Annotated in this window: 51 protein-coding genes and 2 riboswitches (1 of these 53 cut by a window edge); of the genes, 26 read left to right on the top strand and 25 right to left on the bottom strand. The window is 61.4% G+C overall.

What is annotated here, in order from left to right; translation table 11 throughout:
• The 6 genes from cysN to HY30_RS07590 all read left to right on the top strand — a co-directional run.
• Positions 1-296: the 3' portion of a sulfate adenylyltransferase subunit CysN gene (gene cysN, locus HY30_RS07615; RefSeq protein WP_034738704.1), read on the top strand. The gene continues 1,612 nt to the left of window position 1, outside the view; only the last 296 of its 1,908 coding nucleotides appear in the window; the start codon falls outside the window, past its left edge; the stop codon is at positions 294-296.
• A gap of 99 nt (positions 297-395) precedes the next feature.
• Entirely contained in the window at positions 396-1,910 is a 1,515-nt protein-coding gene (locus HY30_RS07610; protein ID WP_034738702.1) for an acetyl-CoA acetyltransferase, read from the top strand.
• 176 nt (positions 1,911-2,086) lie between these two features.
• The gene (locus tag HY30_RS07605; RefSeq protein WP_034738700.1) at positions 2,087-3,400 is read left to right on the top strand and encodes a carboxylate--amine ligase; all 1,314 of its coding nucleotides are present in this window, start codon (positions 2,087-2,089) and stop codon (positions 3,398-3,400) included.
• 5 nt (positions 3,401-3,405) lie between these two features.
• Positions 3,406-4,116, top strand: a complete 711-nt coding sequence (locus HY30_RS07600; RefSeq protein WP_051615072.1) for a gamma-glutamyl-gamma-aminobutyrate hydrolase family protein — start codon at positions 3,406-3,408, stop codon at positions 4,114-4,116.
• Between the two features lie 37 nt (positions 4,117-4,153).
• Positions 4,154-5,164, top strand: a complete 1,011-nt coding sequence (locus HY30_RS07595) for an NAD(P)H-dependent glycerol-3-phosphate dehydrogenase (RefSeq protein WP_034739086.1) — start codon at positions 4,154-4,156, stop codon at positions 5,162-5,164.
• Between the two features lie 72 nt (positions 5,165-5,236).
• Positions 5,237-6,082: a crotonase/enoyl-CoA hydratase family protein gene (locus HY30_RS07590; RefSeq protein ID WP_034738698.1), complete on the top strand. Its 846-nt coding sequence runs from the start codon at positions 5,237-5,239 to the stop codon at positions 6,080-6,082.
• A 2-nt stretch (positions 6,083-6,084) separates the two neighbouring features.
• On the opposite strand, the gene HY30_RS07585 is transcribed toward HY30_RS07590, so the two are convergent.
• Positions 6,085-6,360, bottom strand: a complete 276-nt coding sequence (locus HY30_RS07585; RefSeq protein ID WP_034738696.1) for a hypothetical protein — start codon at positions 6,358-6,360, stop codon at positions 6,085-6,087.
• 249 nt (positions 6,361-6,609) lie between these two features.
• Positions 6,610-7,032, bottom strand: coding sequence for a hypothetical protein (locus HY30_RS07580; RefSeq protein ID WP_162176908.1), 423 nt, complete (start codon positions 7,030-7,032; stop codon positions 6,610-6,612).
• Between the two features lie 205 nt (positions 7,033-7,237).
• Between HY30_RS07580 and HY30_RS07575 the strand changes: the two genes are divergently transcribed.
• Entirely contained in the window at positions 7,238-8,218 is a 981-nt protein-coding gene (locus HY30_RS07575; RefSeq protein WP_034738694.1) for a Gfo/Idh/MocA family protein, read from the top strand.
• Here the strand turns inward: HY30_RS07575 and HY30_RS07570 are convergent, their stop codons facing one another.
• The 3 genes from HY30_RS07570 to HY30_RS07560 form a co-directional block, all read right to left on the bottom strand.
• Positions 8,219-9,826 carry a DUF4332 domain-containing protein gene (locus HY30_RS07570; protein WP_034738692.1) on the bottom strand — a complete coding sequence of 536 codons (1,608 nt, stop codon included), beginning with the start codon at positions 9,824-9,826 and terminating at the stop codon, positions 8,219-8,221.
• 99 nt (positions 9,827-9,925) lie between these two features.
• Entirely contained in the window at positions 9,926-10,387 is a 462-nt protein-coding gene (locus HY30_RS07565) for a DUF3592 domain-containing protein (RefSeq protein WP_034738690.1), read from the bottom strand.
• A gap of 52 nt (positions 10,388-10,439) precedes the next feature.
• Entirely contained in the window at positions 10,440-11,780 is a 1,341-nt protein-coding gene (locus HY30_RS07560; protein ID WP_034738687.1) for an acyl-CoA dehydrogenase family protein, read from the bottom strand.
• Between the two features lie 246 nt (positions 11,781-12,026).
• On the opposite strand from HY30_RS07560, the gene HY30_RS07555 reads away from it, so the two are divergent.
• A complete protein-coding gene (locus tag HY30_RS07555; RefSeq protein ID WP_051615069.1) occupies positions 12,027-12,323 on the top strand; it encodes a DUF8200 family protein in 297 nt (98 codons plus the stop codon).
• Positions 12,324-12,392: 69 nt separating this feature from the next.
• On the opposite strand, the gene HY30_RS07550 is transcribed toward HY30_RS07555, so the two are convergent.
• Positions 12,393-12,788: a VOC family protein gene (locus HY30_RS07550; RefSeq protein ID WP_034738684.1), complete on the bottom strand. Its 396-nt coding sequence runs from the start codon at positions 12,786-12,788 to the stop codon at positions 12,393-12,395.
• 19 nt (positions 12,789-12,807) lie between these two features.
• Positions 12,808-13,194 carry a DUF302 domain-containing protein gene (locus HY30_RS07545; RefSeq protein WP_034738679.1) on the bottom strand — a complete coding sequence of 129 codons (387 nt, stop codon included), beginning with the start codon at positions 13,192-13,194 and terminating at the stop codon, positions 12,808-12,810.
• A gap of 175 nt (positions 13,195-13,369) precedes the next feature.
• On the opposite strand from HY30_RS07545, the gene HY30_RS07540 reads away from it, so the two are divergent.
• The 8 genes from HY30_RS07540 (at position 13,370) to HY30_RS19155 (ending at position 22,714) form a co-directional block, all read left to right on the top strand.
• Positions 13,370-14,272, top strand: a complete 903-nt coding sequence (locus HY30_RS07540; RefSeq protein WP_034738677.1) for a haloalkane dehalogenase — start codon at positions 13,370-13,372, stop codon at positions 14,270-14,272.
• Positions 14,272-14,667 carry an NUDIX domain-containing protein gene (locus HY30_RS07535; RefSeq protein WP_034738675.1) on the top strand — a complete coding sequence of 132 codons (396 nt, stop codon included), beginning with the start codon at positions 14,272-14,274 and terminating at the stop codon, positions 14,665-14,667. Before HY30_RS07540 ends, HY30_RS07535 begins: the two co-directional genes overlap by 1 nt.
• Before the next feature lie 85 nt (positions 14,668-14,752).
• Positions 14,753-15,346, top strand: coding sequence for a YdcF family protein (locus HY30_RS07530; RefSeq protein WP_034738673.1), 594 nt, complete (start codon positions 14,753-14,755; stop codon positions 15,344-15,346).
• A 203-nt stretch (positions 15,347-15,549) separates the two neighbouring features.
• The gene (locus HY30_RS19160; protein ID WP_051615068.1) at positions 15,550-16,560 is read left to right on the top strand and encodes a hypothetical protein; all 1,011 of its coding nucleotides are present in this window, start codon (positions 15,550-15,552) and stop codon (positions 16,558-16,560) included.
• A gap of 42 nt (positions 16,561-16,602) precedes the next feature.
• A complete protein-coding gene (locus tag HY30_RS07520; protein ID WP_034738670.1) occupies positions 16,603-18,240 on the top strand; it encodes a ShlB/FhaC/HecB family hemolysin secretion/activation protein in 1,638 nt (545 codons plus the stop codon).
• A 197-nt stretch (positions 18,241-18,437) separates the two neighbouring features.
• A complete protein-coding gene (locus HY30_RS07515) occupies positions 18,438-20,030 on the top strand; it encodes a phosphoenolpyruvate carboxykinase (RefSeq protein ID WP_034738667.1) in 1,593 nt (530 codons plus the stop codon).
• Between the two features lie 101 nt (positions 20,031-20,131).
• Entirely contained in the window at positions 20,132-21,340 is a 1,209-nt protein-coding gene (locus HY30_RS07510) for an acetyl-CoA C-acyltransferase (protein ID WP_034738663.1), read from the top strand.
• Positions 21,341-21,535: 195 nt separating this feature from the next.
• On the top strand, positions 21,536-22,714 hold the full coding sequence (locus HY30_RS19155) for an OprO/OprP family phosphate-selective porin (protein WP_051615067.1): 1,179 nt from the start codon (positions 21,536-21,538) through the stop codon (positions 22,712-22,714).
• 60 nt (positions 22,715-22,774) lie between these two features.
• Here HY30_RS19155 and HY30_RS07500 read toward each other — a convergent pair whose 3' ends face one another.
• Positions 22,775-25,105 (bottom strand): TonB-dependent receptor, encoded by a 2,331-nt coding sequence (locus tag HY30_RS07500; RefSeq protein WP_034738661.1) that lies wholly within the window; start codon positions 25,103-25,105, stop codon positions 22,775-22,777.
• Between the two features lie 351 nt (positions 25,106-25,456).
• Between HY30_RS07500 and HY30_RS19150 the strand changes: the two genes are divergently transcribed.
• The 3 genes from HY30_RS19150 (at position 25,457) to HY30_RS07485 (ending at position 30,850) form a co-directional block, all read left to right on the top strand.
• Positions 25,457-26,662 (top strand): TlpA family protein disulfide reductase, encoded by a 1,206-nt coding sequence (locus tag HY30_RS19150; RefSeq protein ID WP_051615065.1) that lies wholly within the window; start codon positions 25,457-25,459, stop codon positions 26,660-26,662.
• A gap of 148 nt (positions 26,663-26,810) precedes the next feature.
• Positions 26,811-28,376 carry a hypothetical protein gene (locus tag HY30_RS07490; RefSeq protein ID WP_034738659.1) on the top strand — a complete coding sequence of 522 codons (1,566 nt, stop codon included), beginning with the start codon at positions 26,811-26,813 and terminating at the stop codon, positions 28,374-28,376.
• A gap of 218 nt (positions 28,377-28,594) precedes the next feature.
• A complete protein-coding gene (locus HY30_RS07485) occupies positions 28,595-30,850 on the top strand; it encodes a TonB-dependent receptor (protein WP_034738656.1) in 2,256 nt (751 codons plus the stop codon).
• A 58-nt stretch (positions 30,851-30,908) separates the two neighbouring features.
• On the opposite strand, the gene HY30_RS07480 is transcribed toward HY30_RS07485, so the two are convergent.
• The 4 genes from HY30_RS07480 to HY30_RS07465 form a co-directional block, all read right to left on the bottom strand.
• Positions 30,909-31,583, bottom strand: coding sequence for an SOS response-associated peptidase (locus HY30_RS07480; RefSeq protein ID WP_034738653.1), 675 nt, complete (start codon positions 31,581-31,583; stop codon positions 30,909-30,911).
• Between the two features lie 67 nt (positions 31,584-31,650).
• Positions 31,651-32,019: a hypothetical protein gene (locus HY30_RS07475; protein ID WP_034738651.1), complete on the bottom strand. Its 369-nt coding sequence runs from the start codon at positions 32,017-32,019 to the stop codon at positions 31,651-31,653.
• 32 nt (positions 32,020-32,051) lie between these two features.
• Positions 32,052-32,885 carry a universal stress protein gene (locus tag HY30_RS07470; protein WP_034738648.1) on the bottom strand — a complete coding sequence of 278 codons (834 nt, stop codon included), beginning with the start codon at positions 32,883-32,885 and terminating at the stop codon, positions 32,052-32,054.
• Between the two features lie 80 nt (positions 32,886-32,965).
• A complete protein-coding gene (locus HY30_RS07465; RefSeq protein ID WP_034738646.1) occupies positions 32,966-34,006 on the bottom strand; it encodes a Glu/Leu/Phe/Val family dehydrogenase in 1,041 nt (346 codons plus the stop codon).
• A 233-nt stretch (positions 34,007-34,239) separates the two neighbouring features.
• Between HY30_RS07465 and HY30_RS07460 the strand changes: the two genes are divergently transcribed.
• From HY30_RS07460 to HY30_RS07445, 4 genes are all read left to right on the top strand, one after another.
• Positions 34,240-35,694 (top strand): TrkH family potassium uptake protein, encoded by a 1,455-nt coding sequence (locus tag HY30_RS07460; RefSeq protein WP_034738643.1) that lies wholly within the window; start codon positions 34,240-34,242, stop codon positions 35,692-35,694.
• Positions 35,695-35,788: 94 nt separating this feature from the next.
• Entirely contained in the window at positions 35,789-37,696 is a 1,908-nt protein-coding gene (locus HY30_RS07455; RefSeq protein WP_034738640.1) for a DUF3604 domain-containing protein, read from the top strand.
• Positions 37,697-38,533 (top strand): peptidylprolyl isomerase, encoded by an 837-nt coding sequence (locus HY30_RS07450; RefSeq protein WP_034738638.1) that lies wholly within the window; start codon positions 37,697-37,699, stop codon positions 38,531-38,533.
• Positions 38,530-39,504, top strand: coding sequence for a HupE/UreJ family protein (locus HY30_RS07445; RefSeq protein WP_034738636.1), 975 nt, complete (start codon positions 38,530-38,532; stop codon positions 39,502-39,504). The genes HY30_RS07450 and HY30_RS07445 overlap by 4 nt, the downstream gene beginning before the upstream one ends.
• Here the strand turns inward: HY30_RS07445 and HY30_RS07440 are convergent.
• The 6 genes from HY30_RS07440 to HY30_RS07415 form a co-directional block, all read right to left on the bottom strand.
• Positions 39,501-40,325: a sulfite exporter TauE/SafE family protein gene (locus HY30_RS07440; RefSeq protein ID WP_034738634.1), complete on the bottom strand. Its 825-nt coding sequence runs from the start codon at positions 40,323-40,325 to the stop codon at positions 39,501-39,503. The genes HY30_RS07445 and HY30_RS07440 overlap by 4 nt on opposite strands.
• Before the next feature lie 55 nt (positions 40,326-40,380).
• On the bottom strand, positions 40,381-40,797 hold the full coding sequence (locus HY30_RS07435) for a DUF1489 family protein (RefSeq protein ID WP_034738632.1): 417 nt from the start codon (positions 40,795-40,797) through the stop codon (positions 40,381-40,383).
• Between the two features lie 10 nt (positions 40,798-40,807).
• Positions 40,808-41,545: a hypothetical protein gene (locus HY30_RS07430; protein WP_034738630.1), complete on the bottom strand. Its 738-nt coding sequence runs from the start codon at positions 41,543-41,545 to the stop codon at positions 40,808-40,810.
• A gap of 123 nt (positions 41,546-41,668) precedes the next feature.
• Complete coding sequence (locus HY30_RS07425; RefSeq protein ID WP_034738629.1) at positions 41,669-42,949, bottom strand: amidohydrolase family protein; 1,281 nt, start codon at positions 42,947-42,949, stop codon at positions 41,669-41,671.
• On the bottom strand, positions 42,946-44,349 hold the full coding sequence (locus HY30_RS07420; RefSeq protein WP_034738627.1) for an amidohydrolase: 1,404 nt from the start codon (positions 44,347-44,349) through the stop codon (positions 42,946-42,948). The genes HY30_RS07425 and HY30_RS07420 overlap by 4 nt, the downstream gene beginning before the upstream one ends.
• Positions 44,350-44,420: 71 nt before the next feature.
• On the bottom strand, positions 44,421-44,783 hold the full coding sequence (locus HY30_RS07415; protein WP_034738625.1) for a hypothetical protein: 363 nt from the start codon (positions 44,781-44,783) through the stop codon (positions 44,421-44,423).
• Positions 44,784-44,923: 140 nt separating this feature from the next.
• Here HY30_RS07415 and HY30_RS07410 point away from each other — a divergent pair, with 140 nt between their 5' ends.
• Positions 44,924-46,294 carry an acyltransferase family protein gene (locus HY30_RS07410; protein ID WP_034738622.1) on the top strand — a complete coding sequence of 457 codons (1,371 nt, stop codon included), beginning with the start codon at positions 44,924-44,926 and terminating at the stop codon, positions 46,292-46,294.
• A 3-nt stretch (positions 46,295-46,297) separates the two neighbouring features.
• On the opposite strand, the gene gcvPB is transcribed toward HY30_RS07410, so the two are convergent.
• The 6 genes from gcvPB to HY30_RS07380 all read right to left on the bottom strand — a co-directional run bounded on the left by gcvPB (position 46,298) and on the right by HY30_RS07380 (position 53,515).
• Positions 46,298-47,869 carry an aminomethyl-transferring glycine dehydrogenase subunit GcvPB gene (gene gcvPB, locus HY30_RS07405; RefSeq protein ID WP_034738620.1) on the bottom strand — a complete coding sequence of 524 codons (1,572 nt, stop codon included), beginning with the start codon at positions 47,867-47,869 and terminating at the stop codon, positions 46,298-46,300.
• Positions 47,869-49,212, bottom strand: a complete 1,344-nt coding sequence (gene gcvPA / locus HY30_RS07400; RefSeq protein ID WP_034738618.1) for an aminomethyl-transferring glycine dehydrogenase subunit GcvPA — start codon at positions 49,210-49,212, stop codon at positions 47,869-47,871. Before gcvPA ends, gcvPB begins: the two co-directional genes overlap by 1 nt.
• 131 nt (positions 49,213-49,343) lie before the next feature.
• Positions 49,344-49,736: a glycine cleavage system protein GcvH gene (gcvH, locus tag HY30_RS07395; protein WP_034738616.1), complete on the bottom strand. Its 393-nt coding sequence runs from the start codon at positions 49,734-49,736 to the stop codon at positions 49,344-49,346.
• 10 nt (positions 49,737-49,746) lie between these two features.
• Positions 49,747-50,904 carry a glycine cleavage system aminomethyltransferase GcvT gene (gcvT, locus tag HY30_RS07390; protein WP_034739073.1) on the bottom strand — a complete coding sequence of 386 codons (1,158 nt, stop codon included), beginning with the start codon at positions 50,902-50,904 and terminating at the stop codon, positions 49,747-49,749.
• A 54-nt stretch (positions 50,905-50,958) separates the two neighbouring features.
• Positions 50,959-51,044, bottom strand: a riboswitch (glycine riboswitch).
• A 1-nt stretch (position 51,045) separates the two neighbouring features.
• A riboswitch (glycine riboswitch) is annotated at positions 51,046-51,138 on the bottom strand.
• Between the two features lie 46 nt (positions 51,139-51,184).
• On the bottom strand, positions 51,185-52,954 hold the full coding sequence (gene argS, locus HY30_RS07385) for an arginine--tRNA ligase (RefSeq protein ID WP_034738613.1): 1,770 nt from the start codon (positions 52,952-52,954) through the stop codon (positions 51,185-51,187).
• Between the two features lie 3 nt (positions 52,955-52,957).
• Positions 52,958-53,515: a hypothetical protein gene (locus HY30_RS07380; RefSeq protein WP_034738610.1), complete on the bottom strand. Its 558-nt coding sequence runs from the start codon at positions 53,513-53,515 to the stop codon at positions 52,958-52,960.
• 112 nt (positions 53,516-53,627) lie between these two features.
• Here HY30_RS07380 and ispH point away from each other — a divergent pair, with 112 nt between their 5' ends.
• Both ispH and HY30_RS07370 read left to right on the top strand, forming a co-directional pair.
• A complete protein-coding gene (gene ispH / locus HY30_RS07375) occupies positions 53,628-54,575 on the top strand; it encodes a 4-hydroxy-3-methylbut-2-enyl diphosphate reductase (RefSeq protein ID WP_034738574.1) in 948 nt (315 codons plus the stop codon).
• A 127-nt stretch (positions 54,576-54,702) separates the two neighbouring features.
• On the top strand, positions 54,703-56,334 hold the full coding sequence (locus tag HY30_RS07370) for a DUF389 domain-containing protein (protein WP_051615063.1): 1,632 nt from the start codon (positions 54,703-54,705) through the stop codon (positions 56,332-56,334).
• Here the strand turns inward: HY30_RS07370 and HY30_RS07365 are convergent.
• Entirely contained in the window at positions 56,331-56,888 is a 558-nt protein-coding gene (locus HY30_RS07365; protein ID WP_034738571.1) for an NADPH-dependent FMN reductase, read from the bottom strand. The two genes, HY30_RS07370 and HY30_RS07365, sit on opposite strands and share 4 nt — an antisense overlap.
• Positions 56,889-57,058: the final 170 nt, after the last annotated feature.

Genomic DNA, 57,058 nt, shown 5'->3' with positions numbered 1-57,058 from the left:
TCTCGTTCATCTCGCCATTCCGAGACGAGCGCCAAATGGCCCGTAATCTTATGGCCGATGGCGAGTTCGTGGAGATCCACGTCGATACGCCGCTCAATGTCGCAGAGCAGCGCGACGTAAAGGGTCTCTACAAGAAGGCCCGTGCAGGCGAAATCAAGAACTTCACCGGCATCGACAGCCCCTACGAGGCTCCGCTCACCCCGGAACTGCGGATCAACACGGTCGGACAATCCCCTGAAGATGCCGCCGAAACGATCCTGGACTACCTCAAGGAAAAGGGTTTCCTCTCGCACTAGGCGCAATACCGGGTTTCCCCAACGTCCCATCTCGAAATCGCTCTGCGGGCGCGCTAAGCCCGTCCGCAGAGCATATTTTGAGATATCAGGGAGACTAATATGGCCAAGGGAGACATGCCCGTCCTCGTCGGTGTGGGACAAAGCCTCAGCCAGTGGGACGGCACAAACGGTCCTGACGGCGCACCTTCGCCCCTATCTCTCATGGTTGATGCCTCGAAGGCCGCCCTTGCCGATGCCGGCGCGGCTGGTATTGCCGGCGCGATAGATACGCTCGCCGTCGTCCGTATCTTCGAGGACTCGGTCGGTCGCGCGCCGCACCCTCACGGCCACAACACAAACCTGCCCGGCACGCTCGCCCGCGATATCGGCGCCAAGCCTGCCAACCTCATCTATGAGACCGTCGGCGGTCAGAGCGCGCAGGCGCTGGTCAACGAGATGGCCGCCCGCATTTTCGCTGGCGAAGCCGAAGTCGCCCTCATTTCCGGTTCGGAAGCCAACCGCGCCTCCAAGGGCGCCCGGCGCCACAATGTCGAGATCAACTGGGCCGATGGCGATGACGCCGCCTACGAAGATCGCGGCATGGGCCCGATGATGCTGACCCGCGAAGAGATCAAGCACGGCTTGATCGCCCCGGCCTATTTCTACGGCCTGTTCGAGAACGCCATCGCCGCCCGCGAAGGCCGCACGCGCAGCGAGCATCGCCGCGCCATGGCCGAGCTCTTCCAGCCCTTCTCTGCGGTTGCCGCCAAGAACGAATATTCACAATTCCCGGTCGAACACAGCGTCGACTTCCTCTCGACGCCGTCGCGCGAGAATTACGAATATGCCGACCCGTTTCTGAAATGGTTCATCGCACAGGACGCTGTGAACCAGGGCGCTGCGGCCATCCTGATGAGCGAGAGCAAGGCTGATGAACTCGGCGTTCCCAAGGACAAGCGCGTCTATCTCCACGGCGGTGGCGAGGCAGGCGACAACCATATCTCCGTGCGGCCGAAGCTCGATGGTTCATGGGCGATGGAACAGGCGACGTCACGTGCGCTGACACAGGCAGGCGTCACCGCGGACGACATTGATCATTTCGACCTTTATTCTTGCTTCCCCTGCGCGGTCTTCTCATCAACCGCCGCTATGGGCATGGATTGGAAAACCGATCCCCGCCCCCTCACACTGACGGGCGGCCTGCCCTTCTTCGGCGGCCCCGGAAACAATTACTCCCTCCACGGCATTGCCGAGATGGCGCACACGCTCCGCGCGGCGCCCGGTGACCTCGGCCTTGTCCTCGCCAATGGTGGCTGGATGACCAAGGAAGCAGCCGGCGTCTACTCGACAGAGAAGCCGAAGGCGTTCCGTCCGGTCGCCCCTGCTGCCAAGGCGAAGACAGAAGTGGAAATCCATCAGGCAGACGGCGAAGGCACGCTCGAAACCTTCACCGTCACCCACGGCAAGGCAGGCCCAGAGACCGGCATCATTTTTGCCCGTCTCGCCGACGGCCGCCGCACGATTGCAAAGGCCAGCCCGGCCGCCCTCGCTGTTCTGCGCGAAGAGGCCAGCCCCGTCGGCCGCAAGGTGAAGATCACCGTCGAAGACGAAGTCGGGACATTCGACTTCGCCTAGGCGACACGACCGCCTGGACTCCTCTTTGGTTTTTCAAGGTCTGATCGGGTTTCGCATGGGACCGCGATGGCTTTGACATGGTTTCCAACAGTGCCTATCGGTCCTCAGTCATCTGACAGGAACGAAGCCCTGACAGATGCGTTCGTGCAGTAGCAGCAGGGCATTCGGGAGATTCCATGACAGAGTTCAAAGGGCGCGCGATCGTCACCTATGGCCGCAGCCTGATGGCCGTCGTGATCGCACATTCGCTTTCAAAACAGGGTATTGAAGTCATTACTTGTGACAGCGTCGGCATGACGGCGGCCTCATTCTCGCGCTTCACCGAAGGCAATTTCGTACATGCCGATCAGGCAGATGATCCGCGCCGCTATCTTGCCGACATGGTCGCTCATGTCCGTGAACTGAAGCCCAAGGACAACCGGCCCTATATCCTGATCCCGACATTCAGGGATGGGAAATTCCTGTCCGAGCACCGCGAGAAATTTGAGGGCCTGATCACGCTCGCCGCGGCCGATTTCGCATCCATCGACCAGGTCGACCCAAAGCAGCATCTCGTCGAAACACTGAAGCCCTTGGATATCGCCGCACCGAAAACCTTCACGCCCACCACAGAGGAAGAGGTTAAATCGGCGGTGGCCGAGCTTTCCATGCCGGCCCTCATCAAGGCCGTCGATGAAGTTGGCGGGCGGGGCATCGAGTTCTTTCAGGACAAGGACAAGCTCCTCAAGCGCGCCATCGAACGCGTTGCGAAGGAAAATCCGCCGCCCCTGATTCAGCAAGCTGCCGATGGAGAGGACTATTGCCTCGGCGTGCTCTACGAGAACGGCGAACTGCGCGCCCACATGGCCTATCACAACCTTCAGAACATGCCCTCCGAAGGCGGCGCTGGCGCCATGCGCGAGACCATCGACGACGCGCCCTTCATACGCGCCGCCAACACGCTCATGAGAGCTGTCGGCTGGAACGGTGTCGCCGAGATCGACTTCATGTGGAGCGGGAAGCCGGAAGACGAACCGGTCATAATCGAGGTAAACCCTCGTTTTTGGGCGGGCCTCTTCCAGAGCGTCGAATCCGGCGTCGATTTCCCCTGGCTTCTCTATCAGCTGTTCGCAAACGGAACCGTGGAGGAATCCAGGGACGCTGTTATCGGCACTAAAACCCGCATCCCCGTCGCATGGGCAGCGGGCGCCATCAAGGATGCGCTGTCGGCGGATATAGACACCGAAGGTGCCAAGGCGGCCGTTCGCGACATGATGGATCATGTGGAAAAGGGCGAGCTTCGCAGTGCGTTCAGCGCCCTGAAGACAGCGTTCGGCAAGGCCACCAATCTCGAGGAAGGCATCGCACTCCTGCGCAAGCAGGCACGTAATGCAAAAAGCGCCAAATCAGAACTGATGTTCGATGACGATCCCATGACCTCCCTCGGCATCTTTTTCATCCTCAGCTCCCTCGCCCGCCACGGCAAACTCCCGCCGGAAGTGACGGACTAGACGGTATGACGGACAGGCCCATCGTCGGCATCACGAAGCCCGAACATGGCGATAATCTCGCCTATGCCGCCATCGCGCTGGCCGTGCGGCTGGCGGGCGGAACGCCCGAAACACTCACCACTGGCATGTCATGGCGCGAGGCGCCGATTGATGCGCTGGTCATTGGCGGCGGCTCGGATGTGTTCCCGCCGCACTATGATCAGGAAGCCATCGAAGACGCCCATTATGATCGCGGCCGCGACGAAATGGAAATGTACTGGGCCCGCACCGCACGCAATACGGACCTGCCCACCCTCGCCATATGCCGCGGCGCACAGGTCATGAACGTGGCTGGCGGCGGCACATTGCATCAGGAACTGGAAGGCGTGTTCGAGGACGTGGATTATCCCTCCACCCTTCCGGGCCATATCCTGTATCGAAAGGAAATCGACACCACGGACGGCAGTCTCATCCGCGATATTCTTGGCAAGGCGACAGTAAGGGTCAACTCGATCCACAAGCAGGCCATCGCAAAGATCGGCAAGAACCTTGTCATCACCGCGCAAGAGGCCAATGGGGTCGTGCAGGCTATCGAAGACCCCAGCAAGACCTTCTATCTCGGCGTTCAGTTCCATCCAGAATTCATGACCTATCGGGCCAAGTTTCGCAGGATATTCGCGCGCCTCGTGGAAGCCGCCTATGAGGCCCGAACAACCAGCGCGCAACCGCAGTCTTGAGCTTGCTCCCGCCCGCAACTTCGATAAGTCTCCGGCCATGACCCAGGCTTTCAAGACATTCGGTGTAATCGGCGGCGGCGCATGGGGCACAGCCATTGCGCAGATGCTATGCCGCGACGGGCAGGACGTGACCCTCTGGTGCCTTGAGGCTGAAGTCGCGGACGCCATCAACACTGTTCACGAGAACACGGTTTTCCTCTCCGGCGTGCCGCTGAAACCCGCCCTGCGGGCCACCACCAATCTGGCCGATCTCTACAATCTCGATGCCCTGTTCGCAGTCGCCCCCGCCCAGCATACCCGAAGCACACTGGCCGCCCTGAAGGGCCATATCGCGCCCGGAACGCCCGTCGTCCTCTGTTCGAAAGGCATCGAGCTTTCCTCGGGAAAGTTCATGACACAGGTGCTCGCCGACGCCTTGCCTGAAGCGAGCCCTGCCGTCATGTCCGGCCCCAGCTTTGCCATCGACGTCGCCAAGGGCTTGCCAACTGCCGTGACGCTCGCTGTGGAAGATGAATCCATCGGCAGCGAACTCATCCAGGCTATCTCCACGCCAACCTTCAGGCCCTACCTCGCCACCGACCTGCTCGGCGCCGAGATTGGCGGCGCGGTCAAGAACGTGCTCGCCCTTGCCTGCGGCATTGCCCTCGGAAAGGGCCTTGGACGGTCTGCCCATGCCGCCCTCATTGCCCGGGGAAGCGCCGAAATGACCCGTCTTGCCCTCGCACTGGGCGCAGACCGCGAGACCATGTCGGGCCTCTCGGGCCTCGGCGATCTCGTCCTGACCTGCAGTTCGGAAACCAGCCGCAACATGAGCTGCGGCCTCGCCCTCGGGCGCGGCGAAAGCCTTGAAAGCATCATGGGCGCCCGCAACGCGGTCACGGAAGGGGTCGCCACCGCCCCCGTGCTACGCCGTCTGGCCAGCGAACACGGCGTCGACATGCCCATCTGCGACGCCGTTGCCGCCGTCATTGAAGGCGAGATCAGCGTGGATGATGCCATCACAACCCTGCTCATGCGCCCCAACAAGGCCGAAAGCGTGTTGGCCTGAGCCTCTCGCGAGGTCACATCTGGCCAGCTAGCTGACCCGTGCTAGTCTCTCGCGAAATCGAGGAGACGCCCCATGTTGCAGAAAACCTATGAAGCCTTCACCGTCACGATCGAGGACAAGGTCGCGCATATCCAGATGAGCCGCCCCGAGGCGATGAACACGATGAACAAGGCGTTCTGGAACGAATTGCCTGCCATCATTCGTGATATCGACATGAACGTGCGCGCGCGCTGCATCGTGATCTCATCGACAGGCAAGCATTTCTCCGCCGGAATGGACCTCGCCGTATTCGGCTCGGGCGAAGGCGGCGGCAAGGTTGATCGCTATGTCGCGGCTGAGGCGTTCCGCTCCAATATCCGCCAGATCCAGTCCAGCTTCAACGTGCTGGAAGAGGCGCGCGTCCCCGTTCTCTTCGCCCTCCATGGCGGCGTCATCGGCGGTGCCATCGACATGATCTCCGCCGGCGACATCCGCTGGTGCACAAAGGATGCTTTCTTCACGATCATGGAAACCAATATCGCCATGACGGCAGATGTTGGCACCTTCCCGCGCCTGCAACGCTACATCCCGGAAGGCTGGGTCAAGGAAATGGCCTATACCGGCCGCCGCATCGATTCCGCCACAGCCAAGGATATAGGCCTGGTCAATGATGTCTTCGAGACGCACGAAGCCTGCGTTGCCCACGCGCTCGCAACAGCCAGGGAAATCGCGTCGAAAGACCCGCTGACGGTCACAGGCTGCAAGACCCTGATCAATTACGCCCGCGACCACAACACGGCCGATACGCTGGACTATATCGGCGTCTGGAACGCCGCCATGCTGCCGCCGTCGCATATGCAGGAAGCCTTTGCCGCCCGCGCAGAAAAGCGCGATCCGGACTATCCGGACCTTCTCAAACTGCGCGATACGCCGATGTAGGCTTAGGCCGACACAATCCTGTAAACTGCTGTCGCCGTCATCACGACCGTGTCGCCGCAGGATGCCGCACCGCCTGTGAACAGCACGGTGCGTGTCTTGCGGTCAACGCGGGCCTTGAACACTGGCTCGCCAGTCACGTCGGCGCCGGTCACGTCGATAGTGACCGAGACGAGTTCCACGGCGTCTGGTGCACAGACAGTCTCTGCATCGGCGCGGATGGCAGCCATCAGGTCGAGCGCAAACCGCTCGTCCGCGCGCAGTCCGTTCAGTGTTCGCATGTCTGTTCCTCGATCAGCAGGGCTGGTCACGCTGTAACGACACATCTGGCGAAAGAAAAGAGCCAGTCCCGCCTGGAAAGGGGCAGCGGGCTGGCTCTTCCGGCGCAAGACCGAGCGGGAGGGCTCCAAGTATCAGTCATCGCAGCCTGTTCTTGTTACGTGATGGATCGCCAAGCGGATCAGCTGGAATCAAAAAAACCGCCCTTTTGGGGCGGCCTTGTTTGGAAGCATCGATTGATCCTGCAGAGATCAGGCGGCTTTTGCGGCCTTGAGTTCGGCATCCAGATCATGGCCGATCAGGTCGCCCAGATGTCCGAAGCCTGTCATCTCGCAATGCTCTTCCATGAATGTCGAAATCGACGGCAGAAGATGGCCAATGGCCTTGTGGTCCAGCCCGATCTTGTGAAGCGATCCGATCATGGTCTGCGCGACAACGCGCTTGCCGCCGGGCGTCTGCTCGATCAGGCGAGCAATAATGCCGGTGGCTGCGCCGAACTCCGACCCTGTGCGAGCGGCGAGCGCACGAGCGCCGGGGATGGCCTTGAACATCGCCGGTGCGAAGGGAGAAGCCTGTCGCTCAGCTGAATTCAATACAATCCCCAGCGCCTTAGTAGCGGTAGGTTCCGAGAGTCCATTGATTGTAGCGATGTGCGCAATGAGAACATTCAGCATTAGCGTGGCACTCCTAGGATTAATGGCTCCGGAACCCCCATTAACCTCCCACATGCTTTCCGCTTCCTTTACACGGCCCCGCAGATTCCAACTCATTTGCCACACTCCGTTAAGCGCTGTTAGGACGGGGTAAACAACGGGCTCGTTTTTGTTTACGTCCTGTCCACAGGCCAAGCGAAGGTCTCATGAAAACAAGGCATCTCACATGATCAGGATCGGCATTCTCGGCGCAGCGAAAATTGCACCCAAAGCAGTCATCGCTCCGGCCAGCGCGCGGACCGACTGCGAAGTGATCGCCATGGCCGCACGCGATGCCGATCGCGCGCGGGCCTATGCCGATGAACATGGCATCCCGCACGTCCCCGACTCCTACGAAGACCTGCTCGCCCGCGACGACATCGACCTTATCTACAATGCCCTACCCCCGCATCGCCATGCTGACCTGACAATCGCTGCACTTGAGGCCGGAAAGGCCGTGCTGTGCGAGAAGCCCTTTGCGATGAATGCAGTCGAAGCCGCGCAGATGGTCGAGGCCTCGACCCGCACCGGCAAGCCCCTCATCGAAGCCTTCCATTATCGCTTCCACCCAGCCTTCCAGCGGGTGTTCGATATTGTGCGCAGCGGCCAGCTCGGCGTCGTGCACCGCATCGAGGCGGCCTTTGACGTCACTATCCCATACCGCCCCGGCGAACTGCGCCACACACTGACCGTGGGCGGCGGCGCGTTGATGGACCTTGGCTGCTACCCCCTGCACGCCGTGCGCACCCTGATCGGCGCGGAACCGACCGTGGTTTCCGCCACAGCGCAGTGCGAACACCCCGGTGTTGACCTGAAAACGGTCGCTGAAGTCACCTTCCCCGGCGGGGAGACGGCATCAATCCATACCAGCATGGCGCCTGACACGCCCTTCAATGCCTGGATCAGGGTCGTAGGATCGGACGGCCACCTAGAGATCACCAACCCCATCCATCCCCATCGCGGCCACAGCATCGCGACCACGATAAAGGGCAACACCGAGACCTTCACGGTCGACGGAGAGGCTACCTATGACCACCAGCTAGCCCATGTGATGGATGTAATGGCCGGGCGCACTGCGCCGCTGACAGGTGGCAAGGATGCCGTTGGCAACATGACGGCCATCGACGCAATCTACCGCGCCGCCGGGCTGAATCCACGCGGCTTCTGATCAGGCGGCGCTGGCCTGCGCCATGCTAATCCAGCCTTCAACCTCGTCTTCCTCGAAATTGGCATCTTCCCACAGCACCCGCTCGCCCTGAGGCGATGTCAGGAAGTCCATGGACGCGAGGAATACATCGCGCGCCGAGGCCGCTGCCAGTTCAGCCGCCGTCCGGATGCCCGCTCCGACAAGGATTTGCGCATCATGCACGCGCAGGCCTGGCACATCCATCATTAGCCGGGTCTGGTCCTGCCAGTCGATCAGCGTATCGGCATCAATATGCTGCACGGCGAGCAGGCTGGCGGTTTCCTCTGGATCGCAGTCCATCAGATCGCCGACCGTTGTAATGCCGGCACGGCCCAGCCGCTTGGCCGTTTTCCGGCCGATCGAAGGGGCATCCACGACAGGCGACTCACGCGTCAGGCGCCCACGTCCACCAATCTCCGTAACATCTGCAGGTTCAGGTGCAGCCTCGGCGACTGGTTCCGGCGCGGGCTGGGGCTTTGGCGCTGGCTTGGGTATTTCCTTCACGGCTTCCGGTTGGGGCGCTGGCTTCGGCTCTACTTTCGCAATAGGCGCCGGGGCGGGCTTGGGCTCAGCCTTGGCAACTGGTTTCGGCGTCGGAGCTTCCGCCTTCGGTGCCTCGACAGGCGCCTTCTTCAGTGCGCTGCCCAGCGGCGCCAGTTCCTGCGCATCGAGCTGTTTCAGCGGTACGCGCAACACCTGTTTCGCGTGAAGTTTGCGAATAGCCTTGTCATCGTCCGGCAGGGTCTTCACTACCTTCCCGGTCTTCTGGAATTCGGCATACATGCGCTCAACCTGGCGGCGGTCACCCGCATCGGCCAGCTTCTTCGAGATTACGCGAAGCGGAATATCAAGCGTCTCGATATAGCCTTGAATGGTGAGGTTCACCTTCGGGGGCGCCACAGCCGCCTCTGCGATCGCCCGCGACATGAGTACGGCCATGCCCGCCGTCGCATAGGCCACAAGGTCAGCCACGATTTCCAGCATGGTTTCGTCGAGGCCAGCCGGCGGATCCTTCACGCCGACATCAAGGTCATAATGGTCGATAAATGTGTGGTAGTGCGGGTGCGAGCGCTCGGCCCCGGCGCGCACCATGTCTGACACAAAGCCCACGCCCTCCGGCACCGCTATCTCGGGGTACCCAAGCGTATCGATCCTAAACGCGATCTCGACCTGAGACTTGGCAATACTCCACTCCACAGCGCGATGGATGGCGCCTTCTTCCTCGGTTTGGCCGGTGTGGAAGGGCTGCAGCGGGTCAGCATAATAGTGGCTCAGCACGCCGAGCGCATAGGCGGCTTCGCTCCACTTCTTGCGCGCCAGCAAGTCGACGGCTTTGGCATACCACTCTGTCGCCTTGTCACGCGCCCCGCCCCATTCCCCCTCGGAAATGTGCAGGACGTGATTGCGGAAATCCTTGAAGGTCGTGTCCGGCGCCTTGGCACCTTTCAGCAAGTGCTCGTGATGCACAAGGAACAGCGACTTCCAGCGCTCGGCCTCGTCGCCCTCGATCAGGTCCAGCGCATTGAACGCAATATGGTGATGTGTCGACGTACAACGGTGCGCCCGGATAACCCGTTCCAGCAGGGACATGCCATGCCTCCAGTCAGTTAATAAAATCAACTGAACCATTTACCTTTTAGGGTTACCGCCGGATTAACCGCAGAGTGCTCCGGGCAGGAAAGCACCCTCTCAAGTGCTTACTGCATCGCGCCTGCAACGGATAAGAAAGATAATGAAGCCGATCATGACGACCAAGGCAGGCGTCAGAATGACGGCAGCCGCGATCGCCCCGCTCCGCCCGCCATCCGGGTAAACCGATACCGATTCCGGCGCGTCCATATTGACGTAAAGCGTGAATTCGCGACCTGGCGGCCAGTCGTCCAGCGCATCAAGGGCAACGTCCCTGTCAGCATAAACAAACACGTCACGCCGCGTTTCATAAACACGGCCATGGAATTCATAACGCGCATCCGCCTGAATGGCCCATTCTGGCGTACCCTTCCGGACGGATGCGATATTTGCCGACTGGACAGAGGCCTGCACGGGCTGCCAGTGCCTTGGAAGAACCGCGTCGACCAGGACCCCAACGATTAACATCGCACCGACAAACACTGCCAGCACAAGCGCCGTCTGCTTAAGCCGTTTGAACATGGTGTGTAAGTTCCCGCGCGAGCTGGAGCCTGCGCGGGATCATACTACGGTGCTACCGAACGGCAAAATCCGTCGGTTCGGTGCTCTTGCCCTTGGCATCTTTTTCGCCCTTGGGCTGGCCGTGCTTTTGCGCGCCCATGAAGCCGAAGATGTGTCCGGCAACCTTGCGCATCTGGATTTCTTCTGAGCCCTCGGTGATGCGATAGCGGCGGTGGTGGCGATAGATATGCTCGAACGGTGTGTGGCGCGAATAACCCATGCCGCCATGGATCTGCATCGCGCGGTCGGCCGCGTTGCAGCAGAGCCGGTTTGCCCGGTAGTTGCACATCGACACCTTGTCCGAGAGCTTGATCGCGACTTCGGGCTTGGACATCTGGTCCATTTCCCACGCCGTCTTGAAGATCAGCAGACGCAGCATCTCGGCTTCCGACATGAGTTCCACAATCGGAAACTGGATCGCCTGATTGGTCGACAGTTTCTTGCCGAACGGTGCGCGCGTGTTGGCGTAATCGATTGAACTGTCGATACAGAACATCGCCGCACCAACCGAGCTGGCTGCCTGGCGAATACGGTTCTCGTGCACGAAGTGCTGGGCCAGCGCGAGGCCGCCTTCCGGCGGGCCGAACACCGCGCTTTCGGGCACCCACACATCCTTGATGGTAAGGCGCGGGTGATCGGTCGGCATGTTGAACGTCCACATGTACTCGATGATCTCGATGCCCGGATCATCTGCCGGTACGAGCAGGCAGGTAATGCCGCGCGCGTCACCGTCCTCGCCGCTGGTACGGGCAAAGCACATCATGTGGCTGGCATGGTGCATGCCGGTGATCCACATCTTCTCGCCATTGATCAGCCAGCCATCCTTGCCGTCTTTCTTGTGACGGACGGCGCGGGTTTCCATATGCGTGGCATCAGAGCCGTGGTTTGGCTCTGTCAGGCCGAACGTCGCGCGGAACTTGCCTTCAAGGGCCGCTGTGGCGAGGTGTTTCTGGTCTTCGCGGGCAAAGTCGCGCAGCATCAGGATCTGCGGCATGTTGCCGACGATGGAATGCTCGTTCTGCAGGTCATTGTGCAGTCCAAGCCCCTTGCGGGCCAGATGCTCACGGATGATTGCCATTGCGAGGTTCGACCCGTTCTGGCCGCCATATTCCTTCGGCAGGCCGTAGCGCAGGTGTCCCGCCTCGTCCGCAAGACGTCTCGCCTCGCCAAGCAGCGCTTCCCATTCCTTGCGAGGCAGGCCCTGATTCTCGAAATCCGTCCGGGCCCATTCGCGGCGATGGTCGAAGAAACGGATATTGTCGTCCTTCTGCTCCAGCGGCTTTATCTTGTCTTCGATGAACTGATCGAGAACGACCAGATAGTCGGCGATATCCTGCGGAATGCTGAAGTCCATTATGTATCTCTCCCTGGCGCGTGGCCTTGTTCTTTAGGTCACTCTAACCCACGCACAGGCAGGAGCAATTTGTGTCGTAGGGGCAACCTGCCCCTCCAATCGCTTCCCTCGGGATATCGCAAAATTCTACTTTCTGAACGCTTGACGAATTATTCAGCGTTTGATAGTCATTAAACGGAAGGGAAGTCTCCCTTTATCCACCGTGTTGCACGCACACATCATAACCCCGAACAAAGGCAGCCTCCCATGCTCCGTTCTGCAATTCTCGGCGCCGCCGCACTGGCGCTCACCGCTCCCGCTTTCGCCGCAAACTTCGTTTTCGAAACGGCGCAGCCTGTCACTGAAAAGCATGTCATCGCCGAGAGCGTGGTCTGGACATGCGAAGGCACGACCTGCGTCGGCGATCTCGACCGCAAGAAAGCCTCTGTCCGCATCTGCAAGAAAATCGCCAAGGAAGTCGGCGTCGTTACGGCCCTGCGCAACGATAATTCCGAACTGACGGCTGAAGAACTCGAAGCCTGCAAGGCCTCGGCCAAGAGCTAAGCTCTCCAAGTATCGACAATCTCTCCTCGGGCCGCCACGGGACAACCGCGGCGGCCGCTTTTTATGGCATTATTCAGCCGGCGGCTCGACGGGTTGCCACAACTCCACCTTGCGCCCGTCCGGGTCCATGATCCAGACAAAGTGGCCATAGGGCTCATTCAACGGCTCGCCTTCCAATGCGATACCCTCCGCCTCGAGCCGGGCAATCATGCCCGGCATGTCGTCGACCATCAGGTTCATCATGAAGTCGCTGTCTGACGGTTTGAAATAATCGCTGTCGCCCTTGAACGGCGACCACACGGTCTGCGCGCCTCTCGGGAATACACTTGCCGCCGCAGCGTGGCTGAACATGCTGCCGCCAAATTCCTCGATCTTTATGCCGAGGACACGCGCATACCAGGCGCGCGTCGCCTCAGCATCCTTGCAAAGGAAGAACAGCCCTCCCAGGCCAATCACTTTCGCCATTCAAATCCCCTCCAGGTATTTATATGGCCGCGATCGCCTCTGCGAGAAGATCGCGGACCTCTCCCGCCACGTGCTTGAGATCATCATTGTCGATTGACTGCATCGATGCAACGGGATCAACCGCGCTGACTTCGACATCGTCGCCAACCTGTCTCAGGATCACATTGCATGGCAGCATCGCGCCGACACGCGGCTCCATGCTGATTGCCTTATACGCCATGTCCGGATTGCAGGCGCCCAGAATAAGATATGGCATCATGTCGACACCCAGCTTCTTCTTCATGGTGGCAGCGACGTCAATTTCTGTAAGAACGCCGAACCCTTTGCCGGCAAGCGCTTTACGCGTGCGTTGACCAACGACGTCGAAGTCTGCCCCCGCAATTGCCCGGTTGATTGTGTACGACATGGCACGCTCCGCAATATGTCCGGGTCTGCCGGCACAGCCGCATCCGTGTGGACGCAATGCCATGCTAACATATTCCCCAGGCAACCATATGCGGGGTTTTACGAAGGGCTGCCTGTTGGCATCCCCCCATGCCTAACGCATGGTGCACGGGCAAACCCACCACGGAGGCAGCGCTATGCCGATAGAAGCCAAACGCACGTCTGACGACCGGTTCGAGAACCTGCCCGGCTATGGTTTTGCGCCCCATTATATCGAAGATCTCCCTGGCTATGAGGGCCTGCGCGTCCATTATGTTGACGAGGGTCCGCAGGATGCCGTGCGTACTTATCTTTGCCTGCACGGCGAACCTTCATGGGCCTACCTCTATCGCAAGATGATCCCCGTGTTCCTCGACAGTGGCGCGCGCGTGATCGCGCCGGACTGGCTCGGCTTCGGCCGCTCCGACAAACCCGTCGACGACAATGTCTACACGTTCACGTTTCACCGCGAGATGATGCTGGCCCTGTTAGAACGCCTTAACCTGAAGAACGTCACACTCGTCTGCCAGGACTGGGGCGGCCTCCTTGGGCTCACGCTGCCCATGGACATGCCACAACGGTTCGAGCGCCTCATCGTCATGAACACCACGATTGCGACAGGCCAGTCGCCAAGTGAGGGCTTCGACAATTGGAAAGCCTATATGCGCACGCAGGCAGACGTGGATGTCGCTGCACTGATGAAACGCGGTACGCCCATTCTGTCCGATGCCGAGGCCGCCGCCTATGGCGCACCTTTTCCGGATGCCAGCTACAAGGCCGGGGTGCGACGCTTCCCTGAGCTTGTCATGACGGCGCCAGGTATGGACGGCGTCGATATTTCCAGGCGCGCCGCCCAATGGTGGACCAATAAATGGTCTGGCGACAGCTTCATGGCCATCGGCGCGCAAGACCCGGTGCTCGGCACCGCCACCATGGAACAGCTGCGCAAGACCATACGGGGATGCCCTCCCCCCATGATCGTCGCAGATGGCGGCCACTTCGTTCAGGAATGGGGCGAACCTATAGCATTGGCCGCGCTGAAGCATTTCGGTGAACTCTGATGGACGCCCGACCGGAAGCCGGCTGCGGCGCAGCCATATTTGATGAGAATGGACGCCTCCTCCTGATCCAGCGGCTGACCGAACCGGAAGCTGGCGCCTGGGGACTGCCCGGTGGCAAGATTGATTTTGGCGAGCCCGCGCGAGAGACGGCGCGCCGGGAGATCGCTGAAGAGCTTGGAATCGAAATTGAGGTCGGAAAACTTGCGTGCATTTCCGAAATCATTAACGCGGGAGATGGGCGCCACTGGGTGTCGCCAATCTTCTTCGCACGCCTCGTTGCGGGCGAGCCACGTCTTATGGAGCCTGCGAAGCATGGCGGTTTTGGCTGGTATAGTCTCGACGCCCTGCCAGCATCCATTACGACACCCACAAAGGCTCTCGTGAACGCACTTTGATGCGCACCTGAAGCCTCGCGCACGGTCCGAAACCTGCTAAGATTCGGGTATGAGAAAACTGCGAATCCTGCTGATCCGTCTCCTGTTGGCAGATTTGCTTGCCACGTTGCTCTTTTTCGGGCTGACGCGTTTCGTCGACCAGACCGGCCAGATTACTGACGGCGCAGGCGTGGTCTTTTATTCGAGCTCGCCCCGAGAAGCCGCCGCCCGGATTGACAAGGGCATTGCTCTTCTGAAAGCCGGGAAGGTCGACCGACTGGTCATGGTCGGTGGCCACCGCCCCCAAGAAGGCATCGTCGGCAGTCAGGAAATGGCCCTCAGTGCGATACGCAAATCGGGCTATGGCGCGCGCATTTCCGCAGATGTCACCTCCCGCGATACGATATCAGGCCTGCAGAATCTGGCTGACCAGCCTGGCCTCACGGGCGCGCGGCAACTTGTGTTTGTATCCAATTGCATGCACCTTATGCGCGCAAAAACAATCTACCACTCAGTCGCGCATGGTGGCCCGCCTGCACGCTCCGCGTGTGCTAAATCGAGCCTCAATCCGATAGATATCTGGAAGCGCGCTCATTACGAAGCTGCGGCGTGGGTGCTGTATATTTTGCCCGCCAAATGGCGCGACAGCATTCTCGATCGCCTTCGCGGACAGGGACCTACAGCGACCCAGGCATTGTAGACCCAATAAATTCAACGCATTAGGAGGCATATCCTCCCCTTGGGGAAAGCCGCGCCCGATTTCGTTAATTTATCCTATTCAATACAATATACTCAAAATAAACTTCTGAAAGAATATTCTCCGAGAATTAGATTTACCGGGCCTGCGAGATGGATCGAAGATATCCGCCGCGAGGTTGATCCGGAACAACGGAGGAGTACTCAATGCCCAACTTGAAAATCACAGTCGCAGCCCTGGGAACGATCCTGGCGCTCACCGCATGCAACTCATCGGGAAGCACGCGTTATGCCAGCATCGGCAAAACGGGTCCGCAAGGCGTTGCCGGTCCCGCAGGCAAAGCTGGCGAGAACGGAGCGACCGGTGCAACCGGTGCAACCGGCGAGACCGGCGCAACAGGAGCAACAGGGGCAATGGGCGCCCAAGGCATGCCAGGCATGGTCGGCCCACAAGGTCCGGCTGGCGAGCCAGGCGGCAACTTTGCACTTGGTGACACAGGCATGATCGCAACAGGCGGGCTTGTCGGTGCCGAAGGTGTCGCTGGAACAGGCCTGTTCGCCAACCTTGGTGACCCGTCCGCGTCCATTCCGGTCGTCTCGGAAACATCGGCTGGCGGCGGCACCGCGATCGCATCGCTGGGCGGCGGCCTTGACGATATTATCGACCAGGTTGACCAGACCGGCACACTTTCGACAGTCACCTCACCGGTTACGGAAACCGTCAGTAATGTGGGCGCGGCTCTTACGTCATTCGGTACAGATGGTGCACCGCTTGTCGATGGACTGACATCGTCCGTGGCACCGATCCTGACGGCTAGCGTCGGTGGCGGTACGGCCCTTGGCGACTCATCCGGCACGTCTGTGCTGGGCGTGAGCGTCCTGTCCCCTGACCAGACCAGCGGCTCGCTCGCAGAAGTCGGCGTCGCCAGCAATGACACGCTACTTAATGTCGACCTGGCAACTTCGAGCGATACCGGGGTGTCCCTCGGTGGGCTCGCAAGTGTCGATCTCGGACCGGTCACAGCAGGCCTGAACGATCTCGGTGGCGCTTCGGACCTCACAGGCACGCTGGATGGAGGCCTGACGGATACGGTTGGCGACGCGCTGACGAGTACTGTCGGCGATGTCCTCTCGGGTGATCTGGCTCCGGCCGATCCTGCCGACACGCCTGTTGGCTCCGCCGTCTCAGGCCTGCTCGGTGGCCTCGGACTGAACTAGGCAGTCCGGCTCTCCCAATCCTTGAAGACTGAAGAGGCAATCATGAAGCATCGCATGCAAGCTGCAAAACCATGGCTACTTGGTGCGGTGCTTCTCTCTTCTTCAAATCTGGCTCATTCGGGAGAACCCATCCAGCCGCCCGATGACCACCTGGATCCCGGGTACGCCAAAGAGGGCCTTAGCGTTCCGCGCACTGCCCCCGACATAGAAAATGCTGTCACGAGTGTCGCGTCGGACGCCAACGAGACAACCCCGATTGTCGGCATACAGTTCAAGGGCGCCGAAGTGCCCGGCCGCGTCGCAAAGGCGACCGAGGCATTTCTCGGCCAGCCCGCCAACACCGAAACGCTCAAGCAACTCGCCGCCGCCATGACGGCCGCCTATTCGAAATCCGACGTCGCACTCTTTACGATCGCCATTCCCCAACAGGATCTGTCCGACGGCGTCGTCGACGTCTTCATCGCGGAAGGCCGGGTTGCCGACATCGTGGCCCTCCGCTCTGGCGAACAGATCGTGGCCCCGCGCCTGCGCGGCTATCTCGAACCCATTCTCGAAGAGACACCCGCAACGCGCGCCACCTATGAGCGCGGTGTCTCCCTTGCCCGTCGCGCTGAAGGCACCAAGGTCACACCGCGCCTGCAGATGGCGCCGGAGCCGGGCGCCATCAATCTCCTCCTGGATGTCGAGGAAAAGAAAAACAGTTTCGCCATCGGCTATGACAGCCGGGAGTCGCGCATTGTCGATTCCGGACGCCTCAGTGCCAGTGCATTTGGCTACAGTCTCCTGCGCGAAGGCGACGTTCTACGCGGTCGGCTCGCCGCGACGCCCGACGGCGAGCAATCGCAGACGGCCAGCCTACAGTATGCCACGCCCATTGGCGTCGAAGGCCTCAAGCTTGATGTCGCAGCGGTTTACCAGGCCTCCCATCCCTCATCGGTTCCAATTGATGGCACCGCAACCTTCCTCTCGGCAGGCCTGAGCTATCCTCTCCTTCTCGATTTCCACCGCGAAGTCACGCTCTCCGCCGTCGTGGATCACACCGAGAGCCGCAACAGCGCCCTCGGCTCTGTCTTCGCAAATGAGCGGGTCGACGCCGCACGGTTTGGCATTCGCGCCGGCCTCATCCAGGAAAACCGCTCCCTCAATGGCAGCCTGACATATTCGCGAGGACTGGATCTGGAGAATGCGGAATCCGCAGTGATGGGCGCCGAGACGGGCTTCAACAAGATTAACGCGACCGCCGGTGTCGTCCAGAAATTGTTGAAGAAACTTTTCCTCCGCCTGCGTGCATCTGGCCAGTGGTCTGACGATATATTGCCTGCCAACGAGCGCCTTATGTATGGCGGCATTGAATATGGACGCGGCTTCGACAATGGCGTGATCAGTTTCGACAAGGGTTATGAAGCCGTCTTCGAGCCAGCATGGCGCCCGATCTCTGATGGCAACCTCGCCAAGAGCGAACTCTACCTTTTCGCGGATTATGCCGAAGGCCGCATCAGCCTCACGCCATCCATAGCCCGTGACTTTAATCTCGGATCGGCAGGAATCGGCGCCCGCCTGGGATATAAAGACTTCGCCACCCTTGGTGTGGAATATGCCGAACCATGGGATGTTCCTGTGACCGGCTTCAACGACGACTCGGTCGTGACGGTCAGTTGGGCCTTCAAGTACCAGCCCTGAAATGAGACATAGGAAGCGGTTACCTGCCCCAAGCATGGGTATGCTTTGGGGCAAAACGAACCATTTGCAGTTATGTTAGCGCTAAAAGTGTTTCAAATCTTCCCGCGGGCAGGCATGAATGTTGCAGATTTTTGGTACGGGCCAACACTGGCCCAATCAATTTTGCCATAGAGCCGAAGTCAAAGTCCGAGGAAATAATGAGCGATCAAGTAGCAATTCTCGCCGAGCTGGGCGTACGCCCGAAATCTCTCCGCAAGAACTGGAAAGAGGCGCGACTGTACGAAATATCACTCGCCAATGGTGAGGCGCGCGTCGCCAGTGGCGGGGCACTCGTTGTCGAAACGGGCCAGCACACGGGTCGCTCGGCCAAGGACAAGTTCACGGTTCGTGACGCCACGACCGAAAAGACCGTCTGGTGGGACAATAACGCCTCCATGACGCCAGAGCATTTCGATGTCCTTCTCGAAGATTTCAAAACCCACCTCGCAGGTCAGGACATCTTCGCCCAGGAACTGTTTGGCGGCGCCGATCTTGACCATCGCCTGCCCGTCACGGTTATCAACGAACTTGCCTGGCATTCGCTTTTCATCCGCCACCTGCTCCGCGTACCAACAGATTCGGAGTATGCGAGCTTCAAATCCGAATTCACGATCATCAACTGCCCGACCTTCCGCGCCGACCCGGCCCGTCACGGCACGCGGTCTGAAACGGTCATCGCCGTGAACTTTGCAAAGCGCATGGTTCTTATTGGTGGCACGTCCTATGCGGGCGAAACCAAGAAGTCCGTGTTCACAGCGCTCAACTATTACCTGCCGACGCAGGGCGTCATGCCTATGCACTGCTCGGTCAACACGTCCGACAAGGATGACGCAGCCATTTTCTTCGGTCTGTCCGGCACCGGCAAGACGACGCTCTCGGCCGATGCCTCGCGCATCCTGATTGGCGACGACGAGCACGGCTGGTCCGAGAATGGTCTCTTCAACTTCGAAGGCGGCTGCTACGCCAAGATGATCAAGCTGTCGGCTGAAGCCGAGCCGGAAATCTTTGCCACGACAAAGCAGTGGGGCACGGTCCTCGAAAACGTCGTGATGGATCCCGAAACGCGCGAGCTTGATCTGGACGATGCAACGCTCGCCGAAAACTCCCGCGGCGCCTATCCGATCTCGGCCATTCCGAACGCGTCAGAATCAGGTCGCTGCGGTCAGCCGAAAAACCTCATTATGCTGACGGCTGATGCTTTTGGCGTCATGCCGCCCATCGCCAAGCTGACACCAGCCCAGGCCATGTACCACTTCCTCTCCGGCTACACGGCCAAAGTGGCCGGCACGGAGAAAGGCGTCACCGAACCGACCGCCACGTTCTCCACCTGCTTTGGCGGCCCCTTCATGCCGCGCCACCCTTCCGAATACGGCAACCTGCTGCGCGACCTGATCGGCAAATATGATGTCGACTGCTGGCTGGTTTCCACCGGCTGGACAGGCGGCCCCTATGGCCAGGGCAACCGCATGCCCATCAAGGCAACACGCGCCCTGCTCAACGCCGCACTTGATGGCTCACTGAACAATGTGAATTTCCGCAAGGATGACACGTTCGGCTTCATGGTGCCCGAGGCTGTCCCCGGTGTGGATTCAAAAATCCTCAATCCGCGCTCAACTTGGGCCGATACGGCCGCCTATGACAAGCAGGCTGCCAAACTGGCCGACATGTTCGTGGCAAACTTTGCCAAGTTCGAACCTTATGTTGACGAAACTGTCCGTGCCAGCGCGCCTAAGGCGAAAACGCCTGCCTGACACTGCGATTTCCTGACGCTGACGTTAAAGGAAGGCTGGCGCCAGTGGCGTCAGCCCGTTAGTGTGCGCCGCAACAAGCCCGCAAAACCGGAGGAATATCCATGCGTGAAGCCGTAATCGTCTCAACTGCCCGTACGGGCATGGGCAAAACTGGCCGTGGTTCGCTCAACGACACCCACGGCATCACGATGGCTGGCCACGCCATCAAACATGCGCTGGAGCGCGCTGGCGTTGAAGCCGCTGCTGTCGAAGACGTGTTCCTCGGCTCCGCCCAGCCAGAAGGCGCAACCGGTCACAACGTCGCCCGCAACGCAGCCCTCTGGGCCGGCTGCCCGGCCACAACATCCGGCGCAACGATCAACCGCTTCTGTTCGTCGGGCCTTCAAGCCATCGCCAATGCCTCGCACACGATCATCAATGAAGGCGCTTCGGTCACCGTCGGTGGCGGCGTCGAGAGCCTCTCGCTTGTCTCGCGCTCGGGGCACATGAACCTCTTCCGCTACACCGAAGAAGAGCTGATGAAGACCTGGCCTGCCATCTGGATGAGCATGATCGAAACGGCTGAAATCGTTGCCGACCGCTACGGCGTCTCGCGCGAAGCCCAGGACATGTATTCCGCAGAGAGCCAGCGCCGCACGGCCGAATTCCAGAAAAAAGGCTACATGGCCGAGGAAATCGCTCCGCTGAAAACCCGCATGAAGCTCTTCAACAAGGAAACCGGTGAAGAGAGCTACCAGGACGTTGTCGTCGACAAGGACGAGTGCAACCGCCCCGGAACGACCTATGAGACGCTTGCGGGCCTGAAGCCTGTCTTCTCCGGCGGCATGGTCGTCAAGGAAGGCAAGTACGTCACCGCCGGTAACGCTTCCCAGCTGTCCGATGGCGCCGCTGCCGTGGTCGTCATGGAAGCCAAGGAAGCCGCCAAGCGCGGTATCGAACCGCTCGGCCGTTTCGCCGGCTTCAACGTGGCAGGTTGCGACCCGGACGAAATGGGCATCGGCCCCGTCTTCGCTGTCCCGCGCCTGCTTGAGCGTCACGGCCTGACGGTTGACGATATCGACCTTTGGGAACTCAACGAAGCCTTCGCCTCCCAGTGCCTCTACAGCCGCGACCGCCTCGGCATCGATCCTGAGAAGTACAACGTGAACGGCGGCTCGATCTCGATCGGCCACCCGTTCGGTATGACCGGCGCACGCTGCACCGGCTCCATCCTGCTCGAAGGTAAGCGCCGCGGCGCCAAATGGGGCGTTGTCACCATGTGTATCGGCGGCGGCATGGGCGCAGCTGGTCTCTTCGAAATCTATAGCTAAGCTCTCTTAAATATCCGCTCCGGCGGCCATAGAATGCCCTGGTCATTACAGACCGGGGCATTTTTTTGTGTCCAACGCCTGGATACAATTTAGCGTATCTAATGTGACTATTTTACGAATCCGTCACACAATTGAAATGCAAGTGTCACGAAACTCACATACAGCCCACGCTCAGTATCCAGACAAGGGCGTCAAATGGGCAAGTTCAACATCTGTTGCGGCACGTCGGCACTCGTTATCGCCGCATTATCTTCAGCCCTCACCGCCTCGGCCGAGACACCATGGAATCTCAAACTCTCCGGCCGCCTTCTCTACGATTATACGCAGGCTGACGCGGACACCGCCGATTTTGAAATCGACGACACCGAACTGCGCAGCGCCCGCCTCGCGGTCTCGGGCAAGACAGACGCAATGGACTTCAAGGTTGAGCTTGAAACCGACGAAGGCGGCGAAATCATTGCAACAGACGCCTATGCAGACTTCTCACAGAAAGGCACGTCCTGGAAAATCCGCGTTGGCCAGTTCAAGACCCCGAACTCGCTGGAAGAACAGACGTCCGGCCGCTTCACCACCTTTGCTGAGCGTGCCGAATTTACCGACGCTTTCGAGTTCGACCGCCGCGTCGGCATAGCGGCCCACACAAAGGGCAAGGACTGGACCTTCATGGCCGGAGCCTTTGGCGGCGACCTTAATGACACGCCCTCCGAAGAAGGCTTCGCCCTGGCCGCGCGCGGCACCTACACGCCCATCCACACAGACGCCATGCTCGTGCATCTCGGCGCCTCCGTGCGCTATCGCGAGATTGGCGACAGGCAATCCAACCTGCGCTATCGCCAGCGCCCGTTCGCCCACCTGCCTGGCCGCATGATCTCGACCGGCTCCATTGCCGAAAGCGACACGCTGATTGGGCTGGAAGCCGCTGTGCTTCGCGGGCCATTCTGGGCCAGCCTGGAATATGCGGATGTGAGGTCAGACCTCGCCGCAGGCGGCACGGGCAACTTTACCGGCAGCGGCTTTGAGACAGGGTACTTCTTCGGCGGCGAGCGCACCTATAAGGATGCCAAGTTCGACCGCCCGAAAGTGCACCATCCCGTCACCGAACGCGGCCTCGGCGCCCTGTCTGTATCCGTCGCCTATGACACGCTGGACCTGACAGATGCCGGCGTCGACGGCGGCGCGATGAGCACCGCCCTTATCGGCCTCTCATGGTATCCGACCTCCAAGACCCGCGTAGGCCTCAGCATCTTCCAGTCCGACGCCAATCTCGGCACGTCGACCTCCGGCCTTGACCCTGCTTTCGCAGATGCCGTCCGCGCTGGCGTCAGCGACGACACCGTCACCGGCGCGACGCTCCGCCTGCAAGCAGACTTCTAGACAAAACAAAGGCCCCCAACCTTTCAGTCAGGGGCCTTGCCCGGTTTTGGAAAGCGCAGCCTAGAAGCGAACCGTCAGGGTCGCCTGGAAAGTCCGCGGGTTGAGCGGACGGAAGAAAGCAGAACCGGCGAACACAAACGCAGTTGGCACTTCCTCGTCAAGCAGGTTGTCCACGTTGAACCGCAGGCTGACATTTTCCGGAATACCGAAGTCATTCGGACCGCCAAGGTCAAGATAGCCGCTCAGAACGGCGTAGCTATCCATCTCATACGCTTCTGTATAGTCGGCAAAGCGCTTGCCGGTATACTTGCCCGAGATATTGGCAACAAGCCATTCGGTCGGCTCATAGGTGACCCCGCCCGTAACCAGCCATTCCGGGCTGTCCGCCAGGACAAAGCCGGATTCATCTTCGGCGTGATTATAAGTCAAATTGCCGTCGAAATAGACCTTGTCGTTCAGGAAAGCGGGCTGGAAGACGCCCGAAAGCTCAAAGCCGTAGGACTCTGTCTTCCCGGCGTTGATGTAGAACGCCTCCGGTTGCTCAGTAGCTGGGTTGATAACACTGCCGGCCACGAGACGGTTGTCGAATGTGGTGTAGAACAGCGCCGCAGAGCCGTAGAATTGTGACCGGTTTGTCCGTACCCCGATTTCGTAGTTTTCCGACTCTTCGCCTTTCGGTGAAGGGAGTGGTTCGGTCGAGGCGTCAGTAGAGGCAATCGAGAAAATGTCATCCGCGCCGCGCGGCAGGGCATAGTTCTGCGAGTAGGATGCAAAGACCTGATCCGTATCGTTCATGTCATAGACAGCACCGACCATTGGCAGGAAGCTATCCTCATATTTTTCGCCAACACTCTGTGGCCCAAAGACTTCGTAGTCGTTGTAATCGCGATAGCCTTTTAGTGTGTAGTCCACGCTAAGGGTCTTCACGCCAATCTCGAGATTCAGACGGTCCTCCAGAAGGCTCATGGTGTCCTTCAGGTAGAACTGCGTAGTCTTGCGGTTCGATGTGTACTTGCGGCGATAATAGGCCACCTCGTCCCAGATCACATCGCCATCGGCGGAGCCATTGGTCTTGTTGAGACGCAGCTGGGTACGGTTATAATCTTCGTCTTCATACCAGGCGCCGACTTCAACCTTGTGACTGGCAAGTTGCCATTCGAGGCCAGCAACGGCGCCCTTGCGCGTTCCGCCAACGCCGGAGAGGCCGTATTGCACACCGCGTGGGTGGACGACATCGAGACCTGCTGCGACCTGTCGGTTGTAGATGCCCAGCGAGTTCGAATAGCTGTCTGGCGACACACCGAAACCGTCCTTGTCTTCCTGATAGGCTGTCGCCTTGAATATCAGGTTCGGCGTAATGTCAGTCTGGAAACCCAGGGAGTAGAGAGAGTCGTCGCGGATATTGACCCGGTCTTCATAATAGCTGGTACATGTTCCGCCCGTGAAGATCGGGGTAAAGTCGGCACTGTCGGCAACCCCGTCGCCATTATAGTCATAGACGCCCGGTAGCGGGTTGATACAGCCGGTTTCAGGAATAGCCGCCTCATAGCCATAATAATAGTCGTTGTCGAACGTCGACTCCGGAGCGGACGGAGAGTCATAGTCAAAGAAGTCGTTATGAACATAGCCGAACTTGATGAATGTATCGGCGTCGAACTCATACTTGATCTTGCCCTCGATATGCTCGCGGTCGATCGTGCCGGGGCCGCGCCACAGGTCGCTGTCCGTCTTTGAACGGCTGACATAGGCGGACAGGCCATTGATATTGCCGGTCTCAAGCTTGATGAAACTGCGCTCAAGATTGTCGTCGCCCATCGTGTAGGACAGCATGCCCCCCGGCGTGTCTGACGTATCCACCGTATTGTAGGAAACGATCGGGCCAAGCGAGGCATAGCTCGGCAACGAAACGTCGCCTGCACCTGGCGAAGCCACGACCGAGCCGAGGTTTTCATTGTCAACATAGCGGAAGATCGGGCTGCCGCCGAAAGCGTCCGAGCGGCCCATTGGCACGCCATCCAGAACAAAGCCGATCTGTTGAAGGTTAAAGGCACGCACCGTCACGGAGTTGCCGAATTCATAAAGGCCAAGTGCCCCATCGGTCTGCACGTTGAAGCCCGGCAGGGATTCAAGCATCTTGAGGCCGGAAATACCGCCTGGCGCTGAGAGAAGCTCAGCACGCGTCACAGCAACCGTATTCGTCGCTTCGTTCAGGCCGATGGCAGTGTCGGCGGTCGAAACGCGGCGCCCCTCTACAACCACAGTCTCTTGGCGCGCTTCGCTTTCGCCCTCGGCCCCTTGTGCATTCGCCGAAGTGACCAGGCTGGCGGCGCCCAATAGCACACAGGCCGCCAGCGAAACGCGCCGTCTCTGTCGCAAACTGACTAATCTCATAAATACTCTCCCGCATTGATCCGTCGTTGGATGCGAACAGGATTGATCCGTTGGCAGATACGGTGAACATCAAAAGGGTGAGACGGGCTCACTTTATAGCGATTGATCGCTTTTGATGCACTTGTGCCCCTGACCGATTAATCCGCACCCACGGCGGATACACCGCTACTCAGGGGCAACTCTGCGGCGGTCAGAGTTTACGAAAACTCATCATCTCAATCAGTTGTTGATGTTACCGCAGGACACTAGATCACAGCCCAAGACTACAATGGCCATCACAAAAGGGCGCGCATATCCATCATGTCTTTGGCTGTGCCGACCCCACCTGTCCCCACCCGGAGGGCACCATCCATGTTCCGACAACTCATTCTTGCTGCTGCAGTGCTTGTGCTTGCTGCCTGCTCGCCTGACAAGGCAGCCGCGCCAGAGCCAGCTGCAACCAATTTCATTACGGCAAATGTTGCTCCGCCAGCCACCGCAGCCGACACCAAGGGTGACGGAGTCCTGCGCGATGCCGACAATCGGCCCTATGGTTATGCCCTGCTCGGCGAAAAATTCCCGGAATTCACCGCAAAAATGGCCGATGGCCAGACATTCGATTCCGCTGTTCTAAATCGCTGGATGGTCATTGATGTCTGGGGCATCTGGTGTGGCGACTGTATGCGCGATGCGCCCTATGTCGCCGCACTGGCGACCGCCATCGAACAGGATCCGGACCTGTATTTCCTGTCCATCCATGTCCCCGCCAATGCCAGCCGCATCAGCGATGAGGAACTCTATGGCAAGTATGGCTCCGTCGAGGCCTATTTTGCCGAGAAAGGCTACAGCTACCCCACAGTGCTCGATACGGACACGAGCATCCGCGAAAAGCTGAAAATCAGCTGGACGCCCAGCTACCTTCTGATTTCACCAGATGGCATTATCCGCGCCTTCCGGACGGACCTGTCCGTTGCGGGCGGCGAGCCGGTGAAAGACTTCCTGAAAGATGTCGCCCGTGTGAAATCCGAAGTCCGCAAAGCCGAATTTGGCGGCACGCTCCTGCCCGCCAGTATCGGCCCAGAGGGCACGATGGGCTTGAAAGGCACCACGCCCTTCACGTTGGACGCCATGAAAGCCGCCTTCCCGGGTCATGAAATCCTCACCGACCGGGCCTATGCTGGCGAACAAACCTACCCCGTCTTCCTGATCCAGACCCTCCCGGCGGACGGAGAGGCCGGCCGTCTCGTCTATGTGGTCGAGCCGGACTGGACGCTCGGCAATGTCGGCGCCGTGGTCACCCGCAATCCTAACATTGTCGGGCCTGATGGCAGCAAGGTGGGTCAGACGAAGCTGAAAGCCCTCAGCCCTGAGGCCCGCAGTGTCTGTAAACTAGAAACCGGCCCCATGGATTCCCTCTTCATCTGCCCTGACAGCGCGGAAAATCCCCGCTTTATCGGGGCTTTCGGGGCGGGTGGTGATTTCGACGGCAAACTCAGCGACGCAGCGCCCGACTATCAGGAAGAAGCGGTGCTGCTCGAGATGAAATACGTCCTCCCAGCCCCGTCTGCTGCCCAGTAAAGCCTGCCTGTCTTCCCGACTCCGGCGTCCCAATCTGCCCGAATAAACCACATTTCATGCAGAACCGGGGAAGCACAGTTTGAATGTTCGCCTGTCAGCCGCTATTGGGTAGACTTGATCCAGGACAGATCGGGAAAGGCTACGCATAATGCTGCATCCTTCGACAAAACGGCTGATCGACAAGCTCAACGAAATGACGCGCAAGCAGCGCGTTGCCTGGTCCGAGGGCGAAGACGGCACGATCACCCATGACACCGAGGGATACCGCGTTGTCCTGACGCCCGAGCCGCATGCCGTATTGCTGACGGACGCGCTCGGCAAGGAAATCGAGTCCTGCACACCTGAGGAATTCGCTGACGAAACAGACGGCGCCGGACGTCCCTATGCCACTTTTGTTGCAGAGCTTTATCGCGAGGCCCACCGTCACGCACGCGGCGCCGAGAAAGCCATCAACACGGTCCTCAAAGGCCTGGAAAGCATTGACGCAGAGCCTGAGGAAGCGCCTGAACCGGCACTGGATCCTGCCGACCTGGTTGAAGATCCGGGCGATGATACCGATGCCTTCCCCGAGGCCTATCCGGAACTGGAAGGCCAGACAGACATGGCCCGCGCTGTCGCCAGCATGGCCGAGGAAGTCAATGGCGGCGGGCGGTCAGCCGAGCCTGAAGCTGAGTCCGCGCCCGAGATTGAGCCTGAACCTGAATATGAGGCAGAAGAGGAAGCCGAAACGGTAGCGGCTGAGCCAGAAACGGTCATCGCGTCCGAGCCCGAACCGGAAACGCAAGCCGAACCCGAGATGATCGCCCCGAGCGACCCGGAAAGCGACATCGAAGCCGCCGAGGATACCCCCGAAGAGGTCACATCAGACGCGCCGGACGCCTTCGAATACACGCCAGCCTTCGCCACAGCAACGGAACCGGAACCGGCATCAGCCCTCGACGAAACCGAAACGCCCCTCTGGCCCGAGGATGACAATGCCCCGGTGGTCGAAACAGCGCCTGAACCGGTCCTGTCTGAACCGGAACCTGAGGCCCAGCCAGAACCGGTGCCTACGCCAACGGCGACTATGGCGTCCCCCTTCGGCAGCGGCTATTTCGGCTCAGGCACAGGCGGCCTCTCGCAATACACGTCATCCACCCCGGTGGCGACGGAGCCTGAAACTGCTCCAGAGCCCGCCCCCGAGGCAAATGAGACCATCGCGCCCGAGGTGGAATATGCCGCCGATATCAGCTCAGCCGCCCCAGAGGTCGAGCTTCCTGAAGATCCGCCCGTGACCGCAGAAATGCCCGCCGCACAGCCGGAACCGCAGCGCTTCAGCCTTTCAGGCATGTCGTCCGGCTTCGGCCTCGGCGCGGCCGGCCGCGCAGGCAGCGCCCAGCCGGAACCGTCCGCCGCATCCGGCGCGCCCGCCATGGACAGCCCGCGCATGGTCATCGACGGCACGGTCGACCTGCCCGATGACATAGACCTGTCGGAATTCAACGCCGGACCAGATACACCCGCCTATACCGACCCCTTAACGGACGCCGAATCCGCGCCCTTCACATTCAGCGATCAGGCCGACACCCCGCCGGAGCCATCCGAGCCGTCCCGGCCCGAGGAAGCGGCCTTCGAAGTGCCCGCCGAAACGGTCGAGCCAGGCACATCGGAGCCGGAACCGGAAGAAGCACCTCCCCCACCGAAGCCGCCGACGCGCTTCAATCCCTGGAACTGACCGCCACCACTGATCCTGGCGCACCAGAAAAACTTACCTCTCGTTGTAGCAGAGCCGCCTTCATGTTGCGGCGCAGCAACACGCCGTGACCGATGGACACAAAACCATCAAAACCGCGACACATATCATTCTCGGAACGGACAAAACGTGAGACATGCCGAGGCATAAGATCCCGCGCCAAGACGGGCTGTCTTCCATGCCAATCAGGATGCCTTTCCATGACATACAGACCTGCCCTTCGCTCGCTCCTTCTCGGCTCGAGCCTCTTGATCGCGATCAGCCTGCCAGCCATCGCTCAGGAAACAGATACCGAAGCCCGCCTGCCGTCCGTAACCGTGACGGCCCAGAAGGTTGAGGAAAACATCCAGGACGTGCCGATCTCGATCACCACGATCGCCGACGAAAAGCTCGACGTCCTCAAATCCTCCGGCGCCGATGTGCGCTTCCTTTCAGCCCGCGTGCCCAGCGTCATCGCCGAAAGCTCGTTCGGCCGCGCCTTCCCGCGCTTCTATATCCGCGGCATCGGCAACACGGACTTCGATCTGAATGCCTCCCAGCCGGTCTCCCTCGTCTATGACGACGTGCCCTATGAAAGCCCCATCCTGAAGGGCTTCCCGGTCTTCGACCTCGACAGTATCGAAGTCCTGCGTGGCCCTCAGGGTACGCTGTTCGGACGCAACACGCCCGGCGGCATCATCAAGTTCGACTCCGCCAAACCGACCAGTGAACTGGAAGGCTATGGGCGCGTCTCCTATGGCAATTACAACACGCGCGAGCTTGAAGGCGCCGTGAACCTGCCCGTCTTTACCGACGAGCTGGCGGTGCGCCTCTCCGGCCTCTACCAGGAACGTGATCCGTATGTGGACAACGCCTATACCGGCGAGAAAGACCGCTACGAAGGCTTCAAGGAACTCGCTGGCCGCGCCCAGATCCTGTTCACGCCGAGGGGCACGGATTTCTCCGCCCTGCTCAACGTGCATGGCCGCTCCAATGATGGCGACGCGCGCCTCTTCCGCGCCAATATCATTGATGTCGGTTCCAATGGCGTTGGTTCGAACTTTGACCGCGACACTGTCTATTTCGATGGCGACAACTTCCTGACGCAGGACAGCCATGGCGTCACGCTGAAGCTTGAAAAAGGCCTCACCGACGCCATCAAGGTCACCTATGTCTTCGGCAACGAACAGGCGACCATTGAAAGCCGTGGCGACATTGACGGCGGCTTCGGCGCAGCCTTCCTCGGGGCAGGCAATTATGGCCCCGGCTTCATTCCGTTCGCCTCGGAAAGCTCCGGCGCCGTTGACGCCCTGCACCAGACGACCAACGAGCTTCGCTTCGCCTTTGACGATGGCGGCCCGCTGCGCGCGCAGGCCGGCGTTTTCGTCTTCGACGAAAAAGTGGCCATCACGTCGAAAAGCTTCGACACGCTCTCGCCCGGCCGCCCGGTCAACGGCATCGCAACCCGCGAGAACCAGACCGACAGCACCGGTATCTTCGCCTCGCTCGCCTATGACGTCACCGACAAGTTCACCCTGTCGGGCGGCGCGCGCTGGACCGATGAATCCAAGGACTTCGTTGTCGAACGCACGCTTGGCCCCTTCGGCTCCGGCACGTTTGGTCCCGTGGCTGGCTCGGTCTCTGCCGATCAGGTCAGCTGGGACGTCTCGGCCACCTATCAGGCAACGGACGACCTGAACCTCTATGCACGCGTCGCCAAGGGCTTCCGCGGGCCATCGACGCAAGGCCGCCTTGTCTTCGCGAATGACGTCTCCAGCGCTAATACCGAAACCGTTCTTTCCTACGAGACTGGCATCAAGTCGGAACTGTTCGACAATCGCGTCCGCCTCAATGCTGATGTCTTCTTCTTCGAGTTCAACGACCAGCAGCTGACAATCGTCGGTGGCCTGAACAATACGGTTGCCCTCTTCAATGCCGACAAGAGCGAAGGTTACGGTTTCGAAGCCGACGTGGAAGCCGCGCCGATCGAAAACCTCTTCCTCACGGCGGGCCTTTCCTACAACAAGACCGAGTTCAAGGACGATGTCTTGCTGGCACCCGGCTGTGGTGGCGGCTGCACCATGCTTGACCCGGCCGTCTATGCCGATGACGGCGTCACGCTCCTCGGCTACAATATCTCCGGCAATTCCTTCCCGAATGCGCCGGAATGGATCGCCAACGCAACGGCACGCTATGCCATCCCGCTCGCGACCGGTGAGCTCTATGGCTACACCGACTGGGCCTACAAGGGCGACACGAACTTCTTCCTCTATGAGAGCGCAGAGTTCGGCCAGGACGGCTATTGGGAAGGCGGCCTGAAACTCGGCTACAAGTCGGATGCCGGTTACGACGTCTCCGCCTTCGTGCGCAACATCACGGACGAGGAGGCGCTTGAAGGCGCCATCGACTTCAACAACCTGACCGGTTTCGTCAACGAGCCGCGCACCTATGGCGTCCAGCTCCGCTGGGACTTCTAGGCGCCCTTAAAAGCCAAATAGGAAAGCCGGGCCACTCATGTGCGCCCGGCTTTTTCGTTCAGGCCTCCGCAATCAGGCCCGGATAATTGTTGCGCACATTGCCCACCTCCGGCCCGACCGGCCAGGCCTGCATGGCGTCAGTGGGATAGGGTTCAAACAGGCGCGAGGGGTCTCCCGCTTCAGGGTCGAGCCAAAGGGAATAATCCTCCGGCGCCACGATCACCGGCATGCGTGTGTGCAGCCCCGCCATCAGGTCATTTGGTTTGGTCGTCAGGATCGTGAAGCTGTGGATCTCCGACCCGTCGATCAGCGCCGAGTCCCACAGGCCCGCCATGCAGAACCATCGCCTGTTGCACAGGCTGATCGCGAACGGCGTCTTCGCCCCTTTGGCGCCCGTCCATTCATAAAAGCCGGACACGGGCACGAGGCAGCGATGGTGGCGATACGCGCCGCGAAACACCGGCTTTTCCGCCGCCGTTTCCGCCTGCGCATTAAACGTCGTGAACTTCATTTCCGACAGTGGCTTGGTCCACCAGGACGGCACCAGCCCCCAGCGCGCCGGCGCCAGTTCCCGGTGCGTACCATGCTCGGCCCGCCGCACGATCGGCTGGATCGTGGTCGGCGCGGCATTGTAGGTTGCCTCAGGCGGCTCAACATCCTCGTAGGGGATAATGCTCAGTGCCGCATGATATTCGGCCCAGGTCACGTCATGCCTGAAATAGCGTCCGCACATGATGGCCTCTCCCCTTCCGGTAACACACGTCCCGGATACCAGAATTCGGCCGCCTTGCGCGAACCGATTACAGGCTGGAGACGTCGGTCACCTTATAGGTCAGCGGCTCTTCGCCAAAGCTCGCCACGGTCACGTATTCGCCTTCCTTGAAGACATGCTCGCCAAGGCGATAGCCCGCCTCGTCGTCGCCTTCATCGTCCTCGTCATAATGGAAGAACCAGTGGTCCCCGCGATGCGTCAGCCGCCCGTCGGCATGCTCGTCCTCTGCCGGCGAGAAGCGCACGACCCGGCACGCCTTGCGGTTTTCCCGCCAGGCCTCGACATCAAGATGCGCATCAGGCGTCAGCGGCGCGACCAGCGTGTAACCACGGGCCGGATCGCCAGCGGGCAGCCCGGGATTACGGGCCAGTTGTAGTGTGATGCGGCTAAGGGCCATCGAAGTCTCCATTATCTCAAAGAGGAAAGCGTTCAGCGCGCCAGCGCCAGTGCCGGGGCATCCTTTGCCGACAGCAGATGCCGCGTCGTCCCGCCGAACAGACGTTCGCCAAGCCGCGAGTGCCCATAGGCCCCGGCCACGATCATTGCAGCCCCGCTGCCCTTGGCCAATGCGAGAAGGCCGCCCGATACATCGCCCTCAATGGCCGCAACTTTCACGCTGACATCATGGCGTTTCAGCCAGTCTTCCAGTGTCCCCGGTTCGGCCACCGGCCGCGCTGCATCGCGCTCCAGGTCCTTCGGCGCCTGCGCAATGATCACGTCGCCAAAGGCGCGGATCAGCGGCAAGTGGAAACGCACGGCCCGCGCGGCGCCATTGCTGCCATCCCAGGCAATGATCACAGGCCCGGCCGGAATACTGTCCGTACCCGCTAGAACCAGCGGCAGGCGCGCTTCCATCATCACATGCTCGAAAGCCATGTAGAGCGGCCCACCCACGGTCGCGGCGGAGCGCGGGAAGACGACGGCATCGGCCAGCGTCGCGGCATTCGCGCTCGCCCGCTCCACCGTATTCACCTCATGGAAAAAGTCGCAGTCCAGCCCATGCGCGCCGGTACTTGTCGCATCATGGAAGGCCGCCTTGGCGATCTCCGTCATCGCCGCCTGCTGGTCGATCATGCTCTGCGTCATGCTGGGCGAAATCGACGCCATTTCCGGCGAGGTCGACACCATCAGCACGGCCATCGGATCCGGCAGCGCGAACAGACCCGTGACAGGCGTGTTCAGGCGCCGCGCAATCTCTATCGCGGCAAGCGTGGTCTGGCGATCTTCGGCTTCAGTTCCCTGTAATACGGCAACAACGGACATGACACATGTACCTCCTGATGGATTGCTCCTGAGAGACAACCTACCATCCGGGCACCGTTCGGCGAACTACGCAAAAACCCCTAGCGGGCTGCGGCAATCCGTTCCCGCGCGATTCTGTCCGCAACCTGATTGGTCGGCTTGCCATGCGACAGGGCCTCGTCCAGCACATCGCCCAGCGTCTCGACGAGGCGCGCCAGTTTTGCGTCCACCCACTCGCGGGAGTAATTGCCGGAAATCTCGGCCGCCACATTGATGATGCCGCCGCCATTGATCACATAATCCGGCGCATAGAGAATGCCCTTGCGGCGCAGCAGCTCGCCCATTTCCGGCATGACCAGCTGGTTGTTCGCGCCCCCGGCAATCGCCTTGACCCTGAAGCGGCCCAGCGTCTGCTCGTTGATGATGGCGCCCAGCGCGCAGGGCGAAAAGATATCCGCCTCCACATCATAGATCTCGTCCGGCCCCACGATACGCGCACCGGTGCGCGCCGACACGGCCTGCAGCGCCGCCTGGTCGATATCGGTGATGATCAGGTTGGCCCCGGCCTCTGCCAGATGATCGCACGTATGCGCGCCGACCGATCCAACGCCCTGCACCGCCACGGTCCGCCCCTTCAGGTCGCCGCTGCCCAGCGCGCGCTTGGCTGTCTCGACAATGCCCAGGAACACGCCCCGCGCCGTAATCGGCGACGGGTCACCGCTCGCCGCCTCGCCCTTGTCGAGGCCCGCCACATAGGCCGTCTCCTGGCGCACGATCTCCATGTCCGCGACATCGATGCCGACATCCTCGGCCGTGTAGTAACGCCCCTGCAGGCTTTCCACCGCCCGGCCAAAGGCCCGGAACAGGTCCGGCGACTTGTCGGTCTTCGCATTGCCCCAGATCACGGCCTTGCCACCGCCCAGCGGCAGGTCGGCCATGGCGTTCTTGTAGCTCATGCCCTGGCTGAGGCGCAGCACGTCGCGCAACATGGCCTCGCCATTGGCGAAATCCCACATCCGCGTGCCGCCAGCGGCCGGGCCGCGCGCCGTCGAATGGATCGCAATAATGGCTTTCAGTCCGCTCGCTTCGTCCTGGAAAAGGTGCACGCCCTCATGGGCGTCATAGGAAGGGTGATCGAACATGGGAGGATGCCATTAGTTGCAAATGAAACGATACGTGGGCTTTAAGTTCTTACTTCCGCTGGGTCAATCAATACGGCCCCGCGACACAGCCGCCTATGGCCCAATCCTTGCCTGATTGCTACCCAGACCTGCCTGCCCCCGTGCCGCACTGGCACCTGCCCTTGGATACCTCTTGTTAACCTTAAGAAAATTGACGTCTTCGCAGGATTTGCAGCGTATCGTCCGCGCGTAAAATGCAGCTACGCCCCATCTTCCTCGCCATCGGCATCATGACCGTCCTGCTCGGCGCAGCGATGATCCCGTGCGCATTGATGGATTTTGCCGATAAACGCCCGGAATCGCACGTTTTTGCCGTTTCGGCCTTCGGCTCCATCTTTATCGGCGCCTGCCTCTGGATTCTGTCGCGCGGCGGCGACCAACGCACCGGCCAGCGCGAAGCCTTCCTGCTCACGGTCATGGCTTGGGTCTTCCTGCCCGCCATCGCCGCCATCCCTTTCGTCGCCTCGGGCATGAGCATTACCGACGCCTCCTTCGAGACGATTTCCGGCATGACGACGACCGGCGCGACGGTCCTCACCGGCCTCGACGACCTCCCGCGCGGCCTCCTTCTCTGGCGCGCCATCATCCAGTGGGTCGGCGGCATCGGCATTATCGTGGCCGCCATCGCGATCCTGCCCCAGCTGCGCGTCGGTGGGATGCAGCTGTTCCAGCTCGAAAGCTCCGACATTTCCGGCAAGTTCCTGCCGCGCATCACCGACATCGCCGCCTATCTCGGGTTCACCTACCTGATTATTTCCTCGCTCTGCGCCCTGCTCTATTTCCTCGCCGGCATGAGCTGGTTCGATGCCGTCACGCACGCCATGACCACCATGTCGGCTGGCGGCTTCTCCACCCATGACGCCTCGTTCGGCTATTTCAACGATACGCCAGCGGCCTGGATTGCGGCGCCCTTCATGATGTTTGCCGGCCTGCCCTTCAGCCTCATGGCCATGCTGGTCCTGCAGGGCCGCCCCATGCCGCTCCTGAAAGACCCCCAGCCGCGCTTCTATTTCATGCTCGCCGCCGTGCTTACGCTCATCGTCACCGTCTATTATGAGAACGTGATCGACACCGCCGATGTCGACCCCATGCTGAATGGCCTCAAAACCTGCCTCTTCAACGTCGTGTCCGTCATGACCGGCACCGGCTACGCGTCGGCTCCTTATGACACCTGGGGCCAGCCCATGATGGCCCTCTTCCTCTGCATCACCTTCGTCGGCGGCTGCGCCGGCTCGGCGGCGGGCGGCCTTAAAATGTTCCGCCTTGAAATCACAGCCAAGGCCCTCGTCGCCTATTCCCACAAGATGACCATGCCGCACCGGCGCACCCCCGTGCGCTATGGCGGGCGCACGCTCGACGAGGAAACGCTTCAGTCGGTCATGGTGTTTCTCTTCCTTTTCATCTCCACCTTCATGATCGCCGCCGCGCTCCTTTCGCTCTGCGGCCTCAATGCCATGGAGGCGATCTCCGCCTCGGCCACCAGCGTCTCGAACGTTGGCCCCGGCCTTGGCGAGCGGATCGGTCCGTCCTCCACTTTCCAGACCCTTCCCGACGTGGCCAAATGGATTTGCGCCATCGCAATGCTGCTGGGGCGGCTGGAGTTCATCTCGGTTTTCGTCGTGCTAACCCGTCGCTTCTGGCAGGGCTAAACTTCCTCCGGACCGTCTGGACAACTGGCACAATCACTGCAAAAACAACTCCCATGAGAGCGCAACAAACGCGCCCGTGGGAGGAATAGTAAAAATGTGGAAGACCCTGACGCTCGCCAGTACGGCGCTCGCACTTGTCGCCTGTAGCGGCAACAAGACCGAACCAGCCCCTGTCGAACAGGCCGCCGCGCCGGAAGTTGTCGTGCCCGAAGGCGCAACGCCCGGCTACAATGCAGACCGCAACGCCTATTTCGGCGACATGCACATCCACACGCGCAACAGTTTCGACGCCTATATCTTCAACGTCCGGCGCACGGCCGATGATGCCTACCGCTTCGCCAAGGGCGAGACGATCAAGCACCCCTCCGGCTTCGACATGACCATCGCCGGCGGCCCGCTCGACTTTTACACCGTCACCGACCATGCCGAATATCTCGGCATACTGCCCGCGATGAACACCAAGGGCACCGCGCTGTCGGAGCTGCCGCGCGCCAAGGACATGTTCTCCACCGATCCCGACAAGATCGTCGCCGCCTTCCAGGGCGTTGGCGCCTCGGTCCGCTCCGGCGAGAAAATCGAAGACATGTATGACGAGCCGACAATCAAATCCGTCTGGCAGGAGAACATCGACGCCGCCGAGAAGTATAACGAGCCCGGCGTCTTCACGACCTTCTCGGCCTACGAGTTCACCTCCGTCACGACACAGAGCGACGACGGAGGCTTTGGCGGCGGCAACCTCCACCGCAACGTCTTCTTCCGCGGCGAGGCGCCGGACCGCGCCTTCTCGACCCTCGATTCCACCAATCCGGAAGACCTGTGGGACTGGATGGACCAGCAGCGCGCCGAGGGGCGCGAGTCCATTGCCATCCCGCACAATTCCAACGTCTCCGACGGCCAGATGTTCAGGCTGGAAACCTATAATGGCGACCCGATCGACGCGGCCTATGCCGAGCAGCGCATGCGCAACGAACCGCTTGTCGAAGTCACGCAGGTCAAGGGCACATCCGAAACCCACCCGGACCTTTCGCCGAACGACGAATGGGCCAATTTCGAAATCTATGACGAACTGCTCGGCAGCTACAACGTCTCGAAAACCAGCGGCTCCTATGTCCGCGAAGCCTATCGCAACGGCCTGAAACTTCAGGAAGAAAAGGGCTTCGACCCCTTCCACTTCGGCCTCACCGCGGCCTCTGACAGCCACGTCGCTGGTGGCTCCTATTCCGAGAAGGATTACTGGTCGAAAATCGGCATCGTCGACGGCCTGCCCTTCCAGCGCGGCTCCGTGCCCATGCCGGGCATCACAGACTGGGCGGATCAACCCGACAATCAGACGACCATGAATGCAAAGAACTGGTTCTCGCGCTGGTCCGCCTCCGGCCTCACTGGGGTCTGGGCCGAAGAGAACACACGCGATTCCATATTTGATGCGTTCCGCCGCAAGGAAACCTTCGCCACCACCGGGCCGCGCATGAAAGTGCGCTTCTTCGGCGGCTTCAACTATACCGACGCCATGCTGACCAGCCCGGACCTTGCCAAGCAGGCCTATGCTGGCGGCGTGCCAATGGGCGGCGACCTTGTCGGCGCAGGCGCTGCGCCACACTTCATCGCCTGGGCCATGCAGGATTCCAATTCTGCCCCGCTCCAGCGGGTCCAGGTCGTCAAGGTCACCAGCGGCGGCGAAGCCGTCTATGACGCGGCCTGCTCCGGCGGCGCCGTGCCGGATGCCAATCATCGTTGCCCCGACAATGGCGCCAGCGTCGACATCGCGACCTGCGAAACCAGCGCCGGCACAGGCGCGGGTGAGCTGAAAGCACTCTGGACCGATCCAGACTTCGATCCCGCCCAGCGCGCGACCTATTATGTGCGCGTACTCGAAAACCCGACCTGCCGCTGGTCGACATGGGAAGCCAATCGCAACGGCACCCCGCCCAACCCTGACCTGCCTACAACCATCCAGGAACGCGCCTACACATCGCCGATCTGGTACATTCCGCCGGCCTAGATGCGCGCTCTGCTCCGCGAACCCCTCGTCCATTTCGTCCTCGTCGCAGCCTTGGTTTTTGCCGGCCATGCGGCGTGGACGGCCTATGCCGACGCGCGTGACGGAACCATCACCGTCACCGAGGAAGACATGGAGCGCATGGCCGCGCTCTATGCCTCTGAATCCGGCGCCCTGCCCTCGCCCGAGGACATGGCCGCGATGGTCACCGATCAGGTCCGCGACGAAGCCCTCGCCCGCGAAGCCCGGCGGCTCGGCCTCGATGTCGGCGACACGATCATCGAACGCCGCCTTGCCCAGAAGATGAGCTTCATGGTCTCCGACCTGGCCGACACGCCAGCGCCCTCCGAGGCGACCTTGCGCAAATGGTACGAAGACCACAAGGCAAGCTACACGCTCCCTCCGAGCATCACGTTCGAACACGTCTATTTAAACCCGGAACGGTCCGGGAATACCCCGGGAATGGACTCGGAATCCCTCCTGAAGTCCCTCAACGGCCCCACTCCGGTGGACTGGCGTACCCTCGGAGATCCCTTCATGCTCCAGCGCGCCTATGGTGATCTCCCCATACGCGAAACCGTTCGCCTGTTCGGTGCAGACTTCGCCAGGGCCCTCTTTTCCCTCAAGGCCGGCCCCGAATGGCAAGGTCCCGTCTCCTCGGCATTCGGCCAGCATCTCGTGCACATTGTCGCCCTTGAAGAGGACCGTCTTCAGCCCTTTGAAGACGTCCGCGATCATGTCGAATCCGACTGGCACGACGAGGCCCTGCGCGCGGCCAATGACAAGGCCATTGCCGACATCATCAGCCGCTACAAGGTCCATATCGAAGGCGCCGAATGAGACGCGTTCTCCTCGCCCTTCTGGCGCTGTTCTGCGCCGCGCTGCCTGCGGCCGCCCATGAAGTGCGCCCGGCCTATCTCGAAGTGACTGAAACAGATCCCGGCCAGTTCGCGGTCACCTGGAAACAGCCCGTGCTGGATGGCAGGCGCCTCAAGCTCGACCCCGTCTTTCCCGCAAAGTGCACCCGCGCGCACGAACGCAGCGAAATCGCCGCCGGCACCCTTATCCAGCGCTGGGACATGGCCTGCGACCTCTCCACCGGCCATATCGAAATCGCCGGACTTGAACGCACGCTCACAGACGCCTTCGTGCGCGTGAACCGCCTGACAGGCGACGATCTCTCCACGGTCCTTCGCCCCGGTTCGCTGCAACTCGACCTCTCCTCACCCACCGGCGCCCCCACCGCCACCTACTTCCGCATCGGCGTCGAACACATCCTCTTCGGCTACGACCACCTCCTCTTCGTCCTCGGCCTCATCCTCCTCGTCCGTCCGCGCCAACTGCTGCCCACTGTCACCGCCTTCACCCTCGCCCATTCCATTACGCTTGCGGCTGCAGCCCTTGGCGGCATTACGCTGCCAGGCCCGCCGGTCGAGATAACCATCGCCATGAGCATTGCGCTGCTCGGCGTCGAAGCCATCTACCGCGTGCGTGGACGCGAGACGCTCAGCCAGCGCAAGCCATGGCTGATCGCCTTTGGTTTCGGGCTTATCCATGGTTTCGGCTTTGCCGGGGCGCTGTCGGAAATCGGCCTGCCCAAGGGCGCCGAAGTGCTGGCGCTGCTGCTGTTTAACGTGGGCGTCGAGGCCGGTCAGGTCTTCTTCGTGGGGGCCGTATTGCTCGGCGTTTTCCTCGCGAGACGCTTCGCCCGCATGCCGGATGCGCCAGTCCGTTTCGTGGCCGCCTACTGCATCGGGATTGTGGGCGCCTACTGGGCAATCGAACGCATCGTCGGTGTTCTCGCCGCCTAGAACCCAAGCGCCTTGTACAGCATCCGCGCCGCCACCAGCGCCAGCAGCACCGCAAACAGGCGCTTCAACAGGACAGCGTCGAGACTATGCGCCAGCCTGGCCCCGACCGGCGCCATCGTCACCGTGAACACCGAGATCAGCGCAAAGGCCGCCAGGTTCACATAGCCGAGCGAAAACGGCGGCAGCCCCTCATGCCCCCAGCCAATAAACACCGCCACAATCGCCGAAGGCAGGCCAATCGCCACGCCCCAGCCGGCCGCCGTTGCCACAGCCCGGTGGATCGGCCGTCCATAGAGTGTCATCAGGCTGACGCCGAACGTGCCCCCGCCAATCCCCATCAGGGCCGACAGCGCGCCAATAGCCGTTCCAAGCCCCATCCGCGTCGCGCCTTTGGGCATCTCTTCCGCCAGCCGCCATGTTGGCCGCCCGAAGAACAGCTGCGCCGAGAGGACAAAGCCCATCGTCCCGAAAATACCCAGCAGGGCCCGCTTGGACAGGAACCCGCTCAGCCCCATGCCGATCAGCGCGCCCAGCACGATCCAGGGCGCCCATGACTTGATGATGTACCAGTCAACCGCGCCATGGCCATTGTGCGCCATTACGCTGCGAATGGAGGTGAGGATGATCGTGCCCAGCGAGGTCGACACCGCGACATGCATCGCCGTCTCGCCATAGCCCATGCCGTCAAACAGGAAGAAAAGCACCGGCACGATCACTGCGCCGCCGCCAATGCCGAACATGCCGGCCGCAAGGCCCGCTGCAGCGCCCGCGACGGCTAGACTGAGGAGGAGCGGCCAGTACTGGAGGAAAAGATCGGTCATGTTTCCGCTTAGCGGGCGGCATGGGCCTTGTCGATGGCAGCGTTCGGGCCAGCGCCTACCAGACGCCGGCCTGTTTCAGCGCCGCGTCGAGATCTGGCGGAATGTCGAGCGCCGCTTCGCCGGTCTTCAGGTCGCGCGGCGCATCGGTCGGCTTCAGGTAGCGCCAGCCCTGGAAGGGCCTTTTCGCCTGCGCATAGGTGCGTACAAGATTTGGATCGAACACCAGCTCGCACATGTCGCGGCCCGTCTCGTCTGCCACCGCACGAATGTCGATAATGCGCTGGCGCACCCGGATCGCCCGCTTGATCACCCAATAGATCGAGCCGCCATCGAGCATTTCCCCGGCGCGCTTGGGGCTCATGCGGGTGTGGTGGACAGGATTGTCGAGGCGCTGCATCTGACGTGTCTGCCAGTCGGCCAGGTCCTCGACCGTTTCCGCTCCTACGCACAGTTTCACCATGTGAATCGTCATGGCGAGGAGTCTAGCGTGCCGGGCCGCTCAATCCAGTCATCAATTGCGGTTTGACTGTGCGGTCGTCTTCAAACGCCTTCTGCGCTTCGGCGCTGGCGAAGAAGAAATCAACTTTCACGATATTGGCGGAATAGCGCCGTTCGATCTTCCGGAAGGCCGCACGGGCTTCAAGCTCGATGGAGAAACCCGAGACATAGCTCATGCCCCAGCGCGGTTCGGTGCGCAGGAAATAGCTTTGGTTATACTTGGTCAGCGTGCCGCCTTCAGGCCCGGAAACGGGTTTTGGCAGCATATAGTCGATCCTGAGAAAGCGCTCGCCGACAGGGTCCAGCCACGCCGTCGCCTGCAGGCGCTGCGCGGCCCAGACGTCAAACTCGCCATCATTCCTTGAGGGCGTATGCCGGAACGATATCTGCCAGGCATGGCCCTCGTCATTGACCTCCACGCTGCGCCCGAGGCTCGCACGCAGGTCATCGGGAAACAGCCGGCCATCCGGCGCGGGTTCAGCGGCCCAATTTGCCGCCACCTCTTCCAGCTCGTCGTCCTCGCCCTGCCAGTCAACGACCTGCCAGCGCTCGGCACCTGTCTTGCGGGGGTCGAACGCATAGACGCGGCGGGCATGGTCGCTGCGCAATTCCACGGTGAAGGCAGCCCGCAAGGTCTTGGGCGCCTCGGTTGCCGACAGGGCCTCGTCCATCGGACCAGACCCCGTCACCATCGTCAGCGCCATCAGCAGTGCAAGCCACATAGATCAAACCATCCCAATTCCACTTATGTCCCTATTTGCGGCAACCGTGCGGCAATCGGGTCAAAAAAGTGTCTCAAGCGGCCATCCTAGACCGCGAAGGATTTATGGGAGTTGAACAGACAGTCAGGGCTTCACATAGGCCAGCGGAAGGTCCCGCTTGTCGAGTTTGAGGTAGCGGTCCCGCAATTCGCTCTGACGCGTCACCATGGATTGCACCACGCCATCGATCATCACGACATCCGGATTGGACGTAACTTCCAGCGGATCACCATCCCATACGACGATATCCGCGCGCGATCCCGGCCCGATCACACCCAGCCCCTGCAGGCCGAATATGGCCGCTGGCGCCGTCGTCAGCGCTTCCATGGCATCCTCGTGCGGCAGGCCGTTGGCAACCGCATTGCCGGCGATCTGCATGGCGAGGCGCGCATTATGCGTACCGTCGCTGATCGCCGCGATGGCCACCGTGACACCGGCCGCCCGCAGGCGCGCTGCATTCTCGCCCGTCGCACCGAGCCGTTCGAAACTGGCCGGCAGGTTCGAATAGGAATCCACGATCACCGGAATGCCCGCCTTGGCGAGGCGCGGCGCAACACGCCAGCCCTCGTCCGCGCCGACAATGGCAATGTCGAGATCCTCGTTGGCCTCGGCAAAGTCCATGATGGCGTTGAGGTCGCTCGCCTTGTTGGCCTCGATCAGGATCAGCTGCTGGCCCCTGGCGGCCGGCACGAGGGCTCCGGCATCCACACGGTCCAGCGCCGTGCCTTCATTGCTCGCAAGGTAGCGGGCCGGATAGGATTTCGCATCGTCCAGCGAAGCGCGAAGCTGGGCCCAGGCGGCCGGGCGGGAGCCACCCGCAAGCGATGCCCCCTCTTCGCCGAGCGACACCAGAAGGAACGCCTTGCGGTCAATCTCCGTGTCCACAGAGCCGCTGGTATCAGCGACAAAGCCCTGACCTGCGAACAGGTTGGAACTGGCCTCGGGTGCCACAACCACTCGCGTGACGCCTTCAATGCGGGTCACGGCAATGGCCGTTGCATCGGGGTTGAACCCGTCCGCCGCATCCAGTGCCACGGAAAAGTCGGACTCACCGGCAGACGTGTCATCGGTCGGCTTCTCGGCATCGACTTCCACGATGCCAATCCGGGAAAAGGCCGAAATAATGCCCGGCGTGACCCATTTGCCACCGGCATCAATCACCGTGGCATCCAGCGGCACGGGCGACCCTGCCTTGTCGACAGACACAACGCGGCCCTTGTCGATGACGATAACGCCGCTGGGAACTGTGCCCTGCCGCGTACCGGTCCAGACCTTGCCGCCAACAATGGCAACGGGTTCAGCAACAACCGGAAGCGCAAGGCTCGCGACGACAGCGATCAGGCCGGCAATATGACGCGCGCTCATTTCAGGTCTCCTTCACCGGGTTGGCCAAGTTCAAAATCCGATACCGGGCGATGGGCCGCATCGCTGCGATCATACATCAGAGCGCCGTCGATATAGACTTGGTCGGCCTTGCTGTAGACACTGAAGGGATTGCCGGACCAGATCACCACATCGGCCATCTTGCCGGGCACGAGGCTGCCGGTCTTGGTATCGATGCCGAGCGATTTCGCCGGATTCAGCGACAGCCATTGCCAGGCTTCCTCTTCAGGAATGTTGATGCCGATCTTCTTGCCATCGGCCCAGGCCTTGGCCGCTTCCTGGTTCAGGCGCTGGATGCCAACCTCGCTGTCAGAGTGCACGATCGCGCAGGCACCGGCCTTGTGCACCAGCGGGATGTTTTCCTTGATGCCGTCATAGGCTTCCATCTTGAAGCCCCACCAGTCGGCCCACATGGACGAACAGGCGCCATATTCGGCCAGCTTGTCGGCAATCTTGTAGGCCTCGACCGCATGGTGGAAGGCGGTGACCTTGTAGCCAAATTCCTTCGAGATATCCATGACCTGCGCCATCTCGTCGGCGCGGTAGCAATGCATGTGAACAAGGATGTCGCCGTCGAGCACGCCCTTCAGCGTGTCGAGCTCAAGGTCGCGCGTCGGTGCCTCACCGCCCTCCTTCTCGTACTTGTCCCACTTGCGCTTGTAGTCGGTCGCCTGGATCCAGGCCGCGCGGTAACCGGCGACATTGCCCATGCGCGAATAGGGCGCGCCGCCTGGGTAGCGTCCACCGCCATAGCCGTAGACGCGCTTCGGATTCTCGCCGCAGGCCATCTTCAATGTGTAGGGTGCACCGGGAAATTTCATGCCCTGCACCGTGCGGCTGGGCACATTTTTCAGCACCACGCCCCGCCCACCGAACAGGTTGGCACTGCCCGGCAGGATTTGCAGCGAGGTGATGCCGCCGGCCAGCGCCCGCGAGAAACCGGGGTCCTGCGGCCAGACGCTGTGCTCCACCCAGACTTCCGCTGTCACCGGCGCCGAAATCTCGTTGCCGTCACTGAGCGAGCTGACGCCCGGCGAAGGGTACGCGCCCAAGTGACTGTGATTGTCGATAATGCCGGGCGTTACCCAGCGGCCGGAGGCGTCGATCTTCTTGGCATCGGCCGGCGCTTCGAGATCCTTGCCAATGGCAGAGATCTTCCCGTCCACGATGAGCAGGCTGCCCTTCTCAATGAGCGCACCTTCGCCATCAATGACAGTGGCATTCGAGATGAAAACAGGATCGTTCGGATAGGCCGCATAGGTCGACGGGAACGGGTCCTTCGGAACCGTGATCCTGTCCGTTTTGTCTGCGTCTTTTTTACCGCCGCATGCGGCCAGTGCCAGGGCCATGCAAAGCATGCCCGCCAGGGAAACTCGGTTCATTTGCTTCAGCCCCGCTTACAGCAATCAATTCCAGGCCAATTGTCCCTAGAATTGCGCATGGGGCAAGGGGCCTATGCCTTGCGAGACGCCTTACGCGGCGAAACTTTCTTCTCACGACCAAAAACCAGCTTCATAAGCCAGTTCGGGGCAAACCGTTCGACCTGGGGATGGCGCAGCAGCACCCCTTCCATCCAGCGATGGCCCCAGACCGAGTTGCGACCCAGCAGGATCACACCAAGGATGCCGAAAGGCAGGCCAATGGGGATGAGCGGCGTCATGATGCCGATCGGAATCGAGAGCGCGATCATGAATAGGCCGATCAGCGCCAGCAGCTGGCGGAACGCGGTGTTGAAACCGGAACGCAATGCAAGAACCGGCTTGGCGGCCGGCAGGGAGGATGTTTCGGTCATGTCGGTCGCTTCGTCGTCAGCCATTCGCGGATGATATGGGGATTAATTTCGGTCCAGCCAACGAAATCATCAGGATGTGTTCAAAGTCTGGCAACACCGTTACCCGATTGCTACAAACATGAAGATTATTGCTGTCAAATGCGGCAACAGGGCATGAGGACGGCATGAAACTACAGTCCATCCAGATCCTGCGCGGCATCGCGGCACTGCTGGTCGTCCTTTATCATATCCGCGCGCAGGAAGTGCTGGCCATTGGCGGCAACGGCCTTGCCGAAATGCCATTCCTCAACGGCTTCGTGAACAACGGGTTCGCCGGCGTGGACCTGTTTTTTGTCATCTCCGGTTTCATCATGGTTGTGGTCACAGAAGGCAACAAGGCGGGCGTGCGCACGGCAGCGGACTTTCTGTTCGGCCGGCTGACGCGCATCTATCCGATCTGGTGGTTCTTTGCAGGCATCATGACCATCTACCTCGTGGGCTTCCACGGAACCATCGGCGTGGGGGAAAGGTGGCAATCCTTTTTGCACTCCGAAGCCTTCGCGCCCTATCTACTCAAGTCTTTCCTGCTCTTGCCGCAGAACGATGACCCCGTCCTCGGTGTTGGCTGGACCCTTGTCCACGAGGTCTATTTCTATCTCGTTTTCACATTGATCCTACTGGCCAAGCGGAGCTGGCTTCCACTCTTCCTGCTGGCCTGGGGCCTGCTTGTTATTGGCGGCTGGTCCCTGGGATTGTCGGGGCCTCGCCCCGTGGATATTCCGGCCCTTGTCTTCTTCCCGATGACCATGGAATTTATCATGGGGGCAGCGACAGGAATGCTCGTCTGTTCGGGCCTTGCATGGCGCGCTGGCACGATCACGCTACTAGCAGTCGTGGCCTTGGGCGCATCGCTGTGCATTCAGGGAGAGATCACAACGCACACGCTGCAATGGGGACGCGTGATGCTGTACGGTTTTCCGAGTGCCGCCCTCATCTATGGCGTAGTCACGCTTGAGCGGACCCGCCGTCTGTCATGGATCGTTCCGGCAGCCGTCCTGTTGCTGGTGACGCTGCTCGTCTATCAGCTCTACGGCACCGGCGATGACACCCCTTTCCCATTGCGCCTCGGCGGCACAATCGTCGCCAGCGCGGTAGGCATACTTGCGATGCTGGCAACCTTCTGGGCCGGCTGGTATGGCGGCCAGACGTATCCGGATGCCATTCGCGCCATAATACCGTCGCTGAGCCGTATCAGGCGCGCGTTCGTGCGTCTGGGTGATGCATCCTACTCGCTCTACCTGTCGCACACGCTCTTCATCGTCGCGATGAGGATCGCGTTCGATGCACTCGGCGGGATCGAACCGCTGGCGCCGCTGTTCAGCCTCGGGAATCCCGGACCTCTGGACAATGTCATCTTTGTCGTCGTCTGCCTCGCTGTCTCGATCACCGGCTCGCTGCTAAGCTACCGCTTCATCGAGCGCCCCATGACACACGGATTCAGGCACCTTCGGTCCCGGCTCTTTGACCAGCCGGGACCGGAGGCAGGCGCGCCCTGAGGCCTACTCCGCCGCGACCGTTTCGCCTTCCGGCGCCGTCCACTTCAGCACCGGCTTGCGGGCCGCGCGTGTCTCGTCGAGACGACGCGCCGGGGCAAGATAAGGCGCGCCCTTGAGCGTCTCGTCGCCCTGCGCCGCGCGCCGGGCAATCGATTCCAGCGAGGCGCAGAACTGGTCCAGCGTGGCCTTGCTCTCGGTCTCGGTGGGCTCGATCAGCATCGCGCCATGTACCACCAGCGGGAAGTACATGGTCATCGGGTGATAGCCCTCGTCGATCAGCGCCTTGGCGATATCCAGCGTCTCGATGCCATCCGCCGTGAACGCATCCGAGAACAGCGCCTCGTGCATGCAATAGCCCTCGAAGGCCGGCGTCATGACGTGCTTCAGCTTCGCCGCGATATAGTTCGCGTTCAGCACCGCGTCCTCGGCGACCTGTTTCAGGCCGTCTGCGCCGTGGCTGAGGATATAGGCGAGCGCCCGCACGAACATGCCCATCTGGCCATGGAAGGCGACCATCCGGCCAAAGCTCTCGCTCGCTTCGCCGTCCATGTCCTCGACCAGCGAATAGACGCCGTCTTCGTTCTTCACCACGAAGGGCACAGGCGCATAGGGCGCCAGCGCTTGTGACAGCACAGTAGGGCCCGAGCCCGGCCCGCCGCCGCCATGCGGGGTGGAGAAGGTCTTGTGCAGGTTGATGTGCATCGCATCGACGCCAAGGTCGCCCGGACGCACACGGCCGACGATGGCGTTGAAGTTCGCGCCGTCGCAATAGAAATAGCCGCCCGCTGCGTGGATCAGGTCGGCGATCTCCTTGATATCCGTCTCGAACAGACCGCACGTATTCGGATTGGTCAGCATGATGCCGGCCACGTCATCGGTGCGCTCCAGCTTCGCCCGCAGCATGTCCATGTCGACGCGGCCGCGCGCATTCGCCTTGATCTCGTCAACCTCGAAGCCGCACTGTACAGCCGTCGCCGGGTTCGTGCCATGTGCCGAAGCCGGCACCAGAACGCGCTTGCGTGTCTCGCCTTCGCCGCGCGCAATCAGCGCCTGGCGGATCGCAAGCATGCCGGCCAGCTCGCCATGCGCACCCGCCTTCGGGCTCATCGCCACGAAGGGCATGTTGGTCAGCGTCTTCAGCCAGGTCGCCAACTCGTCGATCAGTTCCAGTGCGCCCTGCACGGTCGCCTGCGGCTGCATCGGATGGATGTCGCCAAAGCCCGGCAGGCGCGCCATCTTCTCATTGAGGCGCGGGTTGTGCTTCATCGTGCAGCTGCCCAGCGGGAAGAAGCCGAGGTCGATGGCATAGTTGCGCTGCGACAGGCGCATGTAGTGACGCACCATTTCCGGCTCCGACAGGCCCGGCAGGCCGGTCGGCACTTTCCGCGCGACGCCGCCAAGGCGGCCCGTGCGGTTCTTCGGCGCCGGCAGGTCAACGCCCGTCGTTTCACTGGTCCCGATCTCGAAGATCAGCCCCTCAGCCTGCAACAGCCCCCGCGAGCCCGAAACGGTCTCAATGTCGGACACGGAAGTCGATGTCGGTGCCGTCGGGCGGCCTTGCGTGTTCATGGTCATCAGACAATCTCCTTCAGCGCAGCCGCATAGGCCGCAATATCTTCCGGTGTCGTGCACTCTGTCGCTGCGCAGATGATTACGTCGCCCATATGCTCGGCCGGGAACAAGCGGCTCGCCCGCACGCCGCCGACAACGCCCGCTTCGTCCAGCATCGCCAGCACGGCTTCGGCATTCATCGGCGTGCGGAACGCAAACTCGTTGAAGAACCGCGGTGTCACGATTTCCACGCCCGGCACGGCTTCCAGCGCATCGGCCAGGTCACACGCCGCTTCATGGTTGAGCAGCGCCAGGTCGCGCAAACCCTTGTCGCCCAGCAGCGTCATGTGCGCCGTGAAGGCCAGCGCGCAGAGCCCTGAGTTCGTACAGATATTCGATGTCGCCTTGTCGCGGCGGATATGCTGCTCGCGTGTGGATAGCGTCAGCACGAAGCCTCGCTTGCCGTCGGCATCCACCGTCTCGCCGCAGAGGCGTCCCGGCATCTGGCGCACCAGTTTCTCCGTACACGCAAAGAGACCGACATAAGGCCCGCCAAATCCGAGCGGCACGCCGATCGACTGGCCCTCGCCCACGGCAATGTCCGCGCCCATTTCGCCCGGAGGCGTCACAAGGCCCAGCGCGACGGCTTCGGTAAACACCGAAACGAACAGCGCCTTCTTCTCGTGGGCGGCATCCGCCACCGCAGACAGGTCCGTCACCGTGCCGAATATGTTCGGGCTCTGCCCGATCACGCAGGCTGTCTGGTCGTCCACGGCCTCGGCCAGCGCCATTTCGCCATCGACGGCCACCGGCAGGTGTACAACTTCCAGCCCCTGCGCCTCGCACAGCAACCTCGTTGCCGCCGCATAATGCGGATGCAGACCGCCCGACAGGATCACCTTCTTCCGGCGCGTCACGCGGCAGGCCATCACGGCCGCCTCGGCGCACGCGGTCGAGCCGTCATACATGGAGGCGTTCGCCACATCCATTGCCGTCAGCGCCGCAACCTGCGTCTGGAATTCAAACAGGGTCTGCAGTGTGCCCTGCGCGATTTCCGGCTGGTATGGCGTATAGGTCGTCAGGAATTCAGAGCGCTGGATCACCATGTCGACCGACGCCGGGATATGGTGCTTGTACGCACCTGCCCCGACAAAGAACGGTCCCGACGAGGCCGAGCGGTTCTTCGCCGCGAGTTTCGAGAGATGGCGCTCAACGGCCAGCTCCCCCTGATGGTCCGGCAGGCCAGCCACCTGGCCGCCGAGGCGGGCCGATTCCGGCACGTCGCCATAGAAGTCATCTGCGCTTTTGGCACCGATCACTTTCAGCATGGCCTTGCGGTCGTCATCCGTGAGGGGAAGGTATCGCATATGTCTCGTCTCTCTCGTGGCACCACATCCTGATCGAAGTCGATGGACAAGGTGTTGGCTTGATGTCTTTTCCGCCCGCGCTCTGATCCTTCGACTTCGCTTGGGATGAGCGCTGCTGGGCAGCGGGTCGCTTAAAGGCCCTTGCAGAATTCCATGTACGCATCCTTGTCCATCAGGCCGGACAATTCTTCGCCATGCGACAGGCGGATCACGCAGAACCAGCCTTCGGTCTCGGGGTGCTCGTTCACCGTCTCCGGCTTGTCGGCCAGCACCGCATTGGCATCGACCACTTCGCCGCTGACCGGTGCGTACACGTCCGAAGCCGCCTTGACGCTCTCGACGACGGCCATGTCGTCGCCCTTCTTCACAACCTTGCCGACTTCCGGTGTCTCGACGAAGACGACGTCGCCCAGCTGGTCGGCCGCAAATTTGGTGATGCCCACGGTGCCGAGTTCGCCATGCACGGTCACCCATTCATGTTCCTCGGTATAGAACGTCACCTGTTCGGTCAGTTTCGTGCTCATAATCTCTGCCCTATCGCTTGTAGTTGTGGGGAACAAACGGCAAGGCGACCACTTCGCCCGGCCGTGCCTTGCCTCTGACCATCAGGTCGATTTTCGTGCCCGGCGCCGCATGGGCCGCCGAAACATATCCCATGGCGACCGGATGATCGACCGTCGGGCCAAAGCCGCCGGACGTGACCACGCCCACAACCTTGCCATCAATTTCGATCGCCGTGCCTTCACGTGCCGGTGCACGCTCCAGCGGGCGGATGCCCACGCGCTTCTCGGCCACGCCGTCCTGAATGCTTGCAAGGATGCGCGCCGCGCCGGGGAAATCGCCCCCCTCGCGGCGTCTGCGCTGGATCACCCAGCCAAGGTCTGCCTCAATCGGGTCACGCGACGGGTCCATGTCATGCCCATAGAGGCAGAGGCCCGCCTCAAGCCGCAGCGAGTCCCGCGCGCCAAGGCCGATCATCTCGACCCGCTCATCCGTCAGCATCTCGTCGATCAGCGGCAGGCCCGCGGCCGGGCTCACCAATACTTCGAACCCGTCTTCGCCCGTATAGCCGCAGCGCGACACGATGCAGCGCGTCCCGTTCAGCTCGAACGGCATGTGGTGCATGAATTTCAGCTCTTCACAGCCGGGGAAGAAATCGCTCATCACGTCCACGGCTTCCGGCCCCTGCAGCGCAAACAGGATGCGGTCATCGGCGCGCGTCAGCACGGCCTTGCCTGCAAGCGCCTTCTCGAAGATCGCCCAGTCCTGCTCCTTCACCGCGCCATTGACGACGATGTAGAGGCTGCCCTGCGCCTCGTCGCCCAGCGGCCGCGTGATGATCAGGTCGTCCAGGATGCCGCCTTCATCGTTCAGCAGAACCGTCAGGCGCGCCTGGCCCTGCTTCAGGCCCGCAATGTCGCTCGGCACCAGCGTCTCGACAAGCGCGGCGATTTTCGCATGCGCCGCGTCGCCGCCGCCAATGCCCTCTTCCAGCGACAGGAAGCACGGGCCCATATGGGATACATCAAACAGGCCTGCATGCGTGCGCGTCCATTTATGCTCGTCCATCACGCCCATCGGGTATTGAACAGGCATTTCATAGCCCGCGAACGGCACGAGCTTGGCGCCCAGCTTCTCATGCAGGTCGTAAAGCGGGGTGCGCTTCAGGTTGTCGTGTGTGTCATCAGCCATGGCGCCATCAATCCAAAGGGTGACGGATCGGCCCATGGCCGAAATACCGTCGCCCCCGCTGTCCTGGGCGCCTGAGAGATTCCGCCCGGACTGACGGGCTTGCTCCTTCGGCGAGGCCTCGAAGGCCTCTTTCCAGCGTGTTGACCCTGTCCGGTCCTTTTGCCTGAGCGTTTCCGGGGCGGTTGCGCCTTCGGCGGCAGCCTCAAGGGACTGCTCTCTCCCGGGACAGGGTTTGAATTGATTCCGGAACTAGACCGAATTCAGGCTCCCGGCAAGCAGGCTACATCCGCTCCGGCACATCAATCCCCAAAATCTGGAGGCCTGCCTCCAATTGGTGCAGCACTGCGCTCGCCAGCCCCAGCCGGCTTGCCCGCAGAGCAGCGTCGCTCTCGTTCGCAATCGGCAGCGCGCCATAGAACGCGCTGAAAGCCTGGCTCAGGCCATAGACATGCTCGCACAATATATGCGGCATACGCTTCTCCCGCGCGCCCAGGAGCGCTGCGCCGAAGCCATCCAGCGCCAGCACGAGCGCCCGCTCGGCATCATGCCCCACCGCAATCTCGCCCGGCGCATTGCCATCGGCCTCAGCCCGGCGCAGCAGCGACTTGATCCGCACGGCAGCATACATCAGGTAGGGCCCGGTCTTGCCTTCAAAGCTCGTGAACCGGTCAAGGTCGAACACGTAATTTGTCGTCCGCGTGTTCTGCAGGTCGGCAAAGCGCAGGGCGGCAACCGCGACGAGCCGCGCGACATTCGCCCGCTCTTCGCTGCCCATATCCTCTGGCAGGTTCGCGGCGCCGAGTTTGCGATCGGCCTCCTCGAACGCCATCGCGTTAAGGTCAGCGAGGCGCAGCACGCCGCCTTCGCGTGTCTTGAACGGTTTGCCGTCTGGCCCGTTCACCGTGCCAAAACCGATATGTTCCAGATGGCCTTCGTCGATCAGGCCGACCAGTTCTGCCGCTCGGAATACCTGCTCGAAATGGAGCGCCTGGCGCTGGTCCACCACGTAAAGCATGCGCTCCGGCGCCGGATGCATCGTGGTCATCCGGTCCTCGATCGTCGCCAGATCGGTCGTGTGATAGCCCGTGCCGCCGCGTGAGTTCAGCAGCATGACCGGCGGCATCTCTTTCTTGTCACTCTCCTTGGCGACATGAACGATCAACGCGCCATCGCTTTCCTCGGCGAGGCCAGCCGTGCGGAATTGCTCGATCAGGCCGGGAATCAGGTGGTCGACATCGCTCTCGCCCTTCCAGAGGTCGAACGAGACATTCAGGAACGCATAGTCCACTTTCAGCGCCTCCACCGACACGTCGATGAAATGCTTCAGCAGCGCGCGATAGCCGGGCCGCCCGGCCTGCAGTTCCGCCACGGCAGTCTGCGAGCGCTGGTTGCGCGCCGGGTCTTCCTTGGCCTTGTTGCTGGCGGCCGGATAGAGCCGTCCGAGATCCTCGATCGTGACCGGCGACTCTTCAGGATAGGGCCCGGAATAATTGGCATCGAAATAGATCAGGTCCGGCTGCTCGTCATACAGCTCGGTGACGAGATGGCCCATCTGCAGGCCCCAGTCGCCAAGGTGCGTATCCGACGTCACCCGGTCACCAAGGAAGCGCAACAGCCGCTGCAGCGTATCGCCGATTACGGCCGAGCGCAGATGGCCGACATGCATCGGCTTGGCCACGTTCGGCCCGCCAAAGTCGATCACCGTCACCTGCGGGTCCGGCGCAGGCTCGGCGCCCGCCAGCGTGTCAGCCAGCACGTCCGTCGCCCGCCCTGAAAGCGCCATGTCCGACACGCGAATATTGATAAAGCCCGGCCCGGCCACTTCCGCTGAAAGCACCAGCGGATAGGCCTTCAGGGCCTCCGCCACGGCGCCAGCAATCTCGCGCGGGTTCTTGCCGGCCGCCTTGGCCGCGCCCATCGCGCCATTGCACTGGAAGTCAGCGAGCTCCGGCTTGTCCGAGCGGCGGACAGCGCCCCAGCGTTCCTCCAGCCCCATGGCGGAGAAAGCGGCGCCCGCGGCCGCCGTCAGGTCTCTCGTCAGGCTGGCCATGGTCTATTCGTCGGCGTTGAGGAGGAAGCGCTTGCCGGCGCGGTTGAACTCAAGCTGGTCGGCCGTCAGGTCAAACCCGACGACGATTTCGAAGTTGGTTCCGGCAATGGATTCATCCAGCCGCGGAATTTTGATCTTGCTGAAGGATTCCGTCTTGCCGGCCAGTTTCTTGCCGTTGAAGTCGCCTTCGACATTGAAATATTCCTTGGCCAGCACCTTGCCGTTCCGGCGCGTGACGGCGACGAAATACGGATAGGTATGGCTGTCCTTGTCGGCGGCCGGGCCCTTGCCGAAGGCAAAGTCGATTTCCAGCTGGGCATCCAGCGGGTCCTTGCCGGCATAGCGGCAGAAGCTGCGCACATCGGTGATTTCGGCGGTATAAGCGATCTTGTTATAGGTCTCGTCCGATGGATCGGCGAACTGGACATAGCGCGATACGTCATAGAGGGAGCCCACCGGGGGGCAGGGTCCGGCATTCTGGCGCGTATCAAACGCTTCGGCCACCTTGGACTGGCAACCGACAAGCAGGACAACGGCGATGAGAGGTAAAAGTTTGCGCATGCGTCGGCGTGTCCTTACTTGGCCTGTAGAAAGGGCCTGTCCATCTGTAGCTGGAGATGTGTTAAAGGGCTCAGCGCCTTGGCGCAATGTTGCAGAGGCAGGAGATCATTAAATGAGCGACAGACCCGCCCTGACCATCCGCCTGGCCGCCCCGCGCGGCTTCTGCGCCGGCGTGGACCGTGCGATCCAGATTGTCGAGGAAGCGCTGAAGAAATGGGGCGCGCCCGTCTATGTGCGTCACGAGATCGTCCACAATGCCCATGTCGTCTCCCGGCTGGAGGCCATGGGCGCTGTATTCGTTGAAGAACTCGACGAATGCCCGACCGACCGGCCCGTCATCTTTTCCGCCCATGGCGTGCCAAAATCCGTGCCTGCCGAGGCCGCCTCGCGCCAGATGATCTATGTCGACGCCACCTGCCCGCTCGTCTCCAAGGTCCATGTCGAGGCCGAACGCCACAGCACCGAGGGCCGCGAAATCGTCCTGATCGGCCATGCCGGCCATCCGGAAGTGATCGGCACGATGGGCCAGCTGCCAAACGGCGCCATCACGCTGATCGAGACGGTCGACGATGCGGAACGATTCGTACCGAAAGACCCGAACAACCTCGCTTTCGTCACCCAGACTACTCTCTCCGTCGATGATACGGCCGATATCGTCGCCGTGCTGCAAAGCCGCTTCCCGGCGATGTCCGCGCCTCACAAGGAAGACATCTGCTACGCCACGACCAACCGTCAGGACGCCGTGAAGGTCCTCGCGCCCGGCGCAGACCTCGTGCTCGTGATCGGCGCACGCACCAGTTCCAATTCCGTCCGCCTCGTTGAGGTCGCCCTGCGCGCCGGGGCCGCCCGCGCCGAACTCATCGCCAGCGCCGAGAACATTGACTGGTCCTGGTTCGACGGCGTCTCCACACTCGGCCTCACCGCCGGCGCCAGCGCCCCGGAAGACCTGGTCCAGGGCGTCATCGACGCCTGCAGGGCCCGTTTCGACGTCACCATGGACAGCGTCGAAACCGCCAAGGAAACCGTCACGTTCAAGCTGCCCCGCGTGCTCGTGGACTAGACTCAGCCGTCCATCCGGGCGATGCACCTCGAAACCGAGACATAAACTATCCGGTCCGCGCTAATGAATGCGTATGATTTCTGGTGTAAAGCTGCCAGACCCCACCGGACGAAGAGACGCTAGACCCATGGCCTTTGACAAAACCAACGCTGTCGAAAACCTCGACACATGGCGCCGGCAGGCCCGCGTCTTCTTCAAGCGCCTCGGCCGCAAGATCGACCATGAAGCCGTCGTCGACCATGCCTGCGAGGAAGGCCAGATTTCCGGCCGATACGCGTTCATGGCGGTCATGTCCTGCGCCATTGCGACCCTCGGCCTGCTCCTCTCCTCCCCAGCCGTCATCATCGGCGCCATGTTGGTCTCGCCCCTGATGGGCCCGATCATGCTGATGGGTTTCTCACTCAGCATCCTCGACCTTGCCGCCCTGCGTCGCGCCATTTTCACCATGGCCCTCGGCGTCGCCGCCGCCATCACGATCTCATTCCTCATCGTCCGCCTGTCACCGCTGACCGAGATCACGCCCGAGATCATCGCCCGCACACGGCCGAACTTCTTCGACCTGCTCGTCGCCATCTTCTCCGGCCTTGCCGGCGGCTATGCCGTCATCCAGCGCAAGGGTGAAACCATTGTCGGCGTCGCCATCGCCACCGCCCTGATGCCGCCGCTCGCGGTCACCGGCTATGGCCTCGCCGTCGGTTCCATGGCCGTTGCCGGGGGCTCCTTCTTCCTCTTCATGACCAACCTGCTGGCCATCGCCCTCTCGGTCACGGTCCTCTCGCGTCTCTACGGCTTCGGCGCCGAGCACGGCTCGCGCAGCACCATGTTCCAGAGCGCCATGGTGCTCGCCGTCTTCGCAGGCCTCTCTGTCCCCCTCGGCATCGCCCTGCGCGACATTGCCTATGAGGCCACCGCCATCAACACGGTGAAGGACGCCCTGCTCGACCCGTTCGACGACAACGAGGCCCGCGTCTCCGACGTCTCGGTCCAGTTTCCGAAGCGCGAAGACATCCGCATCGACGCCACGATTCTGACGCGCACCCGCGTGCCGGATGCCGCCAGCCAGCTCACTGCCGAACTGACCAAACGCCTCGGTCGCCCGGTCGACATCAATCTCGGCCAGGTTCTCATCAACGAGGACAAGACGCTCGAAGCCGAAGCCTTCCTGCGCATGGCCGACACATCCATCGCCGCCCCGCTGCGCGCCGAAATCTCGCGCCTGCAGACCTTCGGCGAACTGCGCCAGACCGAGACCGAGCTGCGCGCCGCCATCCCGTTCGAACTCTCCGCTGCCGATATCAATGCCGATGCCAAAACCGCCACGCTCATGGCGGCGCCGCATGACGGCCTGTCGATCTCGGCCTATCGCACGATGGAAACCGGCCTGCAGACCAATTTCCCCGAATGGAAAATACGTCTCGTGCCGCCGGTAAGTGAGCTGCCCCTCATCAATTTCGACAATGGCGAAGCAGTGTTGTCGCCGGCTGGGGAATCCGTGCTCGGCGACAGTATCTGGGCGCTCCGGCACTGGTCTGTCACCAATGTTGAAACGGTCGGCTACGCTTCCACGGCGGGCGAGCTGCGCCGCTTCGACAACCAGACACTCGCCTATCGCCGGGCCTCTGTCGTCGCAGACCGCCTGACCGAGGCCGGCATCACCGCCACGCCCATCGGCGAATATCGCGCCTATCGCCAGGCCGCCGACGAGAAACAGCTCGGCTACCAGCGCTTCCAGACCGTCCTGATCCGTCCGGGCTCTTAGGCGCCAGCAAAGGCCGCAAACCCCGCCACGAAATCGCTCAGCCGTTTGCGGGTTTCGTCATCCGTCAGGTTGCCCTCGCCGTCGAACAGGCTAGATGCCCGCGACACCATCAGCCGCCCTTGGAACCAGGGCCGCATGCCCAGCGTGCGGATCACCGGCAGCCAGTGGTTCTGCGACAGGATCGTCCCGAACCCGCCCAGCGATGCGCCGATAATGGCCACCGGCTTGCCACCGAATATTTCGCCGATCTCCGAGGCTGGCCGCGAAGCCCAGTCCACCGCATTCTTGAACACGCCCGGAATGCCATTGTTGTATTCCGGCGTGACCAGCAAAACGCCGTCAGCCGCACGGATCGCATCCTTCAACGCGGTCACCGCGGCCGGAATGCCCTCGGCCGCCTCCACGTCCCCATTATAAAGCGGAATGCCATGCAGCGTCATGCCGGCAACGGTCACGCCCTCCAGCGCCAGCGCCAGCGCCTCAGCAGCACGCACCAGCCCTGAATTATAAGACGCCTTCCGCAGGCTGCCCGAAATGGCAAGAATATGGGTCATGTCAGACGCTCCATGTAATTGATCGGCCTATCTAGCCAGAAATCCCCGGTTTCGCACGGTCCTAAAAATCTCACCTCCGGCGCCCGTCAGCCCGTGGGAGGTGAAGGCACTTATCCAACCCCAATCGACCCCGGCGTATAATGGCGTCGATGCCGGATTTCAGCCTCTTC

This window comes from Hyphomonas chukchiensis, from assembly GCF_000682695.1.
Classification (GTDB): Bacteria; Pseudomonadota; Alphaproteobacteria; order Caulobacterales; family Hyphomonadaceae; genus Hyphomonas; species Hyphomonas chukchiensis.
The sequence above is the reverse complement of the archived record's forward strand: the minus strand, read 5'-3'. Positions and strand labels throughout refer to the sequence as shown.

Excerpts from the sequence above, each read along its gene's own strand:
- HY30_RS07610 (WP_034738702.1), top strand. The coding sequence starts at position 396 with ATGGCCAAGGGAGACATGCCCGTCCTCGTCGGTGTGGGACAAAGCCTC.
- HY30_RS07605 (WP_034738700.1), top strand. The coding sequence starts at position 2,087 with ATGACAGAGTTCAAAGGGCGCGCGATCGTCACCTATGGCCGCAGCCTG.
- HY30_RS07600 (WP_051615072.1), top strand. The coding sequence starts at position 3,406 with ATGACGGACAGGCCCATCGTCGGCATCACGAAGCCCGAACATGGCGAT.
- HY30_RS07595 (WP_034739086.1), top strand. The coding sequence starts at position 4,154 with ATGACCCAGGCTTTCAAGACATTCGGTGTAATCGGCGGCGGCGCATGG.
- HY30_RS07590 (WP_034738698.1), top strand. The coding sequence starts at position 5,237 with ATGTTGCAGAAAACCTATGAAGCCTTCACCGTCACGATCGAGGACAAG.
- HY30_RS07585 (WP_034738696.1), bottom strand. The coding sequence starts at position 6,360 with ATGCGAACACTGAACGGACTGCGCGCGGACGAGCGGTTTGCGCTCGAC.
- HY30_RS07580 (WP_162176908.1), bottom strand. The coding sequence starts at position 7,032 with ATGCTGAATGTTCTCATTGCGCACATCGCTACAATCAATGGACTCTCG.
- HY30_RS07575 (WP_034738694.1), top strand. The coding sequence starts at position 7,238 with ATGATCAGGATCGGCATTCTCGGCGCAGCGAAAATTGCACCCAAAGCA.
- HY30_RS07570 (WP_034738692.1), bottom strand. The coding sequence starts at position 9,826 with ATGTCCCTGCTGGAACGGGTTATCCGGGCGCACCGTTGTACGTCGACA.
- HY30_RS07565 (WP_034738690.1), bottom strand. The coding sequence starts at position 10,387 with ATGTTCAAACGGCTTAAGCAGACGGCGCTTGTGCTGGCAGTGTTTGTC.
- HY30_RS07560 (WP_034738687.1), bottom strand. The coding sequence starts at position 11,780 with ATGGACTTCAGCATTCCGCAGGATATCGCCGACTATCTGGTCGTTCTC.
- HY30_RS07555 (WP_051615069.1), top strand. The coding sequence starts at position 12,027 with ATGCTCCGTTCTGCAATTCTCGGCGCCGCCGCACTGGCGCTCACCGCT.
- HY30_RS07550 (WP_034738684.1), bottom strand. The coding sequence starts at position 12,788 with ATGGCGAAAGTGATTGGCCTGGGAGGGCTGTTCTTCCTTTGCAAGGAT.
- HY30_RS07545 (WP_034738679.1), bottom strand. The coding sequence starts at position 13,194 with ATGTCGTACACAATCAACCGGGCAATTGCGGGGGCAGACTTCGACGTC.
- HY30_RS07540 (WP_034738677.1), top strand. The coding sequence starts at position 13,370 with ATGCCGATAGAAGCCAAACGCACGTCTGACGACCGGTTCGAGAACCTG.
- HY30_RS07535 (WP_034738675.1), top strand. The coding sequence starts at position 14,272 with ATGGACGCCCGACCGGAAGCCGGCTGCGGCGCAGCCATATTTGATGAG.
- HY30_RS19160 (WP_051615068.1), top strand. The coding sequence starts at position 15,550 with ATGCCCAACTTGAAAATCACAGTCGCAGCCCTGGGAACGATCCTGGCG.
- HY30_RS07520 (WP_034738670.1), top strand. The coding sequence starts at position 16,603 with ATGAAGCATCGCATGCAAGCTGCAAAACCATGGCTACTTGGTGCGGTG.
- HY30_RS07515 (WP_034738667.1), top strand. The coding sequence starts at position 18,438 with ATGAGCGATCAAGTAGCAATTCTCGCCGAGCTGGGCGTACGCCCGAAA.
- HY30_RS07510 (WP_034738663.1), top strand. The coding sequence starts at position 20,132 with ATGCGTGAAGCCGTAATCGTCTCAACTGCCCGTACGGGCATGGGCAAA.
- HY30_RS19155 (WP_051615067.1), top strand. The coding sequence starts at position 21,536 with ATGGGCAAGTTCAACATCTGTTGCGGCACGTCGGCACTCGTTATCGCC.
- HY30_RS07500 (WP_034738661.1), bottom strand. The coding sequence starts at position 25,105 with ATGAGATTAGTCAGTTTGCGACAGAGACGGCGCGTTTCGCTGGCGGCC.
- HY30_RS19150 (WP_051615065.1), top strand. The coding sequence starts at position 25,457 with ATGTTCCGACAACTCATTCTTGCTGCTGCAGTGCTTGTGCTTGCTGCC.
- HY30_RS07490 (WP_034738659.1), top strand. The coding sequence starts at position 26,811 with ATGCTGCATCCTTCGACAAAACGGCTGATCGACAAGCTCAACGAAATG.
- HY30_RS07485 (WP_034738656.1), top strand. The coding sequence starts at position 28,595 with ATGACATACAGACCTGCCCTTCGCTCGCTCCTTCTCGGCTCGAGCCTC.
- HY30_RS07480 (WP_034738653.1), bottom strand. The coding sequence starts at position 31,583 with ATGTGCGGACGCTATTTCAGGCATGACGTGACCTGGGCCGAATATCAT.
- HY30_RS07475 (WP_034738651.1), bottom strand. The coding sequence starts at position 32,019 with ATGGCCCTTAGCCGCATCACACTACAACTGGCCCGTAATCCCGGGCTG.
- HY30_RS07470 (WP_034738648.1), bottom strand. The coding sequence starts at position 32,885 with ATGTCCGTTGTTGCCGTATTACAGGGAACTGAAGCCGAAGATCGCCAG.
- HY30_RS07465 (WP_034738646.1), bottom strand. The coding sequence starts at position 34,006 with ATGTTCGATCACCCTTCCTATGACGCCCATGAGGGCGTGCACCTTTTC.
- HY30_RS07460 (WP_034738643.1), top strand. The coding sequence starts at position 34,240 with ATGCAGCTACGCCCCATCTTCCTCGCCATCGGCATCATGACCGTCCTG.
- HY30_RS07455 (WP_034738640.1), top strand. The coding sequence starts at position 35,789 with ATGTGGAAGACCCTGACGCTCGCCAGTACGGCGCTCGCACTTGTCGCC.
- HY30_RS07450 (WP_034738638.1), top strand. The coding sequence starts at position 37,697 with ATGCGCGCTCTGCTCCGCGAACCCCTCGTCCATTTCGTCCTCGTCGCA.
- HY30_RS07445 (WP_034738636.1), top strand. The coding sequence starts at position 38,530 with ATGAGACGCGTTCTCCTCGCCCTTCTGGCGCTGTTCTGCGCCGCGCTG.
- HY30_RS07440 (WP_034738634.1), bottom strand. The coding sequence starts at position 40,325 with ATGACCGATCTTTTCCTCCAGTACTGGCCGCTCCTCCTCAGTCTAGCC.
- HY30_RS07435 (WP_034738632.1), bottom strand. The coding sequence starts at position 40,797 with ATGACGATTCACATGGTGAAACTGTGCGTAGGAGCGGAAACGGTCGAG.
- HY30_RS07430 (WP_034738630.1), bottom strand. The coding sequence starts at position 41,545 with ATGTGGCTTGCACTGCTGATGGCGCTGACGATGGTGACGGGGTCTGGT.
- HY30_RS07425 (WP_034738629.1), bottom strand. The coding sequence starts at position 42,949 with ATGAGCGCGCGTCATATTGCCGGCCTGATCGCTGTCGTCGCGAGCCTT.
- HY30_RS07420 (WP_034738627.1), bottom strand. The coding sequence starts at position 44,349 with ATGAACCGAGTTTCCCTGGCGGGCATGCTTTGCATGGCCCTGGCACTG.
- HY30_RS07415 (WP_034738625.1), bottom strand. The coding sequence starts at position 44,783 with ATGGCTGACGACGAAGCGACCGACATGACCGAAACATCCTCCCTGCCG.
- HY30_RS07410 (WP_034738622.1), top strand. The coding sequence starts at position 44,924 with ATGAAACTACAGTCCATCCAGATCCTGCGCGGCATCGCGGCACTGCTG.
- gcvPB (WP_034738620.1), bottom strand. The coding sequence starts at position 47,869 with ATGACCATGAACACGCAAGGCCGCCCGACGGCACCGACATCGACTTCC.
- gcvPA (WP_034738618.1), bottom strand. The coding sequence starts at position 49,212 with ATGCGATACCTTCCCCTCACGGATGACGACCGCAAGGCCATGCTGAAA.
- gcvH (WP_034738616.1), bottom strand. The coding sequence starts at position 49,736 with ATGAGCACGAAACTGACCGAACAGGTGACGTTCTATACCGAGGAACAT.
- gcvT (WP_034739073.1), bottom strand. The coding sequence starts at position 50,904 with ATGGCTGATGACACACACGACAACCTGAAGCGCACCCCGCTTTACGAC.
- argS (WP_034738613.1), bottom strand. The coding sequence starts at position 52,954 with ATGGCCAGCCTGACGAGAGACCTGACGGCGGCCGCGGGCGCCGCTTTC.
- HY30_RS07380 (WP_034738610.1), bottom strand. The coding sequence starts at position 53,515 with ATGCGCAAACTTTTACCTCTCATCGCCGTTGTCCTGCTTGTCGGTTGC.
- ispH (WP_034738574.1), top strand. The coding sequence starts at position 53,628 with ATGAGCGACAGACCCGCCCTGACCATCCGCCTGGCCGCCCCGCGCGGC.
- HY30_RS07370 (WP_051615063.1), top strand. The coding sequence starts at position 54,703 with ATGGCCTTTGACAAAACCAACGCTGTCGAAAACCTCGACACATGGCGC.
- HY30_RS07365 (WP_034738571.1), bottom strand. The coding sequence starts at position 56,888 with ATGACCCATATTCTTGCCATTTCGGGCAGCCTGCGGAAGGCGTCTTAT.